Raw genomic sequence first — 57402 nt, forward strand, 5'->3', positions numbered from 1 at the left:
AGCCTTCCTCTACGCCGCCGCCGCCATGCTCATGCTACGCCGTTTGGCTCGGTCAGCGTGAGTTTCGAAACCGACTCTAAGACATCGTGGCCGCCGCCATATTCTAGCGCGGCATAGCGGCCCATGTTGCGGAAAATGGACCGAGCGATCGAATTTTCACTGCCGTTGATCCTCAATCCACCCGCCAAAGCTCTTTCATTGTCGGATGAACAGCGTCTGGCGGTCAGGGCGGGATCGCTCAGCCTTGCTACCTCGAATATCAGTCGATCAAGCCGCACGTTGCTGCTGTTAATGTCGAATGGCATGACCGCCCCAGCCCCCCCCCCCCCCCCCCCGTCAGGGCCAATGGAGAAGTGGAGAACCGCACATCGCTTCTCGTCCGCAAAGAAGGGTGGAGGCATCGCCTGAATCCTGGGTCCGCAAGATGACGGGACGCGTGATCCGAACCAGTGTCGCGATCAGATAATGGCCCGACGGCAGGGCAATGGTTCCCCCCGCAGGCGTTTGGTCCAGGCATGCCCTGAAGGCCGGTCCTGCGTCCTTTTGCGAACCGGCAAAAGCTGGGATGCTGTCGCACGGGCCGCGATCTGCAGGTTCTGTAGATGCAGTCCAAGCGCTACCAGAGGCAAGAAGAGCTGGCAGAAACAATGCGGCTCCGATAATCGCCAATTGGACACGGCAATAAGTCAACTTTCCAGACTTGCGGGATAGCGAGCGCTGGGGCAGGAGACGATGAGGCACGATGTTACCTTTTGGTTTCTGCATGGAGCATGACATGCTGTCGAAAATATTGAGTACGGTTCAGAAAGTGAATTATCGTCGTAAAGGTAATCAATGTCGTGCCGCACGGGATTGGCCCGGTGCGGTCAATGCCTACACAAAACATCTTGCCGAAAATAACGCCGATCAGCAAATATGGGTTCAACTGGGCCATGCCTGGAAAGAGCAGGGACAACTGGAGGAAGCTGCGAACGCTTATCAGACCGCGGTCAATCTGGACATAGATGACGCAGACGCCAACATTCACCTCGCCGACATTCTGCGCCGCTTGGACCGGGGTGAGGAGGCGCTTGTCGCCTATGAGCGGGTGAACGCCGTCGCGCCCAATGCCGAAGCTATCCGCAATATCCGGTTGCTGCGCCAGGACAGCAAGGCGACCAGCGCGCTGGAACTCGGCGAAGGAACGGTCTTTTTCGCGATCCAGGATCTATTCGGCTATCTCAAGGCGCATGTGACGATGTCCGGCATTCAGCGCGTCCAAGCCGGCATCGCGCTGCACGCCATTCAGGATGCGGCTGTTGATGTTCGTTTCATCCTTGGCAATGCGGTGGAAAGCACACTGCCGCCCGGCGAGTTCTGGATGGTCGACAATGCGCAGGTTCTACGGATCATCAAATATGCATCGGGTAAACAGGTGGATCACGATACCCTGCGCGCGCTGGTGATGACGTGCGAGGATGCGGCCGAACGCGTGCTGCCGCTGCAGGGAAGTACGATCATCCTGCTGGGAGCTTTCTGGGGTCTTGGCAACAGCGTCGGAGATTTCATCCGTTCCAAGCGAAACGGTGTCCGGATTGGTGCCTACGTATATGATATCATTCCGGTAACACATCCGGAATTCTGCGATGAAGCGTTGGTTACTGATTTTTCGATGGCGATTTGCGAGCTATGCGCGGTTGCCGATTTCATACTGACCATTTCCGATGCCTCGCGGCAAGCTCTGGGCGAATTTATTACGAAGAATGGCGGTCGCCAGATTCCGATGATGACGGTGCCGTTAGCGCATCATCTCACGCGTACCGCCGACGATGAAGTGGAATGGCCCGAGCAGTTGCGACGCGTGAAGGGCAAGCGCTACGTCGCTTATGTTTCGACCATAGAAGGCCGCAAAAATCATCTTTATGTGGTCAATGTCTGGCGGCGGCTGATGGCCGAAGGAATCGATGTTCCCGATCTGGTTTTCGTCGGACGGCATGGATGGAAGATCGGCGCGTTGACGGATGTGCTCAACGCTACCCATAATCTTGATGGTCGGCTGCACATCGCACACAATTTGTCGGACGGCGAACTGAATGCGGTTTATGAGAACTGTGAATTTTCGGTTTTCACCAGTTTCGTCGAGGGCTGGGGATTGCCGGTAGGCGAAAGTCTATACCACGGCCGCCCCTGCATCGCGTCGGATACTTCGTCTATCCCGGAAGTGGGTGGCGCCCTTGTGGATTATGTCGATCCTTTCAACATCACTCAGGGAATAGACATTTTCCGTCGGATGATCACCGATAAGGCGTATCGGGATCGCCGCACAAAGATGATCCAGGATAATTTCGTGCCTAGGACATGGCATGATGTCGGCGCGGACTTCATGGAAAAAGTGAAGATATATCAGAATATTGAAATCACGCCATTCAAGTCAAACCTCGCCGAAGGAAGCTCGCTTTCCTTCAAGGTTATTGCCGGAAGCACTGTCGATACCGGAAGATATTTTCATCTTCCCAAGAGAATATTGATAGATTCTTCATTTCTTTATGCTCCGGAAGATCATGGCATCTGGTTGCGGGGGCCAAAGCCGTCCTTTAGCATACCAACCGATATGGCTCCGGGCTCATCCGTGCTGGTATATCTGCAACTTTCCACCGCACCGGGCTCTGCCGATTGTACGCTGACCTTGTTCGATGCCGTTGCAAGTGAAGAAATGAAGTCAATCAGGATGTGGGACGTCAGCCATGGTCAGGTCATCAGGCTCATGGCCAAGGTTGATGACGAGGGGACTATCCAGCTCAAGATGGATGTAAAAGGATCCTATCCAAGATATGAGAATGACCGACGTGACTTTGTCGTAGGTCTGCGCGCTGTCGGCTATGCGAAACCGGAAAATCTTGCGGCGCGCCAAGAGCTTTACGAAGCCATGAGCTTGGTGGATCTGGCATCCTGACGCATCGAAGGCTCTGGTCGAGGCGTAGATGCGTGACAATGGACCGGAATGTACCGGTTTGCATCGATGGACGGTTGTTGAACGACGGAGGGGCCGGTACGGGGGTGGCACAATATGCCCGAACCTTGGTATCGGCCCTGCGCTTGGCGGGCAGGCCGCCGATGATCCTTGATGACGGGGGATCGCAAGCTCGCCGGTCAGATCATGGCAAGCGCATGGTAGCGCTGCGTCCGTGGCCCCGCAAAGCGGTAGCGAACGGGGAAGGATATTGGGCGCGCGATATCTTTCGCGAAGCGCATGTGTTTTTTAGTCTCTACAAAAAGCCGATGCCCCTTGACTTACCGGGCCAGCCTGGCGTCATGCACTGGACCTATCCGCTGCCGATGCGGATACGTGGCTGGCGCAACATCTATACCGTCCATGACGTGATGCCGCTTGATCCCAGCGTGCCGACCCCTGTCAACGGCCTTCGATTGCGAACCATATTGGACATGCTGCGGGCTGATGGGGGTGATTTTGTGACGGTATCGGAAGCCGCACATGCCCAGATTACGGCCGCGATGGGTTGGCCAAAGGACGAAGTGATACCCTGTCATCAGGGCGTCGATGTCGCAGGAGTGGAGCAAGGCACGCTTCCTTCCGGCCTTAAGTCGGGCGGCTATCTCCTTTATATCGGCGCCGTCGAGGCTCGCAAAAACCTTACAGGTCTTTTGGAAGCCTATCGTTCCAGCGGGTTGAGAACACCACTCGTAATTTCCGGCCCTGACGGCTTGGATGTGGCGTATATTGATGCCCTTATTCAGGCAACTCCCGGCGCAATGCGACTGGGCCTCCAGGCGCGTGATACGGTTCTTCAGCTGATTGCAAATGCACGAGCTCTGACCCTCGTATCATTGGCCGAAGGTTTTGGAGTGCCCGTCGTTGAAGCAATGGCATTGGGCACGCCTGTTCTTTCTTCCAATGTCCCGGCACTGGCGGAAATTGGCGCGGGAGCGACGCTGCAGGTCGATCCGCTTGATCCCGCGCAGTTGCGCGACGGACTGATCACTATCGATAGTCATCTTTCATTGCGTGATGAGCTTATTGCGCGCGGACTTCAAAGATCCCGATATTTTGAATTGGAGCCCTATGCACAGCGGCTTTTGAAACTGTATGGGATGGCATGACTGATACGGTATCGGCGGCCATGCGCATTGGCGTTGATGGCTATAACCTGGCTTTGCCGCAGGGAACGGGTGTCGCAACCTATGGGCGTAACTTGGCAGGGGCTATTGCGGAACTGGGCTATTCCGTTGATTTGCTGTTTGGAGTTAACATTCCCCGCAAGGTGAATGACGATCTGCGGGAATCTCTGTTTTTCGGCCAATTGGGAGCCGATCCGCCCCATCGCCTTAGCATGCGCCGACGGATGCGCCGCTGGCGTGTGCATCCCTTTGCTCATGATATGATCGAAATTCCTGTCACGGGCCGCACAGTGGCGTCGGAAGGCGGTCACCGGCTGCCGCCATTTGACCGTCTCTTCAACCGGGCAGAGCTCTACGATGTGTGCGCTCGGCACTTTCGCCGGTACAGCAAATTTATGACGGTCCGAATTCCCGATCCACCGGCAATCATGCACTGGACCTATCCGCTGCCGATCCGGTTGGCAGGCGCCCGCAACATCTACACCCTGCATGACCTGGTTCCGCTGCGTTTGCCGCGCGCCAGCCTTGAAGACAAGCGCTACTATGACAGGCTGGTGCGGGCTTGTGTCGCGCAGGCAGACCATATTGTTACCGTATCGGAAAAGTCGCGCTCTGACATCATTGATCTGATGCAGGCCGATCCTGAAAGGATCACCAACTGTTATCAGGCTAGCGACATGTCTGCGCTGCGCGATCCCGGATCGTTGCCCAATCGCCTGCACCAGCTTTTCGACCTGGAGATGAAAAAATATTTCCTGTTCTTTGGCGCGATCGAACCCAAAAAGAACCTGGGGCGCGTGATCCAGGCGTATCTGGAATCGAATGTCGATACGCCGTTCGTGATCGTGGGAGCCGAGGCCTGGCATGCCGATCGCGAACTGAAGCTGCTGGGCAATGCCCATGGCCGCAAATTGCCCGGAGTCGATCGTATCCGCCGCATCGACTATGTGCCGCGAACCCTGCTGACAGATCTTGTACACGGGGCGAAGGCCTGTCTGTTTCCGGCGCTGTATGAAGGGTTTGGTTTGCCCGCCCTGGAAGCTCTGGCTGCCGGCGTTCCGCTTCTGTCTAGCACGACTGGCGCTCTGCCCGAGGTGACGGGCGAGGCGGCTTTAGCAGTAGATCCTTATGACATCGACGCCATAGCGCATGGCATCAGACGCTTGGACATCGATGATGCCTTGCGTATCCGGCTTGCGGCCGAGGGGCTGGTCCAGGCAGACAAGTTTTCCCTTTCCACCTACGCCGGACGAATTCGCCAACTTTACCATGGGATCGCCAGACGCTAGGCGCATGGAAAGAAGCAACCTGAAATGAAACTGCCCTGTCGCAGCATTGGAGTAATGTCATGTACGTAAAGTGCCGGGGGCTGTTCATTCGCCCGCACCTGATTCTGCTGGCTGCGACGGCATTAAGTGGCTGCGCAACATTGCCTCGCAATGGGCCGACCGGCAGCCAGATTGAGCGAAGCGCTAAGCAGAACACGATCGGCTTCCAGATCGTCGATATCAATCCTAGCAACATCGGCGCATTGTCGGCGATGTCTAACTCCTCCGGGTCGCTTGCTGCACTTGCTGCAGGTGGAGAGGTCGATCAGATTGGTCCAGGGGATGTGCTTTCTATCGAAATTTATGAAGTAGGTGTTACGCTATTTGGTGGCCGAGCGACCATCGGTACTGCCAATGTGTCATCCGACAGCGATGCTGGTATCTCTGCTCAGAACGAGACACTCGGCGGCAGTGGCGTCATTGTGGATCGAGGCGGGAATATCTCGCTGCCCTATGCTGGTACCATTCCAGTAGCAGGGCTGACCACGACGGAGGTCCAGGATCGGATCGTAGCGAGATTGCGAGATAAATCGCAAAGTCCGCAGGTTATAGTGTCTTTGCGCCGGAACATCGCTAATACGGCGGTTATCATGGGGGATATCGCTAATCCGGGGCGCCTCCCATTGACGTTGGCACGGGAGCGTTTGCTCGATGCGATTGCCGAAAAGGGCGGAATTAGCCGCACCGTGCAAACAGGTTCTTCGACGGCGACTGGGACTGGCGCTCAAGATGTCATCGTTCGCTTTACCCGGCGAGGTCATGTCGCCGAGCAATCGCTCGACAGCATCGTAGCCGGTTCGCCCGACGATCTCGTACTTCTGGGGGGGGACCGGATTGAATTGATCCGTCAGCCTAGAACCTTCACCGTCTTTGGAGCGCTCGACCGGATATCTCAGATCCCGTTTGAAAGCCGCACTTTGACTCTTGCCGAAGCGCTAGCGCGCGCTGGCGGCCCCAACGATGGACGGGCGGATCCGAAATCGGTGTTCGTTTTTCGGTTAGTACCAGCAGGCGGGCTTGAAGGAGGGCAGCAGGCCCCGCAGACTCCGGTCGCCTATCGGATCAACATGATGCAGGCGCAGAATTACTTTCTGGCACAGCGTTTCGTGATGCGAGACAAAGACATGATTTACATCGGCAATGCGTCGGCGAATCAGCCTCTTAAGGTCATCCAGGCTTTCGGGCAGCTATTCTCTCCAGTGGTCGCGGTACAAAACGCGACGCGATAGGAGAAAGAAAAAGGCCCGGCAGATTTGTTGCCGGGCCTTTTTTGTTTTCATGCGGCGTGTTCTTTAACACCTGCGACGAGCAGCCAACCGACGCCATATACAAGCACCAAAGCGAGGAAAGCTGTGATCACAGTTTTAGTGCGCTCTGGATATAGCGCTTTCACAGGCATGTTTGCATCGACCACTGGAACGACAAACAATTGCTGTCGGCGAGCATCGTCCTGCGCCCGCTGCAGTGACGCTGACGCCAACTCCAGTTGCTTGCCGGCCATTTCCTGCCGGACCTTGATACCTTCATAGGCGCCTAAACCCGACGCGACGTTCCCGGGTCCATTAGAGAGTTTGGACGTTTCAGCGGCCACCTGACGGGACAAGGCTGCAACGCGGTGGCGAAGCGCCACGAGTTGCGGGCTGTTAGCACTGACCACAGATGCTACGGACGCTTCTTGAGCGCGTGCGACGGCAAGTTGCCCCTGAAGCTCGGACACGAGATCCGTTCGCGATGCGCCGGTGATCTGAGGATTGAAATCTCTCTCGTTCCGGCGGAACTGGGTAATCTGCTGCTGCACTTGCGACAGATTAGCTTCAGCTTCCTTGACGCGCCGCTCAGACATCAGGATTGCGTTAGCATAATTGCGCTGATTGAGCGTGTTGACCCGATCTTCGCTGAGCTTCAGCAATTCCTGGATGATGCGATAAGCATCCTCAGGGCGGAAGCCGCGAACCTTCAAGGTCGTAACACCGGTTTCGGTGCTTACGTCGACGTCGACCTTGCCCTTGAAATATTTCTCAAGCTGCTCTGGAGTGGGGTTGGCGAACCAAAGACGCGAGATCAGATCGGCTTCGGGCCGACGGAAGCGCTGGCTTAGACCGATCCGAGACTCCAGGGCGTCTACCGCATCATGCGATTCCAGGTAATCTGCAACCAACATAGCGTCACGCTCAGAAGAAGCTCCGCCAACCATCGTCAAGGCTTGGCTCAAGCCGCTTGGTGCCGGAGCGGTTGTTTCCGACGTCCGGACAACGAAATGGGCCTCGGATTGATACTGATTGGCCGCTATCAGATAATAATATATCGCTACTAGAGCGGTTGGAAGCAGCACAATCAGACACCAGTTGCGATGCTTGCGCAGCCACCCGATCAGCCGAGACTGAACCGTTGGGGATGAGTGATCCAAAGTTTACACCTTATTGAAGATGGATGCGACGCCGGGTCGCTTTGATAGATGCAAGCCCGCCATATGTCAGCAACAGGCAACAACCAGCGATATAAGGTATATCGACGTAGGTATCCTTCGCTGTGTGAAACTGGCCATATCTTAAAAGTTCAAATATGGTTGTAAGGGGAAACCAAGTAAGCCACTCTTTGTATGGCTGAGGAATCCATGAAAGCTGATAGAATGCACCAGATATTGGCATCAAGACATACGTTATTGGGTGAACAAATCTTGCGACCAACTTATTGTCATGCGTCGACGCACATATCAAAAGAGAAATAGAAAAAGAAAACCAGAATAGTAATATTATTCCTATTAGAAGATAATATAATCTTGCTGGAAAATCAGCGATGCCGAAGGCTATTGTCAGTCCAATTAATGCCGTAAAGGACATTAATGTGCCGACGGCTTCGAGTAGGCCGCGTGCCAGCATCATGTCGAAAATGGTCACACGCCGATGGTAGAGAAGCGGCATATTTGATTCCAAAGCACCGTCCGCACGCGTCACCATGCCGCGAAACATGATGAAGAGTGTGTAACCGAGAATGGCGAATGGAACAGGGTGAATACCGCTATGAGGCAAACCATGGCCCATATGAAGCAAGGCAACGGCGCTTGCGAGGCTGAGAGGCTCCAGAAACACCCATAGATAGCCGATATTCTCGCGGCCATATCGAGTATGCAACTCGCGCATCAACAGCGCGCCGATAACATCTCCTTGGACCTTGAGGCCGCGCCAGAAGCCGCGATCACCCATGGATCCGGAAGTGTCTGAAATCATGTTCATGAGGGGCTTCTAACGTGATTTGGAGGCCGATAGAACAGAAATTTAGCATGGTGGCGCCGCGCCGTGGGGGCAGCGGCGCAGCGGGTGATACGCTTTAAAATACTCATGCCAGCGTTCTTACATTGTCGCTTTATCACCCGCTTTGCCTTATGGGCGAGCATATGAAGCACATCCCCTATTTTTCGAACGTTGCTGCCCGCTTCCGTCACGGATCTGCAAATGATGGGGGTATCAGGCTATTTCACCTCAACCATCTTCTCACTCAGCCCCGGCAACGTAACGAAGCGGTGATCCGCCAGCTGTGCTCCAATGCCTATCTCGGTGGAAATCGGTCCTTATGCCGGGTGTTGGGACGCTACAAAATGGTTGTTGATACCACCGATGTTGGACTGTCCAGTCACCTGCTTCTGGACGGTTATTGGGAAATGTGGATCACCGAATTGCTCGCGGCAGTGGTGAAGCCGGGCATGAAGGTTGTCGATGTCGGGGCCAATCTAGGCTATTTTACACTGCTTCTGGCCGATTTGGTCGGATCTGCAGGCGAGGTGCACGCCTTTGAGCCTAACATCGATCTGGCGCGCCGGATGACGCAGAGCTTAGCGATTAACGGGTTCGATGCAATCGCCAAGGTGCATGAGCAGGCGTTGGCGGATGTTGAAGCAGACGTATTGCTGGTTGTGCCGACCGACGAACCCAAAAATGCCCATCTGCTGCCTGCGGAACATCCGGTGTCCAATGACCAGGCAACGGAAACTCGCCTGATGCGAACCCGCAGGCTCGACAGTTATGAAGAGCTGCATGATGCGGATATCATCAAGATCGATGCCGACACATCTGAAATGGCGATCTGGAACGGTATGTCCGGTATATTGGAGCGGGGGCGCTCCCTTACCATCGTCCTTGAATTTGCGCGGGTTCGTTATGATAACCCGGGTGGATTTATCGATCAGATCCTAGCCGACGGGTTCACTATTTCTGTCATTTCGTTGGAGGGTGGCATTCAACCTATCAGTCGGGAGGCAATCCTTGCGGCTCCCCCGACAGAGGATGTGATGCTGTTACTGGTACGCTAAATCCAATTCAGCATGATATTGGATTTTGTGTAACCACGATTTTTTCTACCATGAGCTCGCCGGTGATTGGGATCAGATTAATATGAACAGGTCCGGCAGAATCGGGGAGGGGTAGGGAGATGGCGATCGGGGTATCGGGCGCCCAAAATGTCTCCTGAGATAAGCCATTCAGTTCTACTTTAATGTGAGCGGGACTAGGCATGGAAGCGACATGGATTTCCGCCTGCCCATCGGGCGAGCCTGACCAGGAAAACCATAAGGCAGCTCCCTTGCCATTGATCCGACACCCAGAATTGGTCGGCACAAGCCATCCATCGCCATGGCGCATCGCTTCGCCTGACAACATAACATCGTTGATCTCCCTAGGAAGTGACATGAGCCAAGTTCCCGGACCAGCTATACCCATCAGGTCGTCCTGTCGGCGCGGTTTGATCAATTGAGCCTTAGCAACCAAATTTTGCGCAATCTGCAGCCATGTCTGCGGCGCATAGCTATGTTCTATCGCCGCCTCAGTTGTCGCGAGCACCTTTCTGTCGAGCAAGGTAAGCACGGTTGCTGCGATGTCGTCAGCATCATGCGGGTTGAAATAGCTCGCATAGGCGCCGCCGGCTTCCGGAAGAGAGGAGACGGCCGAAACTGCGGGCACCTTGCCGTAAGACAGGGCTTCTGAAACTGGCAGACCCCAACCTTCGTAGAAACTGGGATAGAGTGAAAACAGGCAATGCTCGTACAATGTGGCAAGTCTGTCGTCAGGCACTCCGTGTAGGATTTTCACCATTTGGTTCAACTGCGGATTATCGCGCAACATCTGGTGCAAACCATCATTCAGCCAGCCACGCCCCCCCACACACACGAGATGCGGCACTGCTGCTTCACCTAATCTTTCAGCGAGTTTCAGCCAGGCGCTGAATGCTCCGATATGATTTTTGCGAGGCTCAAGCGTCGAAACCATCAAAACATAATTGCCAGGTTTCAGGCCATATTGCTGAAGGACGTCGACGCCAGCGGAGCTTTGTTTAAAATCGCCATTGAGCGAAACGACGGAAACAGCATCTGCTGCTATGGGCGCATCCCACATTGCGGACTGTTCAATCAGGTCCTGGCGGGTAGCTTGTGAAATAGCCAGGCAACCATCGACCGAATGGAGCATGGATCCAAACCAGGTTCGATAATCTCGGACCAGCGATTGCATAAACCAGTCTGGCCCAATCAGCGGGATTAGGTCAAACACCAGCGGAATGTAAATCATCGCCTTACGATCACGCGCATTGCGAACGTCGAGCAGGTAGTTTCTATCGGCCCATGACGTTCCCAGATTGATAAGAACCGCCAAGGTCGACAGTTGGATGGTAGGAGACACCGCGACGGTGCGGTACAGGCCTTCCAATTGTCTTACCCAGGCGGGATCTGTCACGTCATCGCTTTGTTTGGCTAAATGGCAAAGCGCCTGAAATTCATCATGAGGCAGAGCAATCCATCCTCGCCGAGCGCCGGAATAAAGGCAGAATATCGGTTGGATATCGGTGGGTTCATCAAGCAGAGCCAGTGATATCTCAATCTGGACCCGTTGAATGCCCGTAGGCAAGCGCCGCTGTCCAAAAAAAGCAAACAAATCGGTCACATCAAACAGGATAGCGTGTGGCGCCGCCAAGCTGAAATTGGATTTCTCTGCCGCAGTCGGATCGAGGTCGAAGACGGTAAAGGCATCCTCCCAAAAACTCGGAGATGCATCAGCACCACGATCTGGCATCAATCGCGCCAGCTCCGAGAGAGCCTGCAAATTGCCCGGGTCGCGTAGCAAGGCTTTGATAAAATATGCCGCAGCATCATTGGGCTGCCACCAAGCCTTTGCCATATGCCCCAAGTGCAGCAGCGGCTCGACGTTGTTGATCTTCAAACGAGCCGCTTCCTCGTAAGCCGCGGTCGCCCGCTCAATGGCGCCGGCCTCCTTCTCCATATGCCCAAGCTGGATCCAGAGATGGTATAAATGAGGTTCAAGAGCCAGAGCCTCACGGTAATATAGGGCTGCCTTGTTCCAATTCTGCAACGCGCGGGCGCTGTCCGCTGCCCTTATGTGGGCAGCGGTGTTTCGACGAACCGGGAAGCCATTTGATCTGGGATGAAGCGCATATTTTTTGGACACGCGGTCCAACCAAAATTTAATTCGTTGCATGCTGCACGATCTAAGCTTGGAAGGCATTCGCAGCAAATAGTTTCCGGTACAGGGTTGAGGTGGTCTCGCGTTCTTTATCAGTTTGGCGGCTAATGAGACCTGAGCGCGGGTGGGCGTAGAGCTATGTAATCACGCAGATATTCGACGAGTTATACCGACCTCCAGTGATGCTGACTCACGAGGGGGATTCCCAAGGCGCTGAATTTCTGAATCTATGGCTTCCCGTTGGAGGGCATGGCTATGGGTGCAGCGATCGGATTGCGGGACGACTTTGGCGCGGTGGGCTTGAGGCGACTGGCGCGTGCGACCAGGAGCGCGAACCAAGGGCGGCGGCTGCTGGCATTGGCGGAAATTTATGATGGTGGGAGCCGCAGCGATGCCGCGCGGATTGGCGGCGTGACGTTGCAGATCGTGCGCGACTGGGTGGTGCGCTTCAATGCCCGGGGGCCGGACGGACTCCTCGACGGGAAGGCGCCGGGCAAGTCGCCGTTGTTGAACGATGCCCAGCGTCGGGCTCTTGCGGAGATCGTTGAAAGCGGCCCGATCCCGGCGATCCATGGAGTTGTTCGCTGGCGGCTGATTGATCTGGTGCGGTGGCTCCATGGCGAGTTTGGTGTGTTCCTGACGGAAACGACTGTGGGGCGGGAGCTGAAGAAGCTGGGCTATGTCAAACTGACGGCACGCCCGCATCACCATGCCCAGAACGAATATGCGATGGAGGACTTTAAAAAGGGGGCTTTGCAGCCGAGCTGGCAAAGATCAAAGCCGCCCTCCCGCGTGGCACGCCGATAGAGGTCTGGTTCCAGGACGAGGCCCGGATCGGCCAGAAAAACAAGATCACCCGGCGCTGAGCCAGGCGTGGCACCCGGCCGTCGGCACCCAAGGACCAGAGGACGAAATCGGCCTACATCTTCGGTGCGATCTGCCCCGAACTCGGCAAGGGGGCGGGCCTGATCCTCCCGTTCTGCAACACCCAGACCATGTCGCTGCACCTGACGGAGATATCGCTCGCTATCGAGCCAGGTGCCCACGGTGTTGTGTTGATATATCAAGCCGGGTGGCACATGACCGGAAAGCTGGAAGTGCCAGAGAATATCAGCATCATTCCGCTGCCCCCGAAATGCCCCGAACTCAACCCGGTCGAAAATATCTGGCAGTTCATGCGGGATAACTGGCTGTCCAACCGGATCTTCATATCGCACGACAACATCATCGACCTTTGCTGCGAAGCCTGGAACAAGCTGGTCGATCAGCCGTGGCGCATCATGACTATCGGACGCCGTAAATGGGCGCGTGGGTCGTAATCAATGCATCTTGGTATTATCCATCGGGCCTGCGCTTTGCGGTCGGAGGCGATATCATGCTGGAACGGAGAGAATATTCATCGTGCGCTTGAGGTTGTAGGCGATGGCGGTGAGGTGGACTTGGATGGCAGCTTTGGCGAGACCTCGCCATCGCATTCGGCGCAGGCCGTAGCATCGCTTCCATGCCCCGAAGATCTTCTCGATGCGGGCGCGCACGTGATGGATCGGTTGATTCCATTCATGGAGCTTGCGGAGCGTTTCAGCTTCGTCGCGGCCCCACATGCCGGTGGCGACGATCCGGGGAATGCCGCCCTTTGCCAGCACGGCATCACAAAAGTGATTGCCGCGATAGGCGCTGTCGGCAAACACCTCACCGGGATTGTCGGGCAAGGCATCGGGACCTGCTTTGCCGTCATTGATATTGGCCGATGTGATCGACACTTCCTCTCCCAACGCGGTATCGGCATCGGCGCCAACATGGGCCTCGAAGCCGTGAACCGCCCGCTTTCCCTTGTGTTTTACCCAGCGCGCATCATCATCGTCTTCACTGGCTGAGGCAATGATGGTGGCATCGACCAGGGTTCCGGTCTTAACCGTCACTGTCTTGGCCTTGAGCTGCATGGTCACGGTTTCAAACAGGGATCGGTCAAGTTGGTGCGCGACCAGCAGTCGGCGGAATCTGACAAACGCGGTACGCTCTGGCGTCGCCTCATTCGCGGAAAACCGACAGAAGCGGCGAAACGAGGCCCGATCGTCAAGGGCCTCAGCCAGCTTCACATCGGACAGATCATACCAGATCGACAACAGGAGCGCTTTGAATTGCCAGGGGCGGCCAAGCGGGCTCACCTTTGGAGGCCGGATAAAGCGGTTCGAGAAGAACCGCGACCGTGTGCCAATCAATCAGCGATACAAGCGCATCCAGCGATGACGTCGTGCGCTCGGACCTTGAAAACCCAAACCGCTCCTGACCAATCGAACGCTGCGCCACGACCGCTCTCCTCCCTGGAAAGCCCATAGAATCAGCAATTAACGCGCCTGTCTACGCCCACCCGCACACAGGTCTCATAAATGTTCAAACAAAATATATAGCGTATATTTTTTGACACCAATTTTCCTGCATTATTCTACGGAATAATCAATATTTTTTTCTTATAATATCGTAAAAATTGATATCCTTATCATTATACTCCAAAATCTTATTATAAATCTTTTTATCTATGTCATTTATATTTATTGATTTCGATGTTTTGTTGATTCTTTTTATAGAATTAATATTTTTTTTAAGATTCATGATCTTTGCGACTTTTATACAAAATTCATCCAATTCGTCAGTAAATCCAACCACATCATATTGACCAATTGCTTTAATAGCCCAATAAATAAAATCGCAGTCATTCAATTCCGCTCTGCTAACCAGAATACTTGCGAAGTGATTTACATAATAATTTTTAATGGATTCTTGAAATGGTAGCGACATCTCAAAATCAATGCCATCTACGAATTTTCTCGCTTCAATGCAGAGAAGGTTATTCGGATCATTTTGACTGACATCGTGAATAAGATAAGAAAGCCAAGAAATTACTCTATTTACAGGATGGCGAAGAACGGTCGCATACATCCAGCCCGGATGAAGACCCTCACCATGGAACCAAATATGACCGGAAATCACGGAATGCATGCCGCCGTATTTAGTGATAAGAGTTTGGTGATCGCCGATCAAACCACCACATACCGCATTGGCGTAGCTAGCATCGGCGATACAATCATTCACCGAATGCCCGCCAGTTTTGGCGAGATGATCTATTAAAATCCTACATGTAATTCTCGAATTTTGTGTCATTTTGTTATTTTCCATAATTTATTTGCAAATATTACTTTATTTAGATAATTTATAATTAAACCATCTTCATGTATATGTTGCAGAAAATACAGTGATGGGGCATAGAAGGCTTCTTCGCCAAACTCAAGCAATGGCGCATCATCGCCACCCGACACGAAAAACGCTTCACTAACTTCCTTGGCTTCGTCAAAATCGCCAGCATCGTGCTATGTTGTCGTCACTATATTCTAGACGCTGGCCCATTACGGCATCTAGTGGATTGATTCCAACACTTGGTGCCCGCGCCGCACAGCGCCGATAATTTCGTCCGGATTAGCCCTCCAGACGAAGGGCGGCGGGTCCTGGTTATGCTCCTTGATAAAGCGGTTGATAGCGGCCTGTAGATCGACGACGAAATGAAAGATGCCGTTTTTCAACCGCCGCCTCGTGAGCTTGGCAAAAATGCCTTCGACGGCATTGAGCCACGAGCAGGACGTCGGGACAAAGTGGAAGGTCCAACGCGGATGCCTGGCCAGCCAGGCACGGACTTTGGGCTGCTTTTGGGTCGCATAATTGTCCAGGATGACGTGGATGGCCTTATCGGCGGGCATTTCGGCTTCGATGGCGTTCAGGAAGCGGATGAACTCCTGATGCCGGTGCCGCTGCATGTTGCGGCCGATCACGGAGCCATCCAGGATATTGAGAGCAGCGAACAGGGTGGTGGTCCCGTTGCGCTTGTAATCGTGCGTCATGGTTGCCCCGCGATTACGCTTAAGCGGCAAGCCCGGTTGGGTGCGGTCGAGCGCCTGGATCTGGTTCTTGTCGTCGACTGACAACACGATGGCGTGGGCAGGCGGCGAGACATAAAGCCCGACGACATCGTGCAGCTTCTCGGCAAAAGCCTTGTCGTTGGACAGCTTGAAACTGCGCCACCGATGGGACGCCAGACCGTGGTAGTGCCAGATCTTCACAACTGATGATGCCGCGATACCAATGGTTTTGGCCATCGCGCGCACCGTCCAATGCGTAGCTTCATGGCTGGGCGGTTCCAGCGTCAGCGCCACGACCTTGTCGACCAGAGCGGCATCGAGACGCGCTTTCCCCGGAGGCCGGGTCTTGTCGCGAAGCAACCCATCCACACCTTCGGCCATTAAGCGTTCCTGCCAGCGCCATACACAAGTCTTCGATTTGCCGGTCGCCGACATGATCGCCTGGGTGCCCAGGCCCTGAGCTGTCAGGAGAATAGTCCGTGCCCGCCAGACATGATTCTGGGGCGAACCGCGCGCAGCAACAATTGCTTCAAGCCGCTCGTGTCCGGTGCTGTGACCTCGATCTCGATACCCGTTCTCATGCCGCATCGTCGCACGGCACCAACAGCATGGAAATCCCTCAAATGGACTCATTCGTTCCGATCAATCCACTAGCATGGAATGGCGAGGAGGGCCGATACCGGTCCCGCCGTCAGGGTAAAAGCGCATTCGCCCTCCAGCAGCAGGCAGTCGCCCTTTTCCCATGACAAACCATTGACCTTGCCTGCGCCGTTCAGCGGCGTGAACCACAGCAGCTTGCCGTCTGGCACGCTGACACTCTGGTCTTCGTTCCAATGGACAAGATCGAGCGAGAAGGGCGCTGCGCTATCGGCAATCAGCCGGGTTTCACTACCCAGCGGCGCTTCGATCAGGACATGCTTGTAAGGGGTCAGGCGGCTGACCGCGACGCCCTCGTCCAGATGCAGTTCGCGCGGGCGGCCATAGTCGTAGAGGCGATAGGTTACGTCGGCATTCTGCTGGATTTCCACCAGCGTTACGCCCGCGCCGATCGCATGGACAGTGCCCGCCGGGATGAAGTAGCAGTCGCCCGGCTTGACCGGCTTCCAATCTATCCACTGTTCGAGCGATCCATCCTGCGCGGCGGCGCGGAAATGATCAGGGGCCATGGCCGCAGTGAGGCCAATGCCCAGCGTCGCGCCAGGTTTGCAATCGAGGATATACCAAATTTCCTCCTTGCCGCGCGCCAGCCCCTTATTACAGGCTTGCGCATCGTCGGGATGCACCTGGATCGAAAGCCGTTCGCTGGTGAAGATATATTTGACCAGCAAGGGCAGGTCGCGACCGTCGCCGTTTTCAAACCAGACTTCGCCGATCTGGCGGCCCGCGCCAGCGGCCGCGAAGATCGGCGGAAGGTCGGTTCGGCCCCATGGCTTTTCGACATAATGGGGAACAAGCTTTAGCATCGACAGGATATCCAATGACCAAGACGGAGGTTTCTCCTTAGTCAAAGCATCCCTGTCAACAGGATCCGGCGCAGATAATGGCCGTAATCCGACTTCCCCAGCTTATCCCTCGCCTGCTCCAGTTGAGGTGGTGCCGGTTTTCCGGACAGAATGCTAAGCTAATCCCGATCTGATGGATTGGTACGGGAATAAAGACGACGAGAAAGCGCTACAGCGCGGATTTCAAGGCGAAGGTGGCGTTGGAGGCGATCCGGGGTGACCTGACGCTGGCAGAACTGGCGGCCAAGCACAGTGTGCATCACACGATGATCGCGGCTTGGAAGCGTCAAGCCATCGACGGGATGGCAAGCACGTTCTCCGGGGCTGGCGATGCGGCCAAGGCTACCAGCGAGAGCGAGGTGGAAAAGCTGCACGCCAAGATCGGGCAACTGGTCGTGGAGCGGGATTTTTTAGCGAAAGCCTTCGGTCGATGAGCGTGGACGGGAGGCGGGCGATAGTCGAGCCTGCTCACCACCGTCTGTCGATCTCGGCGCAGTGCCGTCTTCTGCGGATCAGTCGCTCGTCGTATTACTACGCGCCGGTGCCGGAAACGGACGAGACGCTGGCGCTGATGACGGTGATCGACGAGACGTTCATGGAGTGCCCATGGTACGGCAGCCGCCAGATGGCGCGGCACCCGCGGCGCGCTGGCCACGAAGTCGGGCGGCGGCGGGCACGGCGCCTGATGGCGAAGATGGGCCTGTCACCGATCTACCAGCGGCCTCGCACCAGTGAACCACACCCACAGCACCGGGTCTATCCCTATCTGCTACGCAAGCTGGTGATCGCGCGGCCCAATCATGTCTGGTGCGCCGACGTGACCTATATCCCGATGCGTCGCGGGTTCCTTTACCTGGTCGCGATCATGGACTGGACAACCCGCAAGGTCTTGGCCTGGCGGCTGTCAAACACCATGGACGCCGGGTTCTGCGTCGCGGCGCTAGAGGAAGCACTGGCGCGCTTCGGCAAGCCCGAGATCTTCAACACTGACCAGGGCAGCCAGTTCACCAGCTTCGCCTTCACCAGTGTGCTGCGCGATGCCGAGGTCCGCATCAGCAGGATGGTCGGGGGCGGTGGATGGACAACGTCTTTATCGAGCGCCTCTGGCGCTCCCTGAAATACGAGTGCGTCTACCTCCACGCCTTCGAGACCGGATCGGAGCTGAAGGCTGGCCTTGGCCGGTGGATCACCTATTACAATACCCAGCGTCCGCACTCGGGCCTGGCCGGGAGAACCCCGGTCGAGGCCTATCGGCGGATCGGGCAATCAGATCATGGGGGGCATGCCCCCCATGATCTGATGATCAAGCAGGCGGCATGAACGACAACCGGGATTAGCTTAACTCCGCCGCCAAACTGTCCAAGAAGGCGGGACCACCTCAGAGCGTAACATCCTGATCTACCCGTTGCATCCCGACGCTGCCGGCATTATCCATGAGTTGCCCGAACCGGTCTGGTGGGACGAGCGGCTTTATGGATGAGAGCGAAGGGCTGTGCGAAGAAGCTTTAACGCCCGAAAAGCAGGTCCATCTCTTTGTAACCGTTCTGTGACATGTCCTTTTTTAAGGCTTGGCAAGCTTTCTGTTTTTGCCCATGACGTTCGAGACTATTGCGGGGGGCGCACCGCATACAGAAAATTGGCTCTTAAATTTCAGGCGAGATATGTCCAGCGATTCAGTGAATATCGTCCCCGTCATCCTGTCCGGTGGATCGGGCACACGCCTTTGGCCGGTTTCCAGGCCTGAGTGTCCCAAACAGCTGCTGCCTCTGACGGCGGATGAAACCATGTTACAGCTAACAGCGGTGCGTACACGAGGGTTTGAGGACGCATTGGTCGGTCATCCGATCCTGGTGTCCAACGCGCTTCACGCCGGCATCATCGACGAGCAGCTACAAAAGAGCGGCATCGCCGACTATCGGGTCATCTTGGAACCGATCGGTCGCAATACCGCGCCCGCCATCGCGCTCGCCGCCCTAGAAGCGCAAAACGATGACGCGCTGCTGGTGATGCCGAGCGATCATGTCATCGCCGATCTGCCCGCTTTTCATGAAGCAATCGCCCGCGCTCTGCCGCTGGTCGCGCAGGGCTGGCTGGTGACATTCGGGATCAAACCTGACGGGCCGGAAACCGGCTATGGCTATATCCAGATGGGCAATCTGTGCGGCGATGATGTGTATGCCGTCGCGCGCTTCGTCGAAAAGCCTGACGTCGCCAATGCGGAACGAATGCTGAACGAGGGCGATCATGCTTGGAATGCAGGCATCTTCCTGTTCCGCGCCGATGCCTATCTGGCCGCGATGGAGACGCACCAGCCCGACATGCTGAAGGCCGTCAAGACCGCAATGGCGCAGGCGAAGCGTGACGGGGCGCATATCTTTCCAGACGCTATGGCCTTCCACGCATGCCCGTCGGATTCGGTCGACTATGCGATCATGGAAAGGGAAACACAGGTGGCCTGCGTGCCAGTCAGTATGGGCTGGTCGGATGTCGGGAGCTGGGATTCCCTGCACGCCGTCAGTACCCGCTGCGCCGATGAAAATGCCGTGCTCGGCGACGCGCTGCTGCTCGGCGCGCGCAACTGCTTGGTCCATAGCGATGGGCCGCGCATCACGCTGGTCGATGTCGATGATCTTATCGTCGTCGTAGCGCAGGGTGACATCATGATCCTAAAAAGGGGTGAATCTCAGAAGGTCCGCAAGGTGACGGAGGCTCTCAAGGCCCTCGACGCCGCCAAAGCCGCCAGCTGACCCCAACCGTCTTTCTCCCATTGCAGCGGATTGCCATGACCCAAACAGTTTCCATCGCCGACCTCATGGCGCAGTCCGGCGTCGCGTTCGGCACGAGTGGCGCGCGCGGCCTTGTTTCGGCGATGACGGATCGGGTATGCTTTGCCTATACGCAGGCCTTTCTACAGCATCTTGCCATTATCGGCCAGTTCGGCCCTGGAACCCATGTCGCCATCGCAGGCGACCTGCGGCCGTCCAGTCCCCGAATCATGGCGGCTTGCGCCAAGGCGATCGAACATATGGGTGGCACGGTAGATAATTGCGGCTTCGTGCCGTCGCCTGCGGCAGCCGCCTATGGCTTCGGTCGGGGCATTCCGTCGCTGATGGTGACGGGCAGCCATATCCCCGACGACCGCAACGGCATCAAGTTCAACCGCACCGATGGCGAGGTACTGAAGGCCGACGAACAGGGCATCCGTGGGCAAATCGTCGATCTGCCCGACCTGTTCGATGGCGAGGAGATGCTGGCGCCCACCGCGCCTGACGCGCCGCTAGTGGATGCCACGATGCCCTATATTGCGCGCTATGTCGATGCGTTCGGAAGCCAAGCCCTTTCAGGCATGAGGCTAGGCGTCTACGAACATTCGGCGGTGGGGCGCGACATATTGATCGCTCTGGTCGAAGCGCTGGGCGGGGAAGCGGTGTCGCTGGGCCGTTCGAACAAATTCATCCCCGTCGACACCGAAGCCGTCCGGCCCGAGGACCAGCAACTCGCGCGGCAATGGGCGGTGGACCTGAAGCTCGACGCGATCCTATCGACCGATGGAGATTCCGACCGCCCGCTGCTGGCCGATGAAAGCGGCACCTGGATGCGCGGAGACGTGCTGGGAATATTGTGCGCGCGGGCGCTGGGTATCGGCGCAGTTGCGACGCCGGTGAGTTGCAACAGCGCGGTCGAGTTATCGGGCCTGTTCAACGCGGTGCGCCGCACCCGGATCGGATCGCCCTTTGTCATCGAAGCGATGAACGCGCTCGCGGCCGAGGGGCATAAGAGCGTGTGCGGCTATGAGGCCAATGGCGGCTTCCTGCTGGCGACGCCGGTGGCGGCGGCGGGTGGGACGCTAGGCGCGCTGCCGACGCGTGATGCGGTGTTGCCAATCCTCGCGACGCTGATCGATGCGGGGCGGCAAGGGGTGGCGCTCTCCGCTCTCTTGGCGCAGGTGCCCGCACGCTATACGTTCAGCGAGCGGTTGCCGGCCTTTCCCACGGCGCAGAGCCAGGCGCTGATTGCTTATCTGGAACACGGCAACGAGTCCGATGCCCTCGCGCGGCTGACAGCGATGTTCGGGGACATCGCGGGCGAGGCGGACAGGATCGACCGAACCGACGGGCTGCGCATCCATTTTGTCGGCGGCGACATCATACACCTACGGCCTAGCGGCAATGCGCCGGAACTGCGCTGCTACACCGAATGCGGAAGCGCGGAACGGGCGGCGGCTCTCAACGGGCAGGCGCTAGTGCTGGTGCGAGATCATTTTATTCCGGGCTGACCGGTGCAGCGCGGACGGCGAAAGCAACAGCGAGTGAGGCAATTATTCGCAATATTGCGTTTTGCAAGTCCTTACGAAATATCGGTTTTCGGGCGCATGTGGTTTGGGATGATCGCACACTATCCTATCTCCTCTTAGAGGCTGTCGTCTAATAGCGGCCTAGATTGCAAGACCTAAAGCGTAGTAGGGATGAACTTGCCAGAAGCACGGTCGCCTTGGCGGTCAACAGATGTTGCCGCATAATGGGGATTCGCGGGAGAACCTTCCAATGTGTCAGATGCACGATCCAATAACGGAAGTGCAACAGCCTCGGCGGAATGGTTCGGCCACGTCCTGGCAAGGACACCTCTACACGCCCAAGGGCGTGTGAGCTGGCAAGGTTTATGTCGTAACAGTCGCCTTTCTTTCAAAAAGCTCGCCGACACGAGCATGGCGTGCATGATAACATCGAGTTTACGCGCGACGGTGTTGATTGCCACTGAGATGTGCCCCGGGGGCGCTATAAGTTTCCACTGAGAATTGGCTCTGACTCACTTTTGCTGCTGGCGATGGTCACGCACCGATTACGCGCGCGCAGCAGGTCCGGCTTCGCTCGACCATACATCTGTCGCTTTATCAGCTTGAGACGAGTGATCTGCCCCTTAGTCTGCCCGTTTGACGGCCTGCGCCAGCAACAGCACGCCTTCGTCAGAGGTCAGCCAACCACCGTCGAACACGGCTGTGATCTTCTTGCCGCTGACAGCCGGGAATCCGAAACGGCTTGCGATATCGTCGTTCATGGCGGGTGTGGCCTGTGGCATTTTCTGTCCTGCAACAGGGCCGGCGTAGACACCCAGTTTCTAATGCAGATCAGAGGCTTGCACCACTCCCGCCCACCCGCTCGCCCGCCTCAGTAAATAAAAGTGGTTAGCCCCTCTTGCTATCAAGCGGATCAGCGGCTTATGATCCGCTGCGTCTACGGGCCTAGGGGCTTGAACAGATATAGAAAGAGCAAAATATATCCAATGGACGCTGACAGGACAAAGATTCCCCTGCTCCGTGCACTCAGGTTGGCACCCATTTATCTTCGCTGCGATTACCCGGCTTTCGTCCGGCATGTTTACTTGAGTGGCCTCGGGCGTGACCCTGAACCTGGCGTCGCGATGTCACCGCTCGACAGCCCGGAGGATGTATATGAGACCCGCGTGCGCTACATTGGCTCGGTCTTGGTAAGCGAAGAGATTCAATTGCGCGGTTATGATGCGATGGTGAACGCCGTCCCTGACATGCTGGGTTGCAGCGACCGGCAGAGGGTAGCGCAGATGGTGCAACGCGTGTTTCCAACAACACCTGCGCTGATAGCCGGAATCGGCATGCTGATGAATCATGTAAGCGAGAACAGCCGCAGGCAGGATTTGCTTCTGGCCACTGTGGCATCGGCGGGTACACGCTATTGAGCTTTATCAGCTTCGCTCAGAATTTTGAGGATGTTCTTCTCTGGCGTGCGCTTAAGGACGTGGAGCAGGGCTGCTATGTAGATGTCGGTGCGCAGCATCCGCGTATTGATTCTGTTAGTCAGGCTTTTCACGATCATGGTTGGCGCGGCATACATGTGGAACCGTCGCCCCATTATGCTGAGATGTTGCGGGATGGCCGTCCTGGCGACATTGTTCTGGAGGCGGCAGTTGGTAGCAAGCGGGGAAAGGCTGTCTTTCACAATATTCCCGACACTGGGCTGTCAACGTTTGACACGCAGGCGATGGAGCAAGCGCTAGCGCGCGGTTTCATGGTCGAGGACATCAGCGTAGACATGATTCTACTTGATGATGTCTTTGAGGGAGCCGAGGGGATAGTGCACTGGCTCAAGATCGACGTTGAAGGCTATGAGACACAAGTGATCCGAGGATGGACCTGTGTAGTCAGGCCATGGGTCCTCGTCATCGAAAGCACATCTCCCGGTCAGCAGGTGGAAACGGACCGCCAATGGGAGGCCGATGTGCTGGCCAAAGGCTATCGTTATGTATGGTTCGACGGGCTTAACCGTTTTTATGTCCACGAGGATCATGCTGAACTGGCAGAACGAATCGCCATGCCGCCCAATGTGTTCGATGAAGCTGCATTGAGTGGGGAATCGACGTCCAACTTCGCCATGCTTCTACGTCATCGGATTGAAGGGCTGGAACGGGAATTGGCCGCTCGCCCGTCTCCGGGTAAGAGCAGGGCGTAAAAACAGAGAAAATGACGCACTGCGTCATTTTCTTCATGGAGCGCTGTTGGACCGAGGTATTTACAAGTATACCTGGGGAAGCAGGAAAATGCCGACAGCATGGCTAGAATGGTGATGCGACGAGTGTGGAGTTGTAAATTCGTGGGAATCAAAAAGCTCTTTAGATTCTACAGGGATGAGACGCTGCATAAGGCAGTTGCTAGTCTTTGCACCGACATTGCTGCTCTTCGCGAGGAAACAGCGCAAATCGCGTCCTCCGTTTCCAATCTGGATGAGCAGCAGAAAGAGCTTGTTAGTGTAAAGGGCGACATTTCGTATCTTTCCAATGTCACTCGGGCTGGCCTAGATCAGGCAACTGCCGTGCGCGGCATGATCGACGACATGGAGGAGCGTTTGTCCGACATCGCTCTTGCCCACCTCACCCAGACGGGTGAATTAGGCGATACAACGATTGCAACCTTAGCTGAGGTATCGCGGCTGCGCCAAGCGCTGGGGCTAAAAGACTTGGCTGATCATACGGATGCCATTGGCTTTATCGTTCAAGGTCATGATGTCAGCAGAATCGAACCCGAAGATCCCGACGCGCTAGAGCTTACAATGGAAGAGCGCCAATCTCTTCTTATACTATCGTCCTTCTTCAAGAATTTGGTGAATTGATCTAATGCGCATTGTCTTAGACCTGCAAGCCTGTCAGACTGAAGGAAGCAAGCACCGCGGTATTGGCCGCTATTCAATTGCGCTTGCTGAGGCGATGCTACGCCGGGGCGGCCATGATTTTTTTGTTGTCCTGAACGGCGCCTTTCCCGAAGCAGCAGTGGCGGTGCGGGAACGGCTAAGCGGCTTACTCCCTGCTGATCGGATTAGAACCTACGATATCATGGACTCGAACGGCCAGGCCGCGCCCCATGGCAGTTGGCGTGAAGAGGCCAATCTGCGTCTGCGCGAAGATTTTATTACTGCACTGCGTCCTGATGCGATCCATGTAACGAGCCTATTCGAAGGGCTCGGCGACCTGTCAATTACCGACATTCCCCCCCAAGGTGATGGAATCCTGCGCGCGGTTACGCTGTACGATCTCATCCCTTATATTCATCCCGACCCTTATTTACTCTCGCCCCAAGTCCGCCGCTGGTATTATCGGCGTCTCCAGTCGCTAAAGCGCGCTGATCTTCTGTTGGCCATCTCCTCGTCCAGTCGAATGGAGGCGATCGACTATCTCGATATCTCAGGGGATCGGGTCGTCAACATCTCTTCAGCGATTGATCCAGCTTTCGTTCCTATCGGTTTATCCAGCGAGGGCGCTAAGGCGCTCCGAAAGCGGATGGGCATCACCAATCGTTTTGTCATGTATACCGGCGGGGTGGATCATAGAAAGAATTTGGAAGGATTGATTAAGGCTTATGCGCTGCTCAAGCCTGCGCTTCGGCATGGTCGCCAGCTGGCGATCATCTGTTCGATCAACGGCCCGCAAAGCGAAGCATTGCGCGCGGTCGCTAAGGAGGCCGGGCTAAGACCCGAAGAACTGGTCCTGACAGGGTTTGTGTCCGAAGAAGATCTCATCGCGCTCTATAATATGTGCGAGCTTTTCGTCTTTCCATCGCTGCATGAAGGGTTCGGCCTCCCTGCGTTAGAGGCGATGACTTGCGGCGCGCCGACTATTGGCAGCAACAGGAGCAGCATTCCTGAGGTGATTGGCCACCCCGAAGCGCTGTTTGATCCTACAGACGCACAAGCCATTGCTGACAAGATCAGGAAAGTGCTGACGGATCCTGCCTTTGCTGACATGTTACGCCGCCATGGTCTAGAGCACAGCCGTCAGTTCCATTGGGACAAGAGTGCCGAGCGCGCAATTGCCGCGATCGAGCATCTGAAGGCAGCGCAGGAACAGGATGAACGGAGCAAGCCGCGCTGCGCCGTGCCGTCATCGCAACGGTCGCGCCTTGCGCTTGTGTCACCTTTCCCACCACTCAAGTCGGGTATTGCTAAATATTCAATCGACCTGCTGCCCGAACTTTGCCGATATTATGATGTCGACCTCATAACGGACGAGGAGACGGTTCAGGACGATTGGGCAATAGCCAACTGTGACATCGTTTCGATCAAGGACTTCGAACGTCGCGCGGAAATGGATATATACCAGCGGATTGTCTATCAGTTGGGCAATTCTGAGTTCCACGCGCACATGCCCGATCTGCTTGCCCGCTATCCTGGGGTTGTGGTCCTGCACGATTTCTATCTGAGCGGAATGCAGAACTGGCGACAGTCGACGACGGCGCCAGGCGCGTTTTTCTCCGCCTTGCTTGATACGCACGGTTATTGTGCGATCCAGACCTTCGTATCAGAGGGCATCAGCGAAACGATTAGGCGATTCCCATCAAACGGTCCGGTGCTGGATGGGGCAACTGGGTTGATTGTCCATTCCCGCTGGAGTGAGGAAAGTTTAGCACAGAGCGGTATTGCCCCAGCCTTTATCCGGCGTGTCCCCCTGCCGCGTCGCCACCCGACGATGACACGGGCTGAAGCGCGCGACCGGCTCAACCTAGACGATGACGATATCCTGATCTGCTCTTTTGGCGGCACCGCGCCCGAAAAACTCAATCATGAGCTGTTCGAGGCTTTCGCTTTATCGACTACTAGCAGACTGCCGCACGTTAGGCTGGTCTATGTCGGCACGGCGGGCGGCGACTATGGTAAGGAACTGACAAGGCGTATCCGAACCAAGCAGCTGAAGCGCAAGGTATCGATGACGGGCTATGTCGACGAAAACGACTACCAAGCCTATCTTTCGGCGGCCGACATCGCGGTGCAGCTTCGTACAGATTCCCGCGGTGAAACATCAGCTGCGGCACTTGACGCGCTTAACAACGGGCTGGTGCTGATCGCCAACGCTCATGGCACGATGACGGAACTCGACCCGAATTCTCTGGTGATGATGGAGGATAAAGTCGATATCGACATCCTCGCAAAGCATCTCACTCGGCTTGTGGAAGATACTGTAGAGCGTGAGCGCCTTTCAAAGGCGGCGATTGCAGCCATGGCCGACCATCGCCTTGAAGCTGCTGGCGGGGCCTATCATGAGGCAATCGAGGCCTTCTATGCTGATCATCCGCGCGTGCGCCAGCGCCGGCTGCTGCGCTCTGCGGCTATGGACGGGCGGAGGTTACCTGCTACCCGACTTGATCTTGTGCAGTTCGCGGCAGCCGCCACACAGAATATGGCTTCGATGCGTCCGCCCCGGACTTTTGTCGATATTTCCGGAATTGTCGTCGACAGCGGACAGGAACGTGCGCGCTGGGCACTTGGCATTGTGGAAACGATGATTTTAAACGATGGTCGCCGCGACATAGAACCCGTTTATATGCGGTCCACCGAGACAATATTCCGTGCCGCGCGCTCTTTCCTAGTCGCGCATTTAGGCTGTCCGATAGACGGCATGGACGACACTCCTATCCAAGTGGCACAGGGCGACCGCTTTATTGGCCTTGATCCAACCGCTCATTCAGCTGGATCGGAAGGGGCGCGCGCACTTTTTAAGCGGTGGAAGGCACACGCTGTTCCCGTCTTCCACGCCGTTCGCATGAGCGATATTCCTTCGATGGATACATCCGGTGCGGTAGGTGATGAAAATATCATCGATCGGCTCAACTGGCTGCGCGGAATTGCCGATGCAGCCGATGAAGTGGTTACATGGTCGCAGGAGGCGGCCGAGGCGGTCAGGACAGCGTTTGACACCATTGGTTATTCCCGGCGGCGGCGCCTTTCCATCTCTTACCCTGCCCTTTCTTTGCCGGAAGGCAAGGCGGGGAAAGGACTTCCCGAACAGGATTGGCGTTTAACTTGGGAGCCAGCGCTTTCGCACTGGTTTGGCGGTGCGGACCCCCGCCTTAATACCCTGGCTGGAGAAAGGAACGGGGAGTTCATCCGGTCTACTGGGGAAACTGGAATTCTCGTCTATGGTCCTTATCTACCGCTTGCTGCAGGATCCTACGAAGTGCGCATCTGGGGTAGCGCACGCGACGTACAACCTGGCCAAGCGCATTTTGATGTGTCCTGCAACAGTGGTACCAAGACGATCGCGCGGACAGCGATACGGCCGCAAGACAAGGGGCCAATCTTGGCAAGCTTATCCATAACTCTTGACACTTCCTGCCCGGACTTGGAAGTGCGCGTGATATTGGACGCTGCGGTGGAAATGGCGTTCAGCGGCATGGATATACGAACCGCATCTGCTACTGCTGTTTTTTCAACCGCAGCCGAGTGATTCATGCATGAGGTTCTCGCGCCTCCAGTTGCCGACAATATTCTCGTCAGTATTGTGATTGAGGGTCGTGTCCCACGGGGTGGTGTAGGAACCGTCGATCTACGGCAGGATCGGGTTCAGGTCAGGCGGCCAGTGCTGGCAAGCTGACAATAGGGTCAGTCTGCATCGGACAGCACCAATTCGATCTCCCATCTTTGAATTGGGTCAGCTGACCGAGCAGTTCGCTCTCATGAAACCAACTTGAATCGCCATGTTCGTATCGGTGGTAAATGCATCGTATGCCATAACCGTGAGATACAGAGATGACCCTGGAAGACGATGCACTAATTGAACGGTCAAACATGATGATTGCTACGGTGTCCGCCATCATCCAGCCTTTTCCACGAGTTCGGAGTGTGCTATAGCTGCTTCCGGTGATTTCGTAAGTCTGTATTTTGGCTGCTAAATCAGTTGCTTAAGCGCTCGGTTAAAAATCTCTTCTGAGTCCGTGTTCATCCATCATCGTCCACATTCGTCCGGCTAGTTTCGGTATGGCGCTGCGTTGCAATGTCGCCTGTGTCTTGCAAATTTTGTCAGAAAAACGCATCATCAATCTGACAAAACTGTTGCGCTTCGTCAGAAATTCGTATACGTGCTTCTGACAAAGGACTTTGCATGCGCGGACCGGGCCTCGATCTCAGAAGTGCCATATCGCACCGAATGGTCTCCGGAGGCGTGCCTTCAGTCTGGACGCCGCAGGACTTTCTCGACCTCGGTTCTCGCCATGCCGTCGATCAAGTGCTCCATCGACTGACCCGTAATGGCGACGTTCGCAGGATTGCCCGCGGCCTCTATGACAAGCCGAAACTCAACCCCCTCACGGGCAAGCCCACGCACCCCGATCCGCGCGCCGTAATCGATGCGCTGGCTCGCCGGGACCAAGCCCGTATCCTCGTCGACGGCGTAACCGCAGCCAACGATCTGGGACTCTCCGATGCCGTCCCTGCTCGTGTCGTCGTCCACACCGACGCGAGGTTGAAGCCCATCACGCTCGGCAACCTCAAGATCGATTTCAAAACCACTGCGCCAAGCCGGCTTTATTGGGCTGGGCGGCCAGCGATGCGTGTCATTCAGGCCCTGCATTGGTTGCACGACGCCGGGGGCGATACCGATCCGGATGTTGCCAAGCGTCTGCGCAACATCTTCGCTCACCCCGATCACGGCGCCGACATCGTCAACGACCTCCAGACCGATATGCTGACGCTCCCGCTCTGGATGCAGAATATTCTGCGCGATACGATGCCGGCTACCGCGTCAGCTGACCGTCCGAAGACCAAGCGAGCATGACAATGAATCCCGCTTACGCCCAGTTCCTTGCGGCCGACCCGACGGATCGACGGGATGTGTTTATCGGCGCCGGGCAGCGGCTCGGCACAGCGCCCCAGAATATCGAGAAGGATTTCTGGGTCTGCTGGACCCTCGATGCGCTGTTCAACGGTCCGGCATCCCACGGTCCGCGCTTCCTGTTCAAAGGGGGCACGTCGCTGTCGAAGGGCTTCGGTCTAATTCAGCGCTTCTCCGAAGACATCGACATCACGGTATTTCGCGAAGACATCGGCCAAGATGCAAGCGTCCAGGCGCTGGAGGAGATGTCCGGCAAGAAACGACAGGCCAAGCTCGACGCCATCAAGGCGGCATGCCAGGCCTTCATAGGCGGAGACCTGCTCGCCCAGTTATCAGAGACGCTATTTGGTGCGGTTGGCGAGGGGATGGCGGGCGCGAAGGTCGAACTCGATCAGGACGATGAAAGCGCGCAGAGCCATCTTCTCTGGTATCCAAGCGTGACCGCCGAGTCCGATGGATACATCCGCAAAGCCGTCAAAATCGAATCCGGGGCCAAATCCGCTCTCGACCCTCACGCCCGCCATAGCGTTATTCCCTATCTCGCCGACGATCTACCAGCCCTCGATCTGACGGTCGCCAACGTGACTATCGTAGATGCGGAACGCACCTTCTGGGACAAGGTCGTCATTCTCCACGGCCTGCGTCGCTGGTTCGACGCCCGGCAGGTTCTCCGTGCGGGTGGCCAGCGCGTCTCGCGCCATTATTACGACGTGCACCAACTGATGATCGCCGGAACGGGCGCTTCAGCGATGGCTGACCCAGAGCTCGGCAGGGATTGCGTCGCGCACGCCCGGATGTTCTTTAACAGCCGCGACCTTGATCTTGCCCATGCTGAGCCCGGCAGCTTCTCCATGATGCCGACCGATGCGATGATCACTGACCTCCGTCGCGACTATGCTGCGATGGCCGGCATGATCTTCGGCGATGTGCCCGACTTCGATGCCATCCTCGCAACCGTCGAAACGCTCCAGCGCTCTTTGAATGAGCCGGCCGCCTAATTATCATGCATGGGATTGCTCTTTGTCCGAAATTTGTAGGTGTACTTCGGACAGGAGCCGCCGGATGCCAGAAAGGACACGAACCCTCGCCCGATTCAAGTCCAAGCTAATCCACCAGCGTCCAGATTCCCAATGATCTGAATGGCATAGCCCGGCCCAATGACGACCTTCTGAGGCATCTTGTTAACTGCGCAATTCGCCATCTAGGATTAGTGGTTTCACGAATGCTTCCGACCAAAATGCGTCGTTTGCCAAGCGGGCCTCGAATGGCAGCGTCTGCCATAACTAGCCATTCGCTCAGAGCGAAGCACCCCGCCAGCAGATAGCCTGAATCGCACCTGTCTCCCCCTCCATGATTCGCAAACATCAAGCTGCTCCACAAAGATCGGCACCAGGTTGATATCGGCCATATGGCCGGAGACCATGCCATTGATGACAACAACCCCGCCGGGTTTAACGGACTTCAGGCTGTGATCCCATGTCACCGTGCCTACATTGTCGATCATGGCATCGACACGGCACGGCAGCATCTTGCCATGGACGGAAGATCCTGTTCGCACCGAGCTTTTCGGCAAGCTCCGCGCCCTTGTCGCTGCGGGTCATGACCCACACCGGGATACCGGGCGCGCGTGCCGGCGGCTGGATCATCGCCGTCGACATGCAGCCTGAGCTTGGCACTTGGCCTGCGACGCATGACACTGCCAAATCCAAAGCCGACATTGCTGCCGGCCCAGGCGACAATCGCGCTGTTCACGCACGCTGCCTGACTTGCATGTTGGTCAAGACGACCGATTTCAGGAGCGGCGGCTCCATCGCGTACCGGCATACCGAGGGGGCAAAAATGTCTCTTGAAACCCGTTGGCTGCTTCCTAATTCTTCTTCGCCGGACGCCTAAACCGGGTCCGGTGGACATTGAGAGTGCCGGCTCTCTCCGGCGCATCTCATGCCCGAATTGCTCAATCAGGAGGATTTGGAAATGAGAACTGCATTCGACTTTACGCCTTATCGGCGTTCGACGGTCGGCTTCGACCGATTGTTCAACCTGCTCGAGGCAGGCGCACGCGATGAAGATGGCTATCCGCCCTTCGACATTCTGAAAGAAGGTGACGACAGCTATCGCATCACGCTGGCGGTTGCTGGCTTCCGCCCCGAGGACATCGAGGTGGTGGCTCAGCAGAACCTGCTCACCGTCACCGGTAAGCGTGCCGAAGACAACGATCAGGGCGAGTATCTGCATCGCGGCATTGCCACACGCGCATTCGAGCGGCGCTTCCAGCTTGCCGACTTCGTGGAAGCTGGCAATGCCCGTTTTGAGAACGGACTGCTGAGTATCGCGCTCAAGCGCGTTGTCCCCGAGGCAATGAAGCCGCGCCGGATCGAGATCAACGGTAGCAAAGCTGCCCCGGATCAGATCGAAGCGCCCAGGGATGAGGTCCGCGAAGCGGCCTGATCCCTGTTCAAGAGGTCTGCCGGCGCCGTTTCAAGCGGGCCGGCAGGCCGTGCCTCTTCCAGCCAGAAAAGGAGATGACCATCATGGCTTTTCGTGATCTCATTCCCTGGAGCCGGCAGGAAAACCGGCTCCCCGTCCCGGTCAGCGCCGAGCGCGGCCGCGACAGTGATACCCACCCGCTACTCTCGCTCCACCGCGAAGTGAACCGGCTGTTCGACGACGTCTTCCGCGGCTTCGGCGTGCCCGCATTAGCCGGGTTCGACCGCTCTGCCGGCTGGCCCCATGTCGAGCTCGGCGAGACTGACCAGGAAATTCGCGTCACGGTCGAACTGCCGGGTCTCGACGAGAAGGACGTCGAAATCACCGTCGAAGACGGGATCCTGACGCTTCGTGGCGAGAAGCGGTCCGAAGTCGATGACAAGGATCGTGGCTATACCGAGCGCAGCTATGGACGCTTTGAACGCCGTATCGGACTGCCCCAGGGCATCGACCGCGACCACGCCGCCGCAACTTTCCGGAACGGCGTGCTGACGGTCACCCTGCCAAAAACGGAGGCGGCGAACGAAAATGTCCGCCGCATCCCGGTCAATGGCAAGGCGGCCTGACGATCTGGCCCGGAACTTCGGTTCCGGGCCATCCGCCAACGATAACCACCCCGGACTAGGCGCGTCGAGCGCGCTACCACCAGATGCGCGAGCGGTGATCGAGCCGGTACCGCGCGCGACCAAGCGCGACCAATCAGGGCGGGCTCGGCGGTGGACAATGGTGGGTGCGGTTCGCGCCGCGCTGGCGGCCCGTTGCCGATCCCCTGACCGGATGGACCGGCGGCGGCGATCCGCTCGAGACGATCGAGCTGCGTTTTTTAGACGCAGAGACCGCAGCGAACTACTGCCGGCGCCAGGGATTGGACTTCTCGCTCCATGGCGCGCCGGGTCGCCAGCATTCGCTTCCCAGTCGCCTGCCAGCGGAACCGACGCCGGTGGTGTGCTACTGGCCAACAGGTCAGCACGCACGGTGCTGCGGCCGCTATCCGGCCGCGCTTGAAAACGCCTTGGGCTCGGGAAGCGCGGTTGGCGTCGGTATGATGGCATTTTCACATTCACCCATGATCAGAGGAGACGATTGATGCGAAAAATTCGTACAGCCGTCCTGGTCGGCGTGGCGGCGGTCGCCGCCATCGGTACCGCGCTGGCGGCGAGCCATGGCAACCATGTTATGAAGGTCGGCCTGCCGGTCGGTACGGTCGCGCGCATAGAATATGAGGGAGGTGTCGCGCCCAAGGTGACGGTCACGCCTGCCTGGAGCGTTGCACCAATCACCTGGCTCGATCCATTCGAGCCGGGCTCATTAGCTCTGTTCGATCGCATCGCGGCCGACATGGACCGGCAGAGCGACCTGACGATGCGTCAGGCTCGCGCCTTGCCGCTCCCGGCAATGGCCGATGACGGGAAGATCGACCTGACGGCGTTGCGCAGCCTGCCTCCGGGGACGGTCAGCTACAGCTTCGTCTCGAAGACCAACGGCGGAAGCACCTGCAGCCGCAGCATTCAGGTCACCTCGCTTGGCTCGTGGCAGCCACTGAAGGTCGTGTCTAACAGCTCCGGTGACTGCCACGCAGCGCGGCCTGCAGCTGCCGCGCCCCCGAACCGAACGGACGGGATGCGCCGCACATGACGCAGCCTGCTGTCCGCCATCCCGGCAGCTCATTCAAAGCCACGTTAGTCATAAGGGAGCGGCGTGTGCGCCGCTTCCCTTGCTAGTTTTCCGTTTCTTGACTTATGCATATATCACCCAGCATCCTTTCAACCTTTATCACCCTGCTCGTCACCATCGGTCCGATCGAGACGGCGGTGGTCTTCGCCGGCCTGACGGCCGGAATTCACCGCAGCGAGCGGATCAGCCTTGCCACGCGCTCGGTCACGATAGCTGCCGGTGTGCTGCTGCTGTTCGCTGTGGCGGGCGGCGTCGTTCTTTCGCTCCTGCATATTTCGCTGCCCGCGTTCCGCGTGGCGGGCGGCGTGCTGCTGTTCCTCCAGGCGTTGACGCTCACCTTCTCCAGTCCCGGACTCTCGTCGATCAGCGAGGGCGAGCGTCGGGAAGCCGAAGGGCCTGGCGACATCGCGGTCTTTCCGCTGGCGTTTCCCTTGATCGCGGGCCCCGGCAGCCTATCGGCCGCCGTGCTCGTCATGGGCCGCACTGATAACTGGATTGAGGGCGGCAGCGTGCTCGCGATGATCGTCGCGTGCATGGTTTTAACTTGGCTCGCGATGCTCGCAGCCGACCGCCTTGTTCTGCTGCTGGGGAGCACCGGTGCCGACGTCGTGGGCCGTATGTCCGGCGTGCTTCTTGCCGGCCTCGCCGTCCAGTTCGTCTTCGACGGTCTCGCGGCCGCGCCGTTCCTGGCCGGTTGAACAGCCGCTATGCGGTCTCGTCCAGTACCCGAAGAACCCGATCGAGCATGGCGGCGTTGGAAGCAGCCTTGGGCAGTTCGCGGCGGGCAAAACGCTGAAGCGGTGCGAGGTCCCGTCGCGGCAACCGCAGCGTGATCAGGCTCTGCCCCAACGCATTCCGGGGCACGCGCTGCGCTGCCATGCCGGAGCGCAGGAAATGATCGAGGAGCCGCTTACGGTCGGCGAAGGTCCAGCCCAGCGTCTCAAGCTCATCGGGCGGCACTGACAGCAGCGCGAGCGCGAATTCCATGATGTCATCGAAGACGAGGGCGAGGCGGACCGTCCGTCCGCCTCGCCGGCGCCAGCGCTCGCCAAGACCGCCTGTCATGGGAGCGGGATGATGCTATCGACCGCACGCCATTCGGTGGGTCCGATCAGCCGGTCATGGGCGATCCGGACGGAATGGAGTGCGGCCCCGATCTCGCGGCGCCAATGGTCGAGGAAATCGAACAGCGTGGGGAAGTCGGGCGCAAGATCATATTCCTGCCATATAAACAGCTGGAGGAGCGAGGGCGCATCGGGCCGGTAGTAATGGATTTCGGCTGTGGTGAGACCGTAGCCCTCCAGCTGCGCGATGAAGCCGCGATCGCTCATTGCAACGGTCGGCTGTCAGTCCGCGGTTCATCGAGCGACCGCATCGCGGCGAAGACCTCGTCGATCGGCACTGCGCGCCTGGCGCCGGGCGGCTTTCGCATCGCCGGCTGGTCCTTCACTGCTGAACGGTCGGACGCCCAGGAGGCGAGGATGGCGCGTTTGACTTCCGGCTCCAGGCTCGGGTGATGCGCAACCTCGAAGGGATGCAAATAGCGGGAAAATGGCTGCGACATATACGTCACTCCTTTCCTTGTGTCGCTCCTTTCTCATGCGTGCGGTGTCACACGCGACTCAAGATTTTGGTGCTGATCCGAGTCGCGTCAAGAGGGAATGATGTCCGCCAAATTGCTTAAAAGGGCTGGATTCGCACTCTCCGCGGCCGAGTGCCAAAAATTTTCACTCGGCCTCTTGAACCCGAAAATCTCTTTTCCTAGTTCGCGCGAACCTGTCGTTCTGATGAACGGGAGGGCTATCACATCATTAACGCATCTGGAGGTTTTGCCATGCATTTCCGCCCCTTGCACGACCGTGTGGTCGTCCGCCGCATCGAAGCCGAGGAGAAGACCTCGGGCGGCATAATCATCCCTGACACCGCCAAGGAAAAGCCGCAGGAAGGCGAAGTCGTCGCCGTCGGAGCCGGCGCCCGCGACGACAGCGGCCAGTTGGTCGAGTTGTCCGTCAAGGCCGGCGACCGCATCCTGTTCGGCAAATGGTCGGGCACCGAGGTCAAGATCGACGGCGAGGATCTCCTCATTATGAAGGAGAGCGACATCCTTGGCGTGATCGATAACGGCGTGCCTCTCAAGCAGGCGGCCTGATCGACCGCCCTTATCCCTCGAACATTCAGGAAGGAATTTGAGAAAGGAGCAGGCAGATGACTGCCAAGGAAGTGAAGTTTGCGTCGGACGCGCGTGACCGCATGCTGCGGGGTGTGGATACGCTGGCCAACGCCGTGAAAGTGACGCTCGGTCCCAAGGGCCGCAATGTCGTGATCGAGAAGTCGTTCGGAGCGCCCCGCATCACCAAGGACGGCGTCACCGTCGCCAAGGAAATCGAGCTTGCCGACAAGTTCGAGAATATGGGCGCGCAGATGCTGCGCGAGGTCGCCAACAAGCAGAACGACAAGGCGGGCGACGGCACCACCACCGCCACCGTGCTCGCCCAGGCGATCGTGCGCGAGGGCTCGAAGGCTGTCGCCGCCGGCATGAACCCGATGGACGTCAAGCGCGGCATCGATCTCGCGGTGGGCGCGGTCGTCAAAGATCTGGAGAATCACGCCAAGAAGGTCGGCGCCAACAGTGAGATTGCGCAGGTCGCGACAATCTCGGCCAACGGCGACGAGGAAGTTGGTCGCATCCTCGCCGAGGCGATGGAGAAGGTCGGCAATGAGGGCGTGATCACGGTCGAGGAAGCGAAGAGCCTCGAAACAGAACTCGAGACGGTCGAGGGCATGCAGTTCGACCGCGGCTATCTGTCGCCCTACTTCATCACCAATGCCGAGAAGCTCAAGGTCGAGCTCGACGATCCCTACATCCTGATCCACGAGAAGAAGCTCTCTAACCTTCAGGCGCTCGTGCCCCTGCTCGAGAAGGTCGTCCAGTCCGGTCGGCCGCTGCTGATCATCGCCGAGGACGTCGAGGGCGAGGCGCTCGCGACGCTCGTCGTCAACAAGCTGCGCGGCGGCCTCAAGATAGCGGCGGTCAAAGCGCCCGGCTTCGGCGATCGCCGCAAGGCGATGCTCGAGGATATCGCCATCCTGACGGGCGGCAGCGTTGTCTCCGAGGACCTCGGCATCAAGCTTGAGAACATCACGATCAACATGCTGGGCCGCGCCAAGAAGGTGACGATCGACAAGGACAACACGACCATCATCGACGGTGTAGGCCAGAAGGACGATATCGATGGCCGCGTCGCGCAGCTGCGCCAGCAGATCGAGACCTCTACGTCCGACTATGACCGCGAGAAGCTGCAGGAGCGCGTGGCCAAGCTCGCCGGCGGTGTCGCGGTGATCCGCGTCGGCGGCGCCACCGAGGTCGAGGTCAAGGAGAAGAAGGACCGTGTCGACGACGCGCTCCATGCGACGCGGGCCGCGGTCGAAGAAGGCATCCTGCCGGGCGGCGGCATCGCGCTGCTCCGTGCGATCAAGGCGCTCGATGGTCTGAAGGCCGTCAATGACGACCAACAGTCCGGCATCGACATCATCCGCCGGGCGCTGCGTGCACCGGCGCGGCAGATCGCCGAGAATTCCGGCGAGGACGGCGCCTATATCGTCGGCAAGCTGCTCGAGAGTTCCGACTATAACTGGGGCTTCAATGCGGCCACCGCTGAGTATCAGGATCTCGTCCACGCAGGCGTGATCGATCCGGCCAAGGTCGTTCGCACCGCCCTTCAGGACGCAGCATCCGTTGCATCGCTCCTCATTACTACCGAGGCGCTAGTCGCCGAGGTGCCGAAGGAGGAGAAGGCCCCGCCGATGCCGGCGATGGACTATTGATTGGCGGGAGGCCCGGCGCGCCGGGCCTCCCGTTTTCTCCGATATACGCCTATACTTGAGGAGTCGAAAGCGCAGTTGCCGCGCAACTTCAAAGCAAGTCGGATTGCCGGTTTGCGCTTCGAGGAAGCGACCCGATTCCGCCTCGAAGGTGAGGCAATCATCAAGAGCGTGGGTGAGAAGCGAGACCAAATCATGGCGTCCATTCTCATCCAGCCTTTTCCACGAATTGAAAGCATGCTAATGCTGCCCTTGGCGAATTCGCAAGTCTATGATTTTATCGCGAAATCAACCGCTTAGCTGCCCAGCGATCAAGCTCTTCTGGCACCACTTTTCCTTCGGTGAGGAAGGAAGCAAAAACCGCCGGAAACGGCGGTTTTTTTGTGTCTATCGCAGGTCGAACCGCTGTCGATCCGCTGGCCAGCTCATCCCGCCCGAACAAAAACGCCGCCCGGTCCATGATGGACAGGACGGCGCCTATATCTTCGCAGTGCGGCCAGCCTCAGCTGCCGTTCGGGCCACCGCCCGGACCAGCGCCGCCGGCCGAGCCGGCACCCATGGCGCCCACCGCGCCGATATTGCCGAAAATCTCGTCGAACAGGCTGCGATGGCGGCCCAGCGTCGGGGTCTTGTCGCCAGTCGGCGAGATGTGCGCGACCTGCTCCAGGCCCATGCGATCGACCGCGACGACGTTGCCCGCCGGGTCGAACCGGACATGCAGGACGGTCTGCGACACCGGCTTGGGGTTGGAGAAGGCAAGCGAGCGCATGTCGCGCGACACATAATACCAGTCCTGCTCGCCGAACTGGGCGACGAAGCTGGGACGGCCCAGCGTGCCTTCGACCGAAGCACGGTTGTCGATGCCGGGCTGGACGGAGTCCACCAGCAGCTTGTCGACCTGATAGCCCTGATGCGTGCGGATGCGGGTACAGCCCGATGCGCTGATCACGATCGCGCCGAGGCCCAGAGCCAGCAGGAAACGCCCGCGGCGGGACTGGCGGCTAAACTTGCGCATGGTCTTCTCCTGCGGGGACGGGCCCGCGAACCCAAGAAACAGAAAGCCGCCATTGCATCGGGCGGCCCAGCGATCAATATGGAAATGCGCAGGCCCCGGCAAGGGGCGCACGCGCCCGCGAAGCCCGCTGGCCCACATTCCATCACGAAAAGACGGCAACCCATGTCCCAATCCCGTCCCTCCTTCCTCCAGCGCCTGCTGGGCCGCGACGATCCGAAGGCGGGCCTGATGCCGCTTTATCATGCGGTGGTGGCCGAGGGACGGCAGCCGCACTGGTATCTGCAGGGCGGTGTGCCCGATACGCTGGATGGCCGGTTCGACATGATCGTCGCGATATTGGCGCAGGTGCTGATGCGGCTGGAGGCGCTGGGCGCGGCGCAGGAGAGCGTGTGGCTGACCGAGCTGTTCGTCGACGACATGGACGGCCAGCTGCGTCAGGAAGGGATTGGCGATGTTGTCGTCGGCAAGCATATCGGCCGGATGATGAGCGCGCTGGGCGGACGACTGGCGGCCTATCGTGCGGCCTTGACGGGGGAGGGCGATCTGGAGGATGCGCTGCGCCGAAACCTGTATCGCGGTGACGCCCCGTCGACGGACGCCCTGGCCCATGTCGAGGGCGCGCTGCGCGCACGCTGGACAAGGCTGGCCTGCCTGACCCGCGACGCCTTGCTGGCTGGAGACCTTGGATGAGCGACATGATCGAATTTTCGCGCCCCGTGCGCGCCGACCAGCTGGGCAAGCTGGGTGACAGCCTGGCGACCATCAGCGCCGATGAGGGCGAGCGCGCTGCGCTGATGCGCCGTTTTGCGCTGCTGGCGCTCGACCGGCTGGAGGCGGACTATCGGCTGAGCGCGGAGGGCAGCACGATCCTGGCGCGCGGTCGGGTCCGCGCCACCCTGGCCCAGCCCTGCGTCGCCACCGGCCTGCCGGTGCCCGAGACGATCGACACCGATTTCCTGCTGCGCTTCGTACCCGAGAGCGGCGACCTGCCCGAGGGCGAGGAGCTGGAGCTGGACGCGGAGGATTGCGACACGATCGGCTATGACGGCAATGTCATCGACATGGGTGAGGCGGTGGCCGAAACCGTGGCGCTAACGATGGAGCCCTATCCGCGCGCGCCGGAGGCCGACAGCTATCTGCGCGAGGCCGGGGTACTGACCGAGGATCAGGCCAGCCCCTTTGCCGCGCTGCTGGCCATGGCCAAGGATGAAAAGGGCAAGAAGAAGGCCTGACACGCCCAACTGTTTCCCTTTCGTTCCTATGGTGGCATAAGGCCGGCCATGGACGCCCCGCCGCCCGCGCTGCGCAAGATCATCCATATCGACATGGACGCCTTTTATGCGTCGGTCGAGCAACGCGACGATCCCGGCCTGCGCGGCAAGGCGATCGCCGTGGGTGGTGGCGGCCCGCGCGGCGTGGTCGCCACCTGCAGCTATGAAGCGCGAAAATTCGGCGTGCGATCGGCTATGCCGGGTGCAAGAGCGCGGCGATTATGCCCCGAGCTGGTGTTCGTGAAACCGCGCTTCGAGGTCTATCGCAGCGTATCTGCCCAGATCCGCGCGATCTTTGCGCGCTTCACCGACATGATCCAGCCGCTCTCGCTCGACGAGGCCTATCTGGACGTGACGCAGAACAAGCCGGGCATCGCATCGGCGACGCAGGTGGCGCGGGAAATCCGGCGGCTGATCCAGGAAGAAACGGGCCTCACCGCATCGGCCGGAGTGTCCTACAACAAGCTGATCGCCAAGCTGGCGTCAGACCAGAACAAGCCCGACGGGCTGTGCGTGGTGCGGCCGGCGGAAGGCGCCGACTTCATGGCGCGCATGCCGGTGCGGCGGATTCACGGCATCGGTCCGGTTACCGCCGAACGGATGCACAAATTGGGGATCGAGACCGGCGCCGACCTGCGCGATCGCGACCTGCCCTTCCTCCAGACCCATTTCGGCAGCAGCGCGCTCTTCTATTATCGCGCCGCGCGTGGTGAGGACGATCGGCCAGTGCATGAGCGGCAGGAGCGCAAGTCGGTCAGCGTCGAGGATACCTTCTTCGAAGATCTTGTCGCCGAGGAGGCGCTGCTGCGCGAGATCGAGCGGATCGCGCAAAGCCTGTGGGCCCGGATCGAGAAGGCGCAGGCCTATGGCCGGACCGTGGTGTTGAAGGTGAAGTTCGCCGATTTCCGCATCATCACCCGGTCACGCAGCTTTGCCGCGCCGGTCCGGTCGGTCGAACAATTGGTGGATGCTGGTCGCGCGCTGCTGAAGGCGCAATTGCCGCTGCGCATGGGCGCCCGGCTGCTGGGCCTGGGCGTCCACAATCTGGAAGGCGAGGGGGAAGCGGGGGAGAGCGGCGACGCGGGCGCCCAGCTCTCCCTGCTCTGACCGTCAGAAGGGCAGCCAGGTCCGCTTTTCGCTGAACTTCATATAGCCGGCATTGACGCCGAGGCGATAACCGACGCCCAGGCGGATCGGGATCAGCACCACGCTGCCCCAGCGCAGATAGCTGGCGGTGAAGCCACCGACCAGATAGGCGGTGCCTTCGGCCGCCGGGAAACGGTGGTAGAGATCCTGACTGTCGTAGAGATTATAGACCAGGACGAAGGTGTTGGCGGCATTGCCGCCGACATCGAAGCCGATCGACGGACCAGTCCAATAGACTTCGCGCTTGCCCTCGACCTTGTGGTTGAGCGTGCCCGAACCATAGCGCAGGCCGACCACGAAGGCGCCGGACGCCTCACGCCCGGAAATATAGGCGTTGGGCCGGCCCTGATCCTTGAGGATCTTCTCGATGATGCCGGCCAGGCCCTCGGCCCCCTTGCCGAACACGCCTTCGGCCGCGCCGATCAGATCATCTTCCTGATAGGATTCGCCTGGCGCCATCGCGGCTGGCGGCGAATTGGAGGTGACCGGTGCGCCGGTGGCGGTCGCCCCGCCGGCAGCGGGCGCGGCATTATAGGTGCCAGAATCGGTCGAAGTGGCTGGCGGCGGCAGGCTGGTGTCGACACCGGGATCGGTCGGCGTGCTGTTCTGGACCGGCGGCGGCGCAAGATCGGAATCGATCGCCGTGTTGGGATCGACCGTGCGAATCTGCGCGCTGGCGACCGGCGCCAGCAGAAGCCCGCCGAGCGCCGCCATCAGGGCACCCACCCGTGCGAAGCGGGCGCCCGTGCGCCCCATGCTGCCGATCATTACCCGATACTCCCCGAAGCCCGCTCTTGAAAACATCCGTCAGATTATCCGTCGCCAAGCTGAAACGACAATGAACGAACGCCCACCGGAGTCGATTCTAAGCCAGATTGAATCCGATTGTGCAAATCCGCATGAAAAATCGCACATTTGGACCGTTGCCATGGATCAAAGCCGTCGCTATAGCCCGTCGCCTAGCCACTGCCTCCCGGTTTCCGGTAGGCAAATTCGTGCGGAGACGTGGGTGAGTGGCTGAAACCAGCGGTTTGCTAAACCGTCGTAGCCTTAAGGGGCTACCGAGGGTTCGAATCCCTCCGTCTCCGCCACCTTTACATTGATGATGATCCGGCCGCTCAGGCCGCAATATCGGCCTTTGACCGGCCGGTTGGCATGCGCGCATGCGCAAAGCGTCTGAAACGCCGCATTAACCGCACTTTTAAGCGCAATCGGACGCTCAGGACCGATGGACCTTGGCTTTCGTGCCAGCTATGCAATGCGCGCCAACAACAAAGGAAAGCCTATTCCATGAACAACAGCGACCTCGCCGACACCCTGGCTTCGGCCCACAACATCACCAAGGCCGATGCCCGCAAGCTGGTCGATGGCGTGTTTGCCGCGATCGCCGATGCTGCTGCCAAGGGCGAAGAAATCTCGCTCAACGGCTTCGGCAAGTTCAAGGTCAAGGAGTCGGCCGCCCGTGAAGGCCGCAATCCTTCGACCGGCGCGACCATCCAGATCGCTGCCTCCAAGAAGCTCGGCTTCACCCCCGCCAAGGCGGTCAAGGACAAGCTGAACGGCTGAGGAACTGGCCCGGTGCCCGCCTGATGGCGCGGCGCCGGGCTTATTCTGCCGGCGTCCTCCGGTCCCGCACGGACGGTTCGCCGCAACGCCCATTGATCCTTGGGCGAAAAACTAAAGGGTTACGCCGCGCTTCCAGATGCCGATGGCGCGTTCGTCATTCACCTCGTTCCGGGCCGGCGCCCCGCTGGCAATCGCGACGATATGCGCCAGCAGCGCATCGGCCGCGGCATCCATCCCTTCCTGCAGGACGCGTCCGGCGTCGAAATCGATCCAGCCCGGCTTGCGATCGGCCAGCGCGCTGTTTGACGCGATCTTGACCGTCGGCACCGGACTGCCGAGCGGCGTGCCGCGACCGGTCGAGAATAAGGTCAGGGTTGCGCCAGCCGCCGCCAGCGCCGTGGTCGACACGGCATCATTGCCGGGGCCTTCCAATATGGTGAGGCCGGTGCGGCTGATCCGGTCGCCATAGTCGATGACGTCGGTCACAGTGGCAATCCCGCCCTTCTGCACCGCACCCAGCGATTTTTCCTCCAGCGTGGTGATGCCGCCGGCAATATTGCCGGGGCTCGGATTTTCCGACACCGGTTCGCCATGGTCGAGGAAATAGCGTTTGAAGCGATTGACCACCTGCGTCAGCCGATCGAACACGGCCTCATTCTCGGCGCGCTGCATCAACAGCGTCTCCGCGCCGAAAATCTCCGGGATTTCGGTCAGGATCGCGCTGCCTTGCGCCTGCGCCACGGCATCGGCCATGCGGCCGATCAGCGGATTGGCGGTGAGCCCGCTCATCGCATCGGAGCCACCGCATTTGACCCCCAAACGCAGCGCCGAAAGCGGCACATCCTGTCGCTGATCCGCGCTGGCGAGATCGATCAGTTCAGCAAGCGCCGTCATGCCAGCCTCGAACTCATCACTTTCGCTCTGCGCGCGGACGGTGCGCAGCCGGGCGCGCCGATCGGGCGGAATGCGCGACAGCAGCGCATCGAGCTGATTGGACTCGCAGCCCAGCCCGAGCAGCAATACGCCGCCGGCATTGGGATTGAGCGCCAGAGAGGCGAGAATCGCGGCCGTGCCGTCCAGATCGGCGCCGAGTTGCGAGCAACCAAAGGGGTGATTGAAGGCATGGACGCCATCTATACGCCCCTCCGCCAGCGCCGCCCCCTTCATCGCCAGCCGCTCACCCAATCGGCCGACACAACCGACGGTCGGAAGAATCCAGATCTCGTTGCGGGTGCCGACACTGCCGTCGGCGCGGACATAGCCACGGAAATGCGGGACGGGTCGGTCCGTCGGGGATAGCGGCTGCAGCTGCGCGCCGGTGAAGCGATAGGCCAGTTCGCCCGAAAGCGCGGTGTGAAGATTATGGCTGTGGACATGCTCGCCGGCCAGGATAGCCCGCGTCGCCAGGCCGATCGGCGCGCGATAGCGACGGACCGACGCGTCGGCCGCAATATCGTGGAGCGCAAACTTGTGCCCGGCCGGAACCGGATCGCGCAACGGCACATCGGCCGCGCCGACGCGCACCGTCTGCCCAGCCTCCAGCGGGTGCAGCGCGACGGCGACATCATCTTCGGGCGCGACCTGAAGGGCCAGCAGCGGGGCGGTTTCGGCAAGGATCGACATGGGTTTGGAATAGGCCATTGCCAGCGTTGGCACAAGGCGGTAACCGGCGGACAAGGAGATCGCCATGCATCCGCTTACCCTGTCGCCCGACCGCCTGTTCCCCGCCGATCCCACGACCCGTTCGATCGCCCGCGCGCTCTATGCCGAGGTCGCCAACCTGCCGATCATCAGCCCGCATGGCCATACCGACCCGGCCTGGTTCGCCACCAATGCCCCCTGGTCCAACGCGACCGAACTGCTGCTGGCGCCCGACCATTATCTGTTCCGCATGCTCTATTCGCAGGGCATCGCGCTGGACGATCTGGGCGTGCCGCATCGTAGCGGCCTGCCCGATACCGATCCGCGCGCAGCATGGCGCCTGTTCGCCAGCCATTATCACCTGTTCCGGGGCACCCCGTCGAGCATGTGGCTGGACCATGTCTTTGCCGAAGTGTTCGGGCTGGACATGGCGCTGGACACGCAGAGCGCCGACCAGGTCTATGATGCGATCAACGCGGCGCTCGCCACCGACGCCTTCCGTCCACGCGCGCTGTTCGAGCGTTTCAACATCGAATTGCTGGCGACGACCGAAGGCGCGGACGACGATCTGCGTCATCATCAGGCGATCCGGGAATCCGGCTGGCAGGGGCGGGTGGTCACCACCTATCGCCCGGATTCGGTGATCGACCCCGAGCATGAGGAATTTCGCGACGCGTTGGTCCGCTTCGGCGACATGACCGGCGAGGATGTCGAAAGCTGGCAAGGCTATCTGGCCGCCCATGCCAAGCGGCGCGCCGATTTCCGCGCCATGGGTGCGACCGCGACCGACCATGGCTTTGCGACGCCGCGCACCGCCAATCTGTCGACCGTGGAGTGCGAGGCGCTGTTCGCGAAGATCGTCGGCGGCACGGCCGATGCCGACGATGCCGAACTGTTCCGCGCCCAGATGCTGACCGAAATGGCCAAGATGAGCCAGGCCGACGGCATGGTGATGCAGATCCATCCCGGTTCCTGCCGCAACCATAATGCCGCGCTGTTCCACAGCCATGGCCGCGACAAGGGCGCCGACATCCCGATGCGCACCGACTATGTCGGTGCCCTGAAGCCGATGCTGGACGTGGTCGGCAACGACGCTAACCTGACCATCATCCTCTTCACCCTGGACGAGACCACCTATGCCCGCGAACTGGCGCCGCTGGCCGGCCATTATCCGTGCCTGCGGCTGGGCCCGGCCTGGTGGTTCCATGACAGCCCGGAAGGGATGCGCCGCTTCCGCGAGATGACGACGGAGACCGCCGGCTTCTACAATACGGTCGGGTTCAACGACGACACCCGCGCCTTCCTGTCGATCCCTGCGCGGCATGATGTCGCCCGCCGCATCGACTGCGCCTTCCTGGCACGACTGGTCGCCGAACATCGGCTGGCCGACTGGGAAGCGGCCGAGCTGGCGCAGGAACTGACCGTGGGCCTGGTGCGCCGCGCCTATCGGCTCTGATCGGTCAGGCGGGGGCGGGACCGCTCGATTCCGCCTCCACCAGGCGCAGCGGCGGGGGCAGTTCGGCGGTCACGGCCTGCCCCTCGATCCGGTCGATCAGCTGCTGCGTCGCGATCCGCGCCATATCACCAAAGGGGCGCCAGATGGTGGTGAGCGCCGGCGACACGACATGCGACAGCAGGCTGCCGTCGAAGCCCACGACCGACAGCGACTGCGGAACGGCAATGCCCTTGATTCCGGCGCATTTGAGGACGCCGGCAGCCATGACGTCATTGGCGGCGAAGATCGCCGTGGGCGCAGTTGGCAGCGACAGGAAACGCTCTGCGGCGGCAAGGCCCGACTGGAAGCCATAATCGCCCTCCGCCTCGTCCAGCAAAGTGACGCCGGCGGCGGCCAGCGCCTCGACAAAGCCAGCCCGGCGCTCCTGCGCGGAAATGGCATTGGCCGGACCGCCGACCATCGCGATGCGGCGATGGCCAAGATCGAGGAGATAGCGCGCCACCTGTGCGGCCGCCTCGCGCTCGGGCGACAGGATCACATCGGCATAGCCGGTGATCGGCAGGGCCGACAGGGCAACGGCGGGGATATGCTCGCGCGCCAGCGCTTCGGGCAGGCCGGCAATGCCCGATACCGGCGGCAGCACCACCAGACCATCGGTGCGTGAGCGACGGACGAATTGCAGCACATCCTCGACCGAGGCGGCGGCATCCATCGGCGTGGGATGGACCACCAGTTCATAACCGCGCCGGCCCGCTTCGCCGACTATGCCGCGCTGCACGGCGTCGAGCACCAGCGCATTGCGGTCATTATGGACCATGCCGATCAGGAAGGAGCGGCCCATCGCGAAGGCACGGGCGCGCATGGAAGGACGGAAGTTGAGCGCTGCAATCGCCTTCTGGACGCGCTCGCGGGTTTCCGCATTGACCTTGGGCGACTGGTTGAGAACCCGTGATACCGTTCGGATCGAGACGCCCACCGCAGCGGCGACATCGGCAATGGTGGAATCGCTTCCCTGCGGACTGTCCTTTGTTGATCGCATCTTTGCGGCTAGCCACAGGGGGAGGGAAATCGCAACCTGTTTGGGCTAAGGCCCTTTCAATGGATTCCCTGCTCCCCATCGGCACCGTCGCATGATCAACGCGCGGTTCGGCACATTTCGCGGTCTGGTGCGCCTGGCCCTGTCCTATCCGCAGCTCGCGCTGGGGCAATCGGCCACGCTGCGTCCAGACCCGGCCGAGGTGCGTCGGCTGGTCTTCGTCTGCCAGGGCAATATCTGTCGCAGCGCCTTTGCCGATGTGGTGGCCAGCAAGGCCGGCGCCCGCACGGCCTCCTTCGGCCTGTCGACCACCACCGGACGACCGGCCCATGATCCGGCAATCGCGGCGGCGCAGGCCCTGGGCCATGACCTGTCTGCCCACAAGGCGCTCGACAGGACCGACTATCAGCCGCAGCCGGGCGACCTGCTGCTGGCGATGGAAGTGCGGCAACTGCATCGACTGGCTGCCGATCCGCGCCTGTCGCACCTGCCACGCCAGTTGCTCGGCACATGGACACAGCCGATAATGCCGCATCTGCACGATCCCTATGGCCTGGATGATCGCTACATGGCCTATTGCCTGCTGCGGATCGAGCAGGCGGTGACGGCGCTGGTCAGGACTTATCCCGGCGCAACGCCTTCCTGACGATCTGCCCCAGATCGCGCAGCAGCGGCCGGGGATCGCTGAAGCTGAAGACATAATAGCGCATGCGCGGGTCGAGGAAGCCCAGCAGATAGGTGGCAAGGTCGCGCCATGGGCTGGCCCGGAAGAAGGGGTCGGCGATCTTTCCGCCCATCAGCAATCGCAGCAGGCGCTTGGTTTCCGGCACCATGTAGCGGGCGCGCAGTGTATCACGGGGCAGGGGCGCCGCATCCGTTTCACCCAGCACCGCCCGGCGATAGGCTTCCCAGGCGAAATGGGCATGGCAATGGCCAGCCAGCGGCAAACTGCCCCAGAAACGACCGTTCACCTCCATCAGCCAATAATGACCGCTGGCTGCATCATAGCGATATTCGACCATGGCCGGCCCCTGCCAGCCGAGCGCCCGCAGCAATTGTTCGGACAATGCCATCTGTGGCCCGTGGCGGTCGCGCGGTTCGGCACGGCACAGGGTCGATACGCCCCCTTCGGGCGGCCATTCGTGCAGGCGGCGATGCTGGAAATGCAGCGTCGCATCGCCATCGGCCATGAACAGCATCTGTCCCAGGCCCACGCCGCTGCAATATTGCTGGATCATCGGCCAGATACCGACCGGACGATAGCGGGCGAGCAGCGCCTGCAACGCATCCGGCGTCCGCACATATTCCGCCTTGATCCATTCCAGCCCGGCCCGCTCGAGCAACGGCATAACCGCCGGCGGGTTGGCCCATTTGGCGACCAGCGGATAGGGCATGGATGCGGCATGGGCCTGGAAATCGTCGCCGGCCATCGGCTGCCAGGTTCGCGGTATCAACAGGCCCTGCGCCGATGCGACCGCGAGGGTGCGGCGCTTGTCGATCACCTGGTTGAGCGCTTCGGCGCGCGGGACCAATATATGGCAATCGCCGATCATCGGCGGCAGCAGCGCCAGATCGAGCAGATCGGTCTCCGAAATGGCGAAGACGGCGCGGGCCCCGGTCCGGGCGATCAGGTCGGGCAGCCAATCGGCCGCCGGACCTGACGGCCGATCGGTGCTGTCCGTGCAATAGCGCGATGCCGCCGCGATCCCGCTTGCCGGCCCGACGCCATGGACCGGCACGCCATGGCGGCCAAGTTCCCGGACAATGGCCAGGCTGATCGCATTTTCCAGGCCGATGACGATCGCGCAGGGCAGGCGGCTCACGCAGGCACCAGCCGATGTTCGTAGCGCCAGGTCGCCCAGGCCTGTTGCGCGACACGCAGGCCGGTGCGCAGCCGGTTGGGCGGCACGCGGGTCAGCGTGCGCGCGGGGGCATCGGCCAAGGTCGAGGAAAGATCGTGAAAGCCGGCAGGGCGTATGTCCGGCGTCGCGGCGGCAGTCCGGCATAATTGCTCGAACCGGCGCATCACCGTGCGGTTCGGGCGCATCCGATCGCGCGAGAGCATTTCGAAACTATGGGTGACGATGACGAAGGCATCATGACCTTCCTGCGCGGCGTGGCGCATGCCGGCCCGCATTTCGGCGGCCGACATGGCGCAGATCTGTGCCGGGCGGAAATGGCCGGGGCGGTCAGCAATCCCCGACACGGGCAGTTCGACCAGCCCCTGGGCGCGAACCGCGCCGATCTGGCCGGCATCCATGCTGATGCCGCAGCCCTGGCCGAGATAGGCCGGATTGACGCTGCTGTCCCAGCCGATGCCGATCGCCGCCAGCGCCCGCAGCGTGTCGTCATTGGCGCCGAAATTGCCGGCCCGAAACGCGCTGATCCGCGGGGCACCCGCCTGTTCCAGCAGGTCGCGGCCAAGGCCGAGGAGGGTGATCTGGTCGGCCAGGCTGAAATCGCCGATATTGCGGCCCTGTCGCCCTTCGGTCGGCGAATCTTTGGCCCAGGCCAGCCATTCGCTGTGCAGATGGAGCTGCACTTCATGCCCGCGACTGACGATGGCCGCGACGATGGGCTGGAGAAAGGCGGGGCCGTGGATCAACGCCGGCAGGGGATCGAGGAAGAAGACGCCCTTGAGGCCATGACGGTCCATCAGGTCCATCTGCCAGCCGATGCCGAAAGCACCGGCCGCCGTATCACCCCAGATCGACTGGCGCAGATTCTGCTCAAGACCGACGCCGCGCTGGTGCAGCGCTGCGGACAATTCGGTGTCGATGGTGATGAGCAGCGCAGTCATGATCAGTCCGATCCGGAATGGGGACGATGATAGACGGCAGAGGTTAAGGAGCCGTGATGTTTCTGACCCATGTATGGATCATTACGGCCTTTTAACGAGCTTTACCCCTTTTTTCTTGCCCTCTTGCCCGATCAGACGGCGTCGCGCCGCCCGTTCCTCATGCGAGCAGCGAAAATTCGCCATAATTTCCCTGGAAGAACAGCAGCGGCCGGTCGGGCCGTTCCACTTCCAGCGCGACCACTTCGCCCAGCACGATATAATGATCGCCGGCCTCATGCACGGCATGCAGGCTGCAATCGATCCAGGCGACGACATTGTCGATGATGGGCGATCCATTGTCGGATACGCGGTGCGACACGCCGGCGAACTTGTCGGGGCCAGGTGCGGCCAGTTGGCGGCAGAGCGGCTGCTGATCGCTGGCGAGGACATTGACGCAGAAGCGGCCGATCTGCTGGATGCGCGGCCAGCTGCCCGAGCTTTTGGCCGGGAAGAAGGCGACCAGCGGCGGATCGAGCGACACCGAGGTGAAGGAGCCGACCACCATGCCGACCGGGGCGCCATCCTCGGCGGACGCGGTAACGACGCACACGCCGGTCGGATAATGGCCCAGGACGCGGCGGAAGGTGGCACTGTCGATCATGGTTGCGCTGTTCATGCCATGGTCTTCCAGCAGACGATGGCGCAAGGCAAGCGAAACCGGTCAGAAACCAACCGGTCGTAGCGGATAGGGGCGGGGCTGGTGCCCCGCCACGATCATCAGAGCGCGATGCCGCCGGCGGCCAGCACGGCCAGCGTCAGCAGTTCCGACGCGTTGGACGACATGGTCGCGATCTGCACCGACTTTTCCATGCCGACCAGCACCGGCCCGATCATCGACGTCCCGCCCAGTTCGCGCAGCAGCTTGGCCGAGATGTTGGCCGACTGCAGCCCCGGCATGACCAGCACATTGGCCGGGCCGGACAGGCGGCTGAACGGGTAGTTCTTCATCACGGTCGGATTGAGCGCCGCGTCCGGCGTCATTTCGCCTTCATATTCGAAATCGACGTCGCGCTGGTCGAGCAACTTCACCGCGTCGCGCACATTGTCGAGGAAGGCGCCGGGCGGATTGCCGAAATTGGAATAGGAAAGGAAGGCGACGCGCGGGTCATGGCCCATGCGCCGCGCAACCGCGACCGTGCCCTCGGCAATGTCGGCCAGTTCGGACGCGGAAGGCCGTTCATGGACGGTGGTGTCGGCCAGGAAGACGGTCTTGTCCTTGGTCACCATGACATGGATGCCGAAGGGGGTGCGGCCCGCCGCCGGGTCCATCACCCGCTTCACCTCGCGCAGGGTCTGGCCATAGGGCCGGGTGACGCCGGTGATCATCGCATCGGCCACGCCCATCTTCACCAGCAGCGATCCGAAGATGTTGCGGTCGCGATTGACCATCCGCTCGCAGTCGCGACGCAGATAGCCGCGCCGCTGCAACCGGGTATAGAGAAGATCGACCATCTCGGGCACCAGCGGCGAATTGACGCTGTTGTGCAGTTCGAAGCTGTCGGGATCCCGGACACCCAGTTCCCTGAGCTTGTCGCGCACATGATCGCGGCCGACCAGCACGGGGATGCCATAGCCCAGTTCGCGGAACTGGATCGCGGCGCGCAGCACCACTTCCTCTTCCGCCTCGGCAAAGACGACCCGCTTGGGATTGGCCTTGGCGAGTTCATAGGCGCTGGTGAGAACCGAGGTGGTCGGATTGAGCCGCGCCTTCAGGGAATCGCGATAGGCGGCCATGTCGGCGATCGGCTTCTGTGCGACGCCGGTATCCATCGCCGCCTGGGCGACGGCGGCCGGCACCACCTCCATCAGGCGCGGATCGAACGGCGCGGGGATGATATAGTCGGGGCCGAAGCTGTGCGAACGGCCATAGGCCTTGGCCACTTCCTCGGGCACCTGTTCGCGCGCCAGATCGGCAATCGCCTTGGCGGCGGCCAGCTTCATCGCCTCGTTGATGCCGGTCGCCCGCACGTCGAGCGCACCGCGGAAGATGAAGGGGAAGCCCAGGACATTGTTGACCTGGTTGGGGAAGTCCGAGCGGCCGGTGGCGACGATCGCGTCGGGACGAACCGCATGGGCATCAGGCGGCAGGATTTCCGGATCGGGATTGGCCATGGCGAAGATGATCGGGTTGGCCGCCATCGACTTGACCATATCCTGCGACATGGCGCCGGCGACCGAAAGGCCGAGGAACACATCGGAGCCCTTGACCGCTTCGGTGAGGGTCCGCGCGTCGGTCTTGACCGCATGGGCCGACTTCCACTGGTTCATGCCCTCGGTGCGGCCCTGATAGATCACGCCCTTGCTGTCACACATGATGACGTTTTCGTTCGGGACGCCCAGCGCCTTGATCAGCTCGGTGCAGGAAATGGAGGCGGCACCCGCGCCGTTCACCACCACCTTCATGTCCTTCATGTCGCGACCGGTGAGCAGCGCGGCATTGATGACGCCCGCCGCCGCGATGATCGCGGTGCCATGCTGGTCGTCATGGAAGACCGGAATGTTCATCCGCTCCTTGAGCGTCGTTTCGATGACGAAGCATTCGGGCGCCTTGATATCCTCAAGGTTGATGCCGCCGAAGCTCGGCTCCATCAGTTCGACCGCGTCGATGAAGCGATCGACATCCTCGGTCTTCAGCTCGATGTCGATGGAATCGACATCGGCGAAGCGTTTGAACAGGACGGCCTTGCCCTCCATCACGGGCTTGGACGCCAGCGCGCCGAGATTGCCAAGACCCAGGATCGCCGTGCCGTTGGAGATGACCGCGACCAGATTGCCCTTGGCGGTATAATCATAGGCGGTCGCCGGATCTTCGGCGATCGCGCGCACCGGCACCGCGACGCCAGGCGAATAGGCGAGCGAGAGATCGCGCTGCGTCGCCATCGGCTTGGAGGCAATGATCTCGATCTTGCCGGGGCGGCCGGTCGCGTGGAAGAACAGCGCCTCGCGCTCGGAAAATTCCACATTTGACTTTTCGGTCATCGCGATACCCACATAATGGAACAATAGCGCCGCCCTAGCGGCAAGATTATCTTGTGGGCAAGTGCGAGAAGCGCAATTTTCCTGCCCTTTGGCGAAGCTCTGGTTTCAGCGGAGCGATCAGGCTATCCGCTTGCCCCATGGCCAATTCGACCTCCACCACCACCCAGCCTACCCCCATGATGGCACAATATTTCACCCTCAAGGCAGAGGCGCAGGATTGCCTGCTCTTCTACCGCATGGGCGATTTCTTCGAACTCTTCTTCGATGACGCCAAGATGGCGGCCGCGACGCTCGACATTGCGCTCACCAGCCGTGGCGAACATGCCGGGCAGCCGATCCCGATGTGCGGCGTGCCGGTGCATAGCGCCGAATCCTACCTGGCCCGACTGATCAAGGGCGGCCATCGCGTCGCCATCGCCGAACAGACCGAGACGCCGGCCGAGGCCAAGGCACGGGGCGGCAAGGCGCTCGTGGCACGCGCCATCGTCCGCTATGTCACCGCCGGCACGCTGACCGAGGAAACCCTGCTCGACAGCCGGCGCGACAATATGCTGGTGGCGCTCGCCCAGACCGGTGGGGAAGGCGAGCTGGGCCTGGCCGCCGCCGACATCTCGACCGGCCGGTTCGAGACGATGACGGTGCGGGCGGGCGACTTGCCCGCCGAACTCGCCCGGTTGCGGCCGAGCGAAGTGGTGATCGCCGAAGGGTCGACATTGGAGGTCGCCAACAGCCATCCGTTCGACAAGGCGGCCTTTTCCAGCACCCGTGCTGAAGACGCGCTCAAGCGCCTGTTCGCGGTTGCGACGCTGGATGGCTTTGGCCAGTTCAGTCGCGCCGAACTGGCGGTGATGGGCGGGCTGATTTCCTATCTCGATCATGCGGGGAAGGGCACGCTGCCCTTCCTGGCGCCGCCGCTCCGCAAGACCAGCGGCGCCCATGTCGCGATCGACGCGGCGACGCGCGAGAGCCTGGAAATCGTCGCGACCACCGGCGGCACGCGGGCGGGCAGCCTGCTGGGGGCGGTCGACCGGACCGTCACCGGGGCCGGCGCCCGGCTGCTGGCGCAGGATCTGTCGGCGCCGCTGATGGATGCGCCGCTGATCGACGCGCGGCTGGGCCTGGTGCAGTTGTTCCATGATGACGCGACGCTGCGCAGTCAGTTGCGTGCGGCGCTGCGGGCGCTGCCCGACATCGGCCGTGCGCTCGGCCGTGTCGCCGTGGGGCGGGGCAGTCCGCGTGACCTCGGCCAATTGCGCGACGGCCTGGGCGAAGCGCGATTGCTGCGCGAGCGGTTGGGGCGGCTGGCCGATCAGCCACTGCTGCTGACGCAATTGCTGCCGGCGCTCGACGGGCATGGCGCGCTGGTCGATGCGCTGGCGCGCGCACTGGTGCCCAGCCCGCCGACCGAAACCAATAATGGCGGCTATATCGCCGACGGCTTCGACCCGGCGCTCGACGAACTGCGTCGCCTGGCCGGTGACGGCCGCCGCGCGATCGCCGCGCTGGAGGCGCAATATCGCGAGCAGACGGGGATCAGCGCGCTCAAGATCCGCCATAATGGCGTGCTGGGCTATCATGTCGAGGTGCCGGCCCGCGCCGCCGACCAACTGATGCAGCCCGAAAGCGGCTTCACCCATCGCCAGACGCTGGCCGGGGTCGTGCGCTTCAACTCGATCGACCTGCATGAGCAGGCCGGACGGGTGGCGCAGGCCGGCGCCCATGCGCTGGTGGCGGAATCCGCCCATCTCGAAACGCTGATCGAGGCGGTGCTGGACCGCAAGGCCGACATCGCCCGCGCCGCCGATGCGCTCGCTCGATTGGACGTTGCCGCCGCACTGGCCGAACGGGCGGCCGAAGGCGGCTGGCAACGCCCCCATTTCGTGGTCGAGGATGAGGTCGGCCCCTGCCTCGACATTGTCGGCGGGCGCCATCCGGTGGTCGAGGATGCGCTGCGCGCGCAGGGCCAGCCCTTCGTCGCCAATGATTGCCGGCTGGTCGCGACCGACCGGCTATGGTTGGTCACCGGCCCGAACATGGGCGGCAAGTCGACCTTCCTGCGGCAGAATGCGCTGATCGTCATCCTGGCCCAGGCCGGCGCCTTCGTACCGGCGGAATCGGCGACGCTGACCCTGGTCGACCGGCTGTTCAGCCGGGTCGGCGCCTCCGACAATCTGGCGCGCGGCCGGTCGACCTTCATGGTCGAAATGGTCGAGACCGCGGCGATCCTGGCGCAGGCGACCGAGCATAGCTTCGTCATCCTGGACGAGGTCGGGCGTGGCACATCCACCTATGACGGGCTGGCGCTCGCCTGGGCGGTGGTCGAGGCGGTGCATGAGGTCAATCGCTGCCGCTGCCTGTTCGCCACCCATTATCATGAACTGACACGCCTGTCTGAAACGCTCGATGCGCTGTCGCTGCACCATGTGCGGGCGCGCGAATGGAAGGGCGACCTGGTGCTGCTGCACGAACTGGCCGAAGGGCCGGCCGATCGCAGCTATGGCCTGGCGGTGGCGCGGCTGGCCGGCTTGCCGCCCCTGGTGCTCAAGCGCGCCAAGGATGTGCTGGGCCGGCTGGAGGCAGGCAAGGCGAAGACCGGCGGCATTGCCGCAGGGCTGGACGACCTGCCGCTGTTCGCCAGCGTCGCGACGCAGGTCGAAGAGGTGGTCGATCCGCTGCGCGACGCACTGGATGGTATCGATGCCGACGCACTGTCCCCGCGTGAGGCACTCGATCACATATATCGTTTGAAACAACTGGCCGCCGCCAGTCACCACGAGTAGACGAGAGCCATGGTCATGCAGTTCCCCAGCCTGGGGTCGCGCCGCGCGATCATTGACCGGCGCGCGATTTCCGACAGCATCAACGCCCTGGCGCAGGAGCACAGGGGCGATCCGATCAAGCTGCGCGGGCTGATCGTCAAGGAACTGAAGGCCGCCCTGGAGCATGGCCGCGAGGATGTTGCGCGCCGGCTGGAAGCCAAGCCGACGCGCGGGCGCGAGGCGGTGACGGCCTTTGCCTTCCTGATCGACCAGATCTTGCGGCTGCTCTACGATGCCACCACCCATCATCTTTATCCCGCCGGCAACCGCAGCACCGGCGAGCGGATCGTGCTGATCGCCGTCGGCGGCTATGGCCGGGGCGAGATGGCGCCGCACAGCGATGTCGATATCGGCTTCATCACCCCCTGGAAGCCGACCGGCTGGACCGAGCAGATCATCGAATCCATGCTCTATTCGCTGTGGGATCTGGGGCTGAAGGTCGGCCACTCCAGCCGGTCGATTGACGAGACGATGCGGATGGCCAAGGCCGACCTCACCGTGCGCACCGCCCTGCTGGAAGCACGCTATGTGTGGGGCGACCGGGCGCTTTACGAGGAAGTGGCTGTCCGCTTCGACAGCGAGATCATGCAGGGCACCGCCCGCACCTTCGTCACCGAGAAGCTGGAGGAACGCGACGAGCGCCACCGCCGCATGGGCGACAGCCGCTATGTCGTCGAGCCCAATGTCAAGGAAGGCAAGGGCGGCCTGCGCGACCTGCACACGCTGTTCTGGATCGGCAAATATGTGAACCGGGTGAAATCGGTCGCCGAACTGGTCGATGTCGGCCTGTTGACGCAGAGCGAGCTGCGCCAGTTCCAGAAGGCCGAGGATTTCCTGTGGGCGGTGCGGTGTCACCTGCACATGATCACGGGGCGGGCCGAGGACCGGCTGACCTTCGACCTGCAACTGGAAACCGCGACGCGCATGCACTTCACCGCGCGGGCCGGACGATCCGGGGTCGAGCGCTTCATGCGCTATTATTTCCTCAATGCGAAGGCAGTCGGCGACCTGACCGCGGTGTTCCTGGCGCATCTGGACGACCAGCTGGCCGAGCGCGGACGCCGCTATATTCCGTCCATCTTTCGCCGGCCCAAGAAGCTGGATGGTTTCGTGCTGGATCGCGGGCGGCTGGCGCTGCCGAGTGATGATTTCTTCCAGGCCGATCCGGTCCGCCTGGTCGAGATTTTCGCCGTGGCTGACAGGCATGGGCTGCAGATTCATCCGAGCGCGATGCGCGCGGCCAGCCGCGACGCTGGCCTGATCACTGCCAAGGTGCGCAAGGACGCACGCGCCAACGCCGCCTTCATGGATGTGCTGACCAGCCCGCGCGACCCGGAAACGGTGCTGCGCTGGATGAACGAGTCCACCGTGTTCGGTCGGTTCATCCCCGATTTCCGCCGCGTCGTGGCGCAGATGCAGTTCGACATGTACCATCATTATACGGTGGACGAGCATACCATCCGCGCCGTCGGCCTGCTGGCCCGGATCGAGAAAGGCGAACTGGCGACCGATCATCCGCTGGCGACCGAGCTGATGGGCAAGATATTGTCGCGCCGGGTGCTCTATGTCGCGGTGCTGCTGCATGACATCGCCAAGGGGCGCGGCGGCGACCACAGCATATTGGGCGCGGAAGTGGCGGAGCATCTCTGCCCGCGCCTGGGCCTGACCGCCGCCGAGACCGAGACCGTCGCCTGGCTGGTGCGTTATCACCTGCTGATGTCGGCCACCGCCTTCAAGCGCGACCTGGCCGACTACAAGACCATCCTCGATTTCGTCGAAGTGGTGCAGAGCCCCGAGCGACTGCGCCTGCTGCTATGCCTGACCGTGGTCGATATCCGCGCGGTGGGGCCGGGCGTCTGGAACAGCTGGAAGCGGCAGTTGCTGGGCGACCTCTATGACGCGGCCGAAGAAGTGCTGCGCCTGGGCCACAAGCAGAAGGGCCGCAGCGAGCGGGTCGCCGCCAAGCAGGAGGCGCTGCGCGAGGCGCTGGGCATGGATGAGGCGACCTTCGCCGCCTTCAGCGGCCGCATGCCCGAAAGCTACTGGATCGCCGAACCGGACGATATCCTGGTCCATAATGCCCGGCACATATTGGAAGCGGGCGACTCCTCGCTGTCGATCGCCGCGCAATATTATCCCCAGCGTGGCGCGACTTTGGTCACCGTCTATGCGACCGACCATCCGGGCCTGTTCTACCGCATTGCCGG

At 60.3% G+C, this 57402-nt stretch carries 51 protein-coding genes, 1 tRNA gene and 4 pseudogenes (1 of these 56 only partly in view); 32 read left to right on the forward strand and 24 right to left on the reverse strand.

All coding sequences use genetic code 11. From position 1 onward, the window contains the following. Window positions 1-29: 29 nt before the first annotated feature. On the reverse strand, window positions 30-305 hold the full coding sequence (locus AC0KVN_RS19795) for a hypothetical protein (RefSeq protein ID WP_483656338.1): 276 nt from the start codon (window positions 303-305) through the stop codon (window positions 30-32). A 470-nt stretch (window positions 306-775) separates the two neighbouring features. Here AC0KVN_RS19795 and AC0KVN_RS19800 point away from each other — a divergent pair, with 470 nt between their 5' ends. The 4 genes from AC0KVN_RS19800 to AC0KVN_RS19815 all read left to right on the forward strand — a co-directional run bounded on the left by AC0KVN_RS19800 (window position 776) and on the right by AC0KVN_RS19815 (window position 6673). Continuing rightward, on the forward strand, window positions 776-2932 hold the full coding sequence (locus AC0KVN_RS19800) for a glycosyltransferase (protein ID WP_483656339.1): 2157 nt from the start codon (window positions 776-778) through the stop codon (window positions 2930-2932). 77 nt (window positions 2933-3009) lie between these two features. Further along, window positions 3010-4098, forward strand: a complete 1089-nt coding sequence (locus tag AC0KVN_RS19805) for a glycosyltransferase family 4 protein (RefSeq protein ID WP_483656340.1) — start codon at window positions 3010-3012, stop codon at window positions 4096-4098. Continuing rightward, window positions 4095-5405 carry a glycosyltransferase family 4 protein gene (locus AC0KVN_RS19810; RefSeq protein WP_483656341.1) on the forward strand — a complete coding sequence of 437 codons (1311 nt, stop codon included), beginning with the start codon at window positions 4095-4097 and terminating at the stop codon, window positions 5403-5405. Before AC0KVN_RS19805 ends, AC0KVN_RS19810 begins: the two co-directional genes overlap by 4 nt. 59 nt (window positions 5406-5464) lie before the next feature. Next, on the forward strand, window positions 5465-6673 hold the full coding sequence (locus tag AC0KVN_RS19815; RefSeq protein WP_483656342.1) for a polysaccharide biosynthesis/export family protein: 1209 nt from the start codon (window positions 5465-5467) through the stop codon (window positions 6671-6673). Window positions 6674-6720: 47 nt separating this feature from the next. Here the strand turns inward: AC0KVN_RS19815 and AC0KVN_RS19820 are convergent, their stop codons facing one another. Both AC0KVN_RS19820 and AC0KVN_RS19825 read right to left on the reverse strand, forming a co-directional pair. After that, complete coding sequence (locus AC0KVN_RS19820; protein WP_483656343.1) at window positions 6721-7644, reverse strand: KpsE/RkpR family capsule polysaccharide export protein; 924 nt, start codon at window positions 7642-7644, stop codon at window positions 6721-6723. A 217-nt stretch (window positions 7645-7861) separates the two neighbouring features. Then, window positions 7862-8677 carry an ABC transporter permease gene (locus AC0KVN_RS19825; protein ID WP_251007659.1) on the reverse strand — a complete coding sequence of 272 codons (816 nt, stop codon included), beginning with the start codon at window positions 8675-8677 and terminating at the stop codon, window positions 7862-7864. 161 nt (window positions 8678-8838) lie between these two features. On the opposite strand from AC0KVN_RS19825, the gene AC0KVN_RS19830 reads away from it, so the two are divergent. Further along, complete coding sequence (locus AC0KVN_RS19830; protein WP_483656344.1) at window positions 8839-9750, forward strand: FkbM family methyltransferase; 912 nt, start codon at window positions 8839-8841, stop codon at window positions 9748-9750. Window positions 9751-9757: 7 nt separating this feature from the next. On the opposite strand, the gene AC0KVN_RS19835 is transcribed toward AC0KVN_RS19830, so the two are convergent. Continuing rightward, window positions 9758-11923, reverse strand: coding sequence for a glycosyltransferase family 4 protein (locus AC0KVN_RS19835; RefSeq protein WP_483656345.1), 2166 nt, complete (start codon window positions 11921-11923; stop codon window positions 9758-9760). Window positions 11924-12163: 240 nt separating this feature from the next. On the opposite strand from AC0KVN_RS19835, the pseudogene AC0KVN_RS19840 reads away from it, so the two are divergent. Continuing rightward, window positions 12164-13227 (forward strand): annotated as a pseudogene (locus AC0KVN_RS19840) (IS630 family transposase). A gap of 54 nt (window positions 13228-13281) precedes the next feature. Here the strand turns inward: AC0KVN_RS19840 and AC0KVN_RS19845 are convergent. The 6 genes and pseudogenes from AC0KVN_RS19845 to AC0KVN_RS19870 all read right to left on the reverse strand — a co-directional run bounded on the left by AC0KVN_RS19845 (window position 13282) and on the right by AC0KVN_RS19870 (window position 17279). Continuing rightward, complete coding sequence (locus AC0KVN_RS19845) at window positions 13282-14031, reverse strand: IS5 family transposase (protein ID WP_483656346.1); 750 nt, start codon at window positions 14029-14031, stop codon at window positions 13282-13284. Next, window positions 14015-14215, reverse strand: coding sequence for a hypothetical protein (locus AC0KVN_RS19850; protein ID WP_483656347.1), 201 nt, complete (start codon window positions 14213-14215; stop codon window positions 14015-14017). The genes AC0KVN_RS19845 and AC0KVN_RS19850 overlap by 17 nt, the downstream gene beginning before the upstream one ends. Window positions 14216-14362: 147 nt before the next feature. Then, on the reverse strand, window positions 14363-15067 hold the full coding sequence (locus AC0KVN_RS19855) for a hypothetical protein (RefSeq protein WP_483656348.1): 705 nt from the start codon (window positions 15065-15067) through the stop codon (window positions 14363-14365). Continuing rightward, on the reverse strand, window positions 15064-15222 hold the full coding sequence (locus tag AC0KVN_RS19860) for a hypothetical protein (RefSeq protein ID WP_483656349.1): 159 nt from the start codon (window positions 15220-15222) through the stop codon (window positions 15064-15066). Before AC0KVN_RS19860 ends, AC0KVN_RS19855 begins: the two co-directional genes overlap by 4 nt. A 96-nt stretch (window positions 15223-15318) precedes the next feature. After that, window positions 15319-16397, reverse strand: a pseudogene (locus tag AC0KVN_RS19865) (IS630 family transposase). Between the two features lie 69 nt (window positions 16398-16466). Further along, entirely contained in the window at window positions 16467-17279 is an 813-nt protein-coding gene (locus AC0KVN_RS19870) for a class I mannose-6-phosphate isomerase (RefSeq protein WP_483656350.1), read from the reverse strand. 188 nt (window positions 17280-17467) lie between these two features. On the opposite strand from AC0KVN_RS19870, the pseudogene AC0KVN_RS19875 reads away from it, so the two are divergent. From AC0KVN_RS19875 to AC0KVN_RS19885, 3 genes and pseudogenes are all read left to right on the forward strand, one after another. Continuing rightward, a pseudogene (locus tag AC0KVN_RS19875) lies at window positions 17468-18638 on the forward strand (IS3 family transposase). Between the two features lie 341 nt (window positions 18639-18979). After that, complete coding sequence (locus AC0KVN_RS19880) at window positions 18980-20065, forward strand: mannose-1-phosphate guanylyltransferase/mannose-6-phosphate isomerase (RefSeq protein WP_483656366.1); 1086 nt, start codon at window positions 18980-18982, stop codon at window positions 20063-20065. Window positions 20066-20100: 35 nt separating this feature from the next. Continuing rightward, the gene (locus AC0KVN_RS19885) at window positions 20101-21594 is read left to right on the forward strand and encodes a phosphomannomutase (RefSeq protein ID WP_483656351.1); all 1494 of its coding nucleotides are present in this window, start codon (window positions 20101-20103) and stop codon (window positions 21592-21594) included. A 650-nt stretch (window positions 21595-22244) separates the two neighbouring features. Here the strand turns inward: AC0KVN_RS19885 and AC0KVN_RS19890 are convergent. Beyond that, a pseudogene (locus AC0KVN_RS19890) lies at window positions 22245-22394 on the reverse strand (IS1380 family transposase); the annotation flags it as partial. A 342-nt stretch (window positions 22395-22736) separates the two neighbouring features. Here AC0KVN_RS19890 and AC0KVN_RS19895 point away from each other — a divergent pair. From AC0KVN_RS19895 to AC0KVN_RS19920, 6 genes are all read left to right on the forward strand, one after another. Next, a complete protein-coding gene (locus AC0KVN_RS19895) occupies window positions 22737-23030 on the forward strand; it encodes a hypothetical protein (protein WP_483656352.1) in 294 nt (97 codons plus the stop codon). Beyond that, window positions 23027-23800 carry an FkbM family methyltransferase gene (locus AC0KVN_RS19900; protein WP_483656353.1) on the forward strand — a complete coding sequence of 258 codons (774 nt, stop codon included), beginning with the start codon at window positions 23027-23029 and terminating at the stop codon, window positions 23798-23800. The genes AC0KVN_RS19895 and AC0KVN_RS19900 overlap by 4 nt, the downstream gene beginning before the upstream one ends. A gap of 99 nt (window positions 23801-23899) precedes the next feature. After that, complete coding sequence (locus AC0KVN_RS19905) at window positions 23900-24457, forward strand: hypothetical protein (protein WP_483656354.1); 558 nt, start codon at window positions 23900-23902, stop codon at window positions 24455-24457. Between the two features lie 4 nt (window positions 24458-24461). Further along, complete coding sequence (locus tag AC0KVN_RS19910) at window positions 24462-28061, forward strand: glycosyltransferase (RefSeq protein WP_483656355.1); 3600 nt, start codon at window positions 24462-24464, stop codon at window positions 28059-28061. A 654-nt stretch (window positions 28062-28715) separates the two neighbouring features. Then, on the forward strand, window positions 28716-29387 hold the full coding sequence (locus AC0KVN_RS19915; RefSeq protein ID WP_483656356.1) for a DUF6088 family protein: 672 nt from the start codon (window positions 28716-28718) through the stop codon (window positions 29385-29387). Further along, window positions 29384-30442, forward strand: a complete 1059-nt coding sequence (locus AC0KVN_RS19920; protein ID WP_483656357.1) for a nucleotidyl transferase AbiEii/AbiGii toxin family protein — start codon at window positions 29384-29386, stop codon at window positions 30440-30442. The genes AC0KVN_RS19915 and AC0KVN_RS19920 overlap by 4 nt, the downstream gene beginning before the upstream one ends. A 218-nt stretch (window positions 30443-30660) precedes the next feature. Here the strand turns inward: AC0KVN_RS19920 and AC0KVN_RS19925 are convergent, their stop codons facing one another. Beyond that, window positions 30661-30972 carry a zinc-binding dehydrogenase gene (locus tag AC0KVN_RS19925; protein WP_483656367.1) on the reverse strand — a complete coding sequence of 104 codons (312 nt, stop codon included), beginning with the start codon at window positions 30970-30972 and terminating at the stop codon, window positions 30661-30663. A 56-nt stretch (window positions 30973-31028) separates the two neighbouring features. On the opposite strand from AC0KVN_RS19925, the gene AC0KVN_RS19930 reads away from it, so the two are divergent. The 6 genes from AC0KVN_RS19930 (at window position 31029) to AC0KVN_RS19955 (ending at window position 34303) form a co-directional block, all read left to right on the forward strand. Next, the gene (locus AC0KVN_RS19930; protein WP_313041432.1) at window positions 31029-31337 is read left to right on the forward strand and encodes a hypothetical protein; all 309 of its coding nucleotides are present in this window, start codon (window positions 31029-31031) and stop codon (window positions 31335-31337) included. Window positions 31338-31418: 81 nt separating this feature from the next. Continuing rightward, complete coding sequence (locus AC0KVN_RS19935; RefSeq protein WP_048938057.1) at window positions 31419-31892, forward strand: Hsp20 family protein; 474 nt, start codon at window positions 31419-31421, stop codon at window positions 31890-31892. Between the two features lie 83 nt (window positions 31893-31975). Continuing rightward, window positions 31976-32497 (forward strand): Hsp20/alpha crystallin family protein, encoded by a 522-nt coding sequence (locus AC0KVN_RS19940; RefSeq protein ID WP_048938058.1) that lies wholly within the window; start codon window positions 31976-31978, stop codon window positions 32495-32497. A 164-nt stretch (window positions 32498-32661) separates the two neighbouring features. Then, window positions 32662-33018: an NADH dehydrogenase ubiquinone Fe-S protein 4 gene (locus tag AC0KVN_RS19945; RefSeq protein WP_483656358.1), complete on the forward strand. Its 357-nt coding sequence runs from the start codon at window positions 32662-32664 to the stop codon at window positions 33016-33018. Beyond that, window positions 33018-33566 (forward strand): hypothetical protein, encoded by a 549-nt coding sequence (locus AC0KVN_RS19950; protein WP_048937983.1) that lies wholly within the window; start codon window positions 33018-33020, stop codon window positions 33564-33566. Before AC0KVN_RS19945 ends, AC0KVN_RS19950 begins: the two co-directional genes overlap by 1 nt. Window positions 33567-33670: 104 nt before the next feature. Beyond that, complete coding sequence (locus AC0KVN_RS19955; protein ID WP_421122551.1) at window positions 33671-34303, forward strand: MarC family protein; 633 nt, start codon at window positions 33671-33673, stop codon at window positions 34301-34303. A gap of 7 nt (window positions 34304-34310) precedes the next feature. Here AC0KVN_RS19955 and AC0KVN_RS19960 read toward each other — a convergent pair whose 3' ends face one another. The 3 genes from AC0KVN_RS19960 to AC0KVN_RS19970 form a co-directional block, all read right to left on the reverse strand. After that, the gene (locus AC0KVN_RS19960) at window positions 34311-34592 is read right to left on the reverse strand and encodes a hypothetical protein (RefSeq protein WP_483656359.1); all 282 of its coding nucleotides are present in this window, start codon (window positions 34590-34592) and stop codon (window positions 34311-34313) included. Between the two features lie 74 nt (window positions 34593-34666). After that, a complete protein-coding gene (locus AC0KVN_RS19965; protein ID WP_069338981.1) occupies window positions 34667-34936 on the reverse strand; it encodes an usg protein in 270 nt (89 codons plus the stop codon). Beyond that, window positions 34933-35169 carry a hypothetical protein gene (locus AC0KVN_RS19970; protein ID WP_048937987.1) on the reverse strand — a complete coding sequence of 79 codons (237 nt, stop codon included), beginning with the start codon at window positions 35167-35169 and terminating at the stop codon, window positions 34933-34935. The genes AC0KVN_RS19965 and AC0KVN_RS19970 overlap by 4 nt, the downstream gene beginning before the upstream one ends. A 270-nt stretch (window positions 35170-35439) precedes the next feature. On the opposite strand from AC0KVN_RS19970, the gene groES reads away from it, so the two are divergent. Both groES and groL read left to right on the forward strand, forming a co-directional pair. Next, entirely contained in the window at window positions 35440-35754 is a 315-nt protein-coding gene (gene groES, locus AC0KVN_RS19975; protein ID WP_048937988.1) for a co-chaperone GroES, read from the forward strand. A gap of 56 nt (window positions 35755-35810) precedes the next feature. Beyond that, window positions 35811-37430 (forward strand): chaperonin GroEL, encoded by a 1620-nt coding sequence (gene groL / locus AC0KVN_RS19980; RefSeq protein ID WP_048937989.1) that lies wholly within the window; start codon window positions 35811-35813, stop codon window positions 37428-37430. 274 nt (window positions 37431-37704) lie between these two features. Here groL and AC0KVN_RS19985 read toward each other — a convergent pair whose 3' ends face one another. Both AC0KVN_RS19985 and AC0KVN_RS19990 read right to left on the reverse strand, forming a co-directional pair. Further along, on the reverse strand, window positions 37705-37887 hold the full coding sequence (locus tag AC0KVN_RS19985; RefSeq protein ID WP_483656360.1) for a hypothetical protein: 183 nt from the start codon (window positions 37885-37887) through the stop codon (window positions 37705-37707). A gap of 42 nt (window positions 37888-37929) precedes the next feature. Continuing rightward, window positions 37930-38442, reverse strand: a complete 513-nt coding sequence (locus tag AC0KVN_RS19990; protein ID WP_004209273.1) for an outer membrane protein assembly factor BamE — start codon at window positions 38440-38442, stop codon at window positions 37930-37932. A 162-nt stretch (window positions 38443-38604) separates the two neighbouring features. Between AC0KVN_RS19990 and AC0KVN_RS19995 the strand changes: the two genes are divergently transcribed. Genes AC0KVN_RS19995 through dinB form a run of 3 tightly spaced genes read left to right on the forward strand, consistent with a single transcriptional unit; the run spans window position 38605 to window position 40820 of the window. Beyond that, complete coding sequence (locus AC0KVN_RS19995) at window positions 38605-39132, forward strand: ubiquinol-cytochrome C chaperone family protein (RefSeq protein WP_313393602.1); 528 nt, start codon at window positions 38605-38607, stop codon at window positions 39130-39132. Then, window positions 39129-39674: a YceD family protein gene (locus AC0KVN_RS20000; protein ID WP_483656361.1), complete on the forward strand. Its 546-nt coding sequence runs from the start codon at window positions 39129-39131 to the stop codon at window positions 39672-39674. The genes AC0KVN_RS19995 and AC0KVN_RS20000 overlap by 4 nt, the downstream gene beginning before the upstream one ends. A 48-nt stretch (window positions 39675-39722) precedes the next feature. Continuing rightward, window positions 39723-40820, forward strand: coding sequence for a DNA polymerase IV (dinB, locus tag AC0KVN_RS20005; RefSeq protein ID WP_435567888.1), 1098 nt, complete (start codon window positions 39723-39725; stop codon window positions 40818-40820). A 3-nt stretch (window positions 40821-40823) separates the two neighbouring features. On the opposite strand, the gene AC0KVN_RS20010 is transcribed toward dinB, so the two are convergent. Next, on the reverse strand, window positions 40824-41627 hold the full coding sequence (locus AC0KVN_RS20010) for a DUF1134 domain-containing protein (RefSeq protein ID WP_435567887.1): 804 nt from the start codon (window positions 41625-41627) through the stop codon (window positions 40824-40826). 231 nt (window positions 41628-41858) lie between these two features. Here AC0KVN_RS20010 and AC0KVN_RS20015 point away from each other — a divergent pair. After that, window positions 41859-41950: transfer RNA gene (locus tag AC0KVN_RS20015), tRNA-Ser, on the forward strand. Window positions 41951-42149: 199 nt separating this feature from the next. After that, a complete protein-coding gene (locus AC0KVN_RS20020) occupies window positions 42150-42425 on the forward strand; it encodes an HU family DNA-binding protein (RefSeq protein WP_004209236.1) in 276 nt (91 codons plus the stop codon). A gap of 111 nt (window positions 42426-42536) precedes the next feature. Here the strand turns inward: AC0KVN_RS20020 and AC0KVN_RS20025 are convergent, their stop codons facing one another. Beyond that, entirely contained in the window at window positions 42537-44066 is a 1530-nt protein-coding gene (locus tag AC0KVN_RS20025) for a UxaA family hydrolase (RefSeq protein ID WP_435567907.1), read from the reverse strand. A gap of 46 nt (window positions 44067-44112) precedes the next feature. Between AC0KVN_RS20025 and uxaC the strand changes: the two genes are divergently transcribed. Next, window positions 44113-45522, forward strand: coding sequence for a glucuronate isomerase (uxaC, locus tag AC0KVN_RS20030; protein ID WP_435567886.1), 1410 nt, complete (start codon window positions 44113-44115; stop codon window positions 45520-45522). Window positions 45523-45526: 4 nt separating this feature from the next. Here the strand turns inward: uxaC and AC0KVN_RS20035 are convergent, their stop codons facing one another. Then, entirely contained in the window at window positions 45527-46561 is a 1035-nt protein-coding gene (locus AC0KVN_RS20035) for a LacI family DNA-binding transcriptional regulator (RefSeq protein ID WP_169862240.1), read from the reverse strand. Window positions 46562-46652: 91 nt separating this feature from the next. Between AC0KVN_RS20035 and AC0KVN_RS20040 the strand changes: the two genes are divergently transcribed. Continuing rightward, window positions 46653-47204, forward strand: a complete 552-nt coding sequence (locus tag AC0KVN_RS20040; RefSeq protein ID WP_435567885.1) for an arsenate reductase/protein-tyrosine-phosphatase family protein — start codon at window positions 46653-46655, stop codon at window positions 47202-47204. Here the strand turns inward: AC0KVN_RS20040 and AC0KVN_RS20045 are convergent. From AC0KVN_RS20045 to AC0KVN_RS20060, 4 genes are all read right to left on the reverse strand, one after another. Next, entirely contained in the window at window positions 47173-48381 is a 1209-nt protein-coding gene (locus AC0KVN_RS20045) for a carboxylate--amine ligase (RefSeq protein WP_435567884.1), read from the reverse strand. The two genes, AC0KVN_RS20040 and AC0KVN_RS20045, sit on opposite strands and share 32 nt — an antisense overlap. Next, on the reverse strand, window positions 48378-49358 hold the full coding sequence (locus AC0KVN_RS20050) for a polysaccharide deacetylase family protein (RefSeq protein ID WP_435567883.1): 981 nt from the start codon (window positions 49356-49358) through the stop codon (window positions 48378-48380). The genes AC0KVN_RS20045 and AC0KVN_RS20050 overlap by 4 nt, the downstream gene beginning before the upstream one ends. 157 nt (window positions 49359-49515) lie before the next feature. Then, complete coding sequence (locus tag AC0KVN_RS20055; RefSeq protein WP_004209228.1) at window positions 49516-50013, reverse strand: flavin reductase family protein; 498 nt, start codon at window positions 50011-50013, stop codon at window positions 49516-49518. A gap of 101 nt (window positions 50014-50114) precedes the next feature. Beyond that, window positions 50115-52376 carry an NADP-dependent malic enzyme gene (locus AC0KVN_RS20060; protein ID WP_435567882.1) on the reverse strand — a complete coding sequence of 754 codons (2262 nt, stop codon included), beginning with the start codon at window positions 52374-52376 and terminating at the stop codon, window positions 50115-50117. A 137-nt stretch (window positions 52377-52513) separates the two neighbouring features. On the opposite strand from AC0KVN_RS20060, the gene mutS reads away from it, so the two are divergent. Continuing rightward, window positions 52514-55156, forward strand: coding sequence for a DNA mismatch repair protein MutS (gene mutS / locus AC0KVN_RS20065; protein ID WP_483656362.1), 2643 nt, complete (start codon window positions 52514-52516; stop codon window positions 55154-55156). A 9-nt stretch (window positions 55157-55165) separates the two neighbouring features. Beyond that, window positions 55166-57402, forward strand: partial view of a [protein-PII] uridylyltransferase gene (locus tag AC0KVN_RS20070; RefSeq protein WP_017499419.1) — the 5' portion only. 526 nt of this gene lie beyond the right edge of the window; only the first 2237 of its 2763 coding nucleotides appear in the window; its start codon is at window positions 55166-55168; its stop codon lies off the right edge, out of view.

This window comes from Sphingobium sp. SG1 (assembly GCF_057063145.1).

Bases quoted from the DNA above. Each gene is read 5' to 3' on its own strand.
- dinB (WP_435567888.1), top strand. From the start codon at position 39,723: ATGGACGCCCCGCCGCCCGCGCTGCGCAAGATCATCCATATCGACATG.
- AC0KVN_RS20010 (WP_435567887.1), bottom strand. From the start codon at position 41,627: ATGATCGGCAGCATGGGGCGCACGGGCGCCCGCTTCGCACGGGTGGGT.
- AC0KVN_RS19910 (WP_483656355.1), top strand. From the start codon at position 24,462: ATGCGCATTGTCTTAGACCTGCAAGCCTGTCAGACTGAAGGAAGCAAG.
- AC0KVN_RS19940 (WP_048938058.1), top strand. From the start codon at position 31,976: ATGGCTTTTCGTGATCTCATTCCCTGGAGCCGGCAGGAAAACCGGCTC.
- AC0KVN_RS19985 (WP_483656360.1), bottom strand. From the start codon at position 37,887: ATGGACCGGGCGGCGTTTTTGTTCGGGCGGGATGAGCTGGCCAGCGGA.
- AC0KVN_RS19955 (WP_421122551.1), top strand. From the start codon at position 33,671: ATGCATATATCACCCAGCATCCTTTCAACCTTTATCACCCTGCTCGTC.
- AC0KVN_RS19965 (WP_069338981.1), bottom strand. From the start codon at position 34,936: ATGAGCGATCGCGGCTTCATCGCGCAGCTGGAGGGCTACGGTCTCACC.
- AC0KVN_RS20050 (WP_435567883.1), bottom strand. From the start codon at position 49,358: ATGACTGCGCTGCTCATCACCATCGACACCGAATTGTCCGCAGCGCTG.
- AC0KVN_RS19815 (WP_483656342.1), top strand. From the start codon at position 5,465: ATGTACGTAAAGTGCCGGGGGCTGTTCATTCGCCCGCACCTGATTCTG.
- groL (WP_048937989.1), top strand. From the start codon at position 35,811: ATGACTGCCAAGGAAGTGAAGTTTGCGTCGGACGCGCGTGACCGCATG.
- AC0KVN_RS19855 (WP_483656348.1), bottom strand. From the start codon at position 15,067: ATGACACAAAATTCGAGAATTACATGTAGGATTTTAATAGATCATCTC.
- AC0KVN_RS19995 (WP_313393602.1), top strand. From the start codon at position 38,605: ATGTCCCAATCCCGTCCCTCCTTCCTCCAGCGCCTGCTGGGCCGCGAC.
- AC0KVN_RS19970 (WP_048937987.1), bottom strand. From the start codon at position 35,169: ATGTCGCAGCCATTTTCCCGCTATTTGCATCCCTTCGAGGTTGCGCAT.
- mutS (WP_483656362.1), top strand. From the start codon at position 52,514: ATGGCCAATTCGACCTCCACCACCACCCAGCCTACCCCCATGATGGCA.
- AC0KVN_RS19825 (WP_251007659.1), bottom strand. From the start codon at position 8,677: ATGAACATGATTTCAGACACTTCCGGATCCATGGGTGATCGCGGCTTC.
- AC0KVN_RS19935 (WP_048938057.1), top strand. From the start codon at position 31,419: ATGAGAACTGCATTCGACTTTACGCCTTATCGGCGTTCGACGGTCGGC.
- groES (WP_048937988.1), top strand. From the start codon at position 35,440: ATGCATTTCCGCCCCTTGCACGACCGTGTGGTCGTCCGCCGCATCGAA.
- AC0KVN_RS19795 (WP_483656338.1), bottom strand. From the start codon at position 305: ATGCCATTCGACATTAACAGCAGCAACGTGCGGCTTGATCGACTGATA.
- AC0KVN_RS20060 (WP_435567882.1), bottom strand. From the start codon at position 52,376: ATGACCGAAAAGTCAAATGTGGAATTTTCCGAGCGCGAGGCGCTGTTC.
- AC0KVN_RS20025 (WP_435567907.1), bottom strand. From the start codon at position 44,066: ATGGCCTATTCCAAACCCATGTCGATCCTTGCCGAAACCGCCCCGCTG.
- AC0KVN_RS19895 (WP_483656352.1), top strand. From the start codon at position 22,737: ATGTCACCGCTCGACAGCCCGGAGGATGTATATGAGACCCGCGTGCGC.
- AC0KVN_RS19835 (WP_483656345.1), bottom strand. From the start codon at position 11,923: ATGCAACGAATTAAATTTTGGTTGGACCGCGTGTCCAAAAAATATGCG.
- AC0KVN_RS20000 (WP_483656361.1), top strand. From the start codon at position 39,129: ATGAGCGACATGATCGAATTTTCGCGCCCCGTGCGCGCCGACCAGCTG.
- AC0KVN_RS20055 (WP_004209228.1), bottom strand. From the start codon at position 50,013: ATGAACAGCGCAACCATGATCGACAGTGCCACCTTCCGCCGCGTCCTG.
- AC0KVN_RS19870 (WP_483656350.1), bottom strand. From the start codon at position 17,279: ATGCTAAAGCTTGTTCCCCATTATGTCGAAAAGCCATGGGGCCGAACC.
- AC0KVN_RS19960 (WP_483656359.1), bottom strand. From the start codon at position 34,592: ATGGAATTCGCGCTCGCGCTGCTGTCAGTGCCGCCCGATGAGCTTGAG.
- AC0KVN_RS20020 (WP_004209236.1), top strand. From the start codon at position 42,150: ATGAACAACAGCGACCTCGCCGACACCCTGGCTTCGGCCCACAACATC.
- AC0KVN_RS19800 (WP_483656339.1), top strand. From the start codon at position 776: ATGCTGTCGAAAATATTGAGTACGGTTCAGAAAGTGAATTATCGTCGT.
- AC0KVN_RS20040 (WP_435567885.1), top strand. From the start codon at position 46,653: ATGATCAACGCGCGGTTCGGCACATTTCGCGGTCTGGTGCGCCTGGCC.
- AC0KVN_RS19885 (WP_483656351.1), top strand. From the start codon at position 20,101: ATGACCCAAACAGTTTCCATCGCCGACCTCATGGCGCAGTCCGGCGTC.
- AC0KVN_RS20035 (WP_169862240.1), bottom strand. From the start codon at position 46,561: ATGCGATCAACAAAGGACAGTCCGCAGGGAAGCGATTCCACCATTGCC.
- AC0KVN_RS19990 (WP_004209273.1), bottom strand. From the start codon at position 38,442: ATGCGCAAGTTTAGCCGCCAGTCCCGCCGCGGGCGTTTCCTGCTGGCT.
- AC0KVN_RS19880 (WP_483656366.1), top strand. From the start codon at position 18,980: ATGTCCAGCGATTCAGTGAATATCGTCCCCGTCATCCTGTCCGGTGGA.
- AC0KVN_RS19920 (WP_483656357.1), top strand. From the start codon at position 29,384: ATGACAATGAATCCCGCTTACGCCCAGTTCCTTGCGGCCGACCCGACG.
- AC0KVN_RS19905 (WP_483656354.1), top strand. From the start codon at position 23,900: ATGGCTAGAATGGTGATGCGACGAGTGTGGAGTTGTAAATTCGTGGGA.
- uxaC (WP_435567886.1), top strand. From the start codon at position 44,113: ATGCATCCGCTTACCCTGTCGCCCGACCGCCTGTTCCCCGCCGATCCC.
- AC0KVN_RS19810 (WP_483656341.1), top strand. From the start codon at position 4,095: ATGACTGATACGGTATCGGCGGCCATGCGCATTGGCGTTGATGGCTAT.
- AC0KVN_RS19950 (WP_048937983.1), top strand. From the start codon at position 33,018: ATGCGAAAAATTCGTACAGCCGTCCTGGTCGGCGTGGCGGCGGTCGCC.
- AC0KVN_RS19915 (WP_483656356.1), top strand. From the start codon at position 28,716: ATGCGCGGACCGGGCCTCGATCTCAGAAGTGCCATATCGCACCGAATG.
- AC0KVN_RS19925 (WP_483656367.1), bottom strand. From the start codon at position 30,972: ATGCTGCCGTGCCGTGTCGATGCCATGATCGACAATGTAGGCACGGTG.
- AC0KVN_RS19830 (WP_483656344.1), top strand. From the start codon at position 8,839: ATGAAGCACATCCCCTATTTTTCGAACGTTGCTGCCCGCTTCCGTCAC.